The sequence below is a fragment of the Micrococcus sp. M4NT genome, assembly GCF_033790745.1.
Taxonomy (GTDB): domain Bacteria; phylum Actinomycetota; class Actinomycetes; order Actinomycetales; family Micrococcaceae; genus Micrococcus.
Window position 1 is genome coordinate 172,068 of the sequence record NZ_JAMYEH010000002.1, and the last position, 46,029, is coordinate 218,096.

The following is a 46,029-nucleotide window of genomic DNA, read 5'->3' on the forward strand; positions in this document are numbered from 1 at the left end:
CACCTCGGTGCTCGCCCCGCTCGCGGCCGCGTGGGGCCTGCACGCCTACTGCGCGAACGAGCTCGAGGCCGCGGACGGGCGCCTCACGGGGCGCGTCGTCGGGACCGTCGTGGACCGCGCCGCCAAGGCGGCCATGCTGCGCGCGTGGGCGGCCGACGCGGGCGTCGCGGAGACCGCCGTCGTGGCGGTGGGCGACGGCGCCAACGACATCGACCTGCTGACGGCCGCGGGGTGCGGGGTGGCCCTGTGCGCCAAGACGGCGCTGCGCGATCACGCCGACGTGGTGCTCGACGTGCCCTCGCTCACCCCGCTGCGCTGGCTGCTCGGGCTCTGAGCCCGAGCAGCCGGCGGCTCAGCCCCGGTGGCGGGCCAGGAAGTCGCGGGCGCCGCCCACGAGCTCGGTGTGGCCCACCTCGAGGTCGGTGCGCCCCACCAGGGCGGCCACCTCGGACGCGAACTCCTCCACCGTGTACAGCTTCCCGGCCGCCTCACGGCGCGCCTCGATGGCGCCCGGCTCCGCGCGGTTGAGCAGCGTGGCGGTGATGGTTCCCTCGATCATGTCGCCCGAGACCACCGCGAAGCCCACGCCCTTCTCCGCGAACGCGGGGATGCGCTCGCGCAGCGCGAGCTCTCCGGCGCGCTTGGAGCGGGCCACGGGCTCGTAGGACTCCATGGTGTCCACCTCGTCGATGAAGTGCGCCTGGTGCGAGGTGACGAACACGATCTGCCCGCCCTCCCCCATCCGCTCGAGGGCGGCGTCCGCGAGGGCGGCCTGCGCGTCCCGGTTGAGCGTCATGGCGTAGTCCTCGCCGAACTGGGACTCCATGCCGCCGGAGGCGTTGAGCACGAGCACGTCCAGCGAGCCGAACGCCTCGACGGCGGCGTCGAGCAGGGCGGCGCGGTCCTCGGCCTTCGTGACGTCGCCGCCCACGGCCACGGCGCGGCCTCCGGCCTCCTCGATGGCGGCGACCACCTTGTTCGCGCGCGGGGCCTTCTGGCGGTAGTTCACCACGACGCCGGCGCCGCGGGCCGCCAGCAGCCGCGCGGTCTCCGCGCCGATGCCGCGGGAGGAGCCGGTGACGACGACGCCGCGTCCGGTGAGGTCTGTCTCAGTCATGCTCGGGGCCTTTCTGCCTGGGGTGGGAAGGGTGAGGGGGCGGGTCAGTGGCCCATGCCGAGGCCGCCGTCCACGGGGATGACGGCGCCCGAGATGTAGGAGGCCTCCTCCGAGGCGAGCCACCGGACGACGCCGGCGACCTCGTCCGGGTCGGCGAAGCGGCCCGCGGGGATGGACTTCTTGTACTGGGCCTTGAGGTCCTCGTCCAGCGAACGCGTCATCTCCGTGTCGATGTAGCCGGGGGCCACCACGTTCGCCGTCACGCCCCGCGCGCCGAGCTCGCGGGTGATGGAGCGCGCCATGCCCACGAGGCCGGACTTGGAGGCGGCGTAGTTGACCTGGCCCGGGGAGCCGAGCAGGCCCACCACGGAGGAGACCAGCACGATCCGGCCGCGCTTGAGGCGCATCATGCCCTTCGTGGCGCGCTGCACCACGCGGAACGAGCCGGTGAGGTTCGTGTCCACCACCGAGGCGAAGTCCTCCTCGGACATGCGCAGCAGCAGCTGGTCGTTCGTGATGCCGGCGTTCGCCACGAGCACCTCGACCGGGCCGTGGGCCTCCTCGACCTGCCGGAACGCCGCGTCCACGGACGAGGCGTCCGTCACGTCGGCCCGCACCGGCAGGACGCCCTCGGGGCCCTCGCCCGAGCGGGACGTGATGGCCACGCGGTCGCCGTTCGCGGCGAACGCCTGCGCGATGGCCAGGCCGATCCCGCGGTTGCCGCCGGTGACGAGGACGCTGCGCCCGCCGGGGGCGGCCGGCTCGGCTGCGGTGGGACGGGACTGCTCGGCCATGGGGACCACCTTCTGTGCGGGGGCGACTAGGATCGTTCACCTAGGACATCGACCGGCGGTCGGCTCTGAGAGCCGTCCGAGGCGGACGCGAAGCGCCCGCCCGCCGCCGTGAACCACCACTCTACGTGTGCCGTCGTGCCGGGACCCGCCCCCGGACGCCGTGCAGGAGGTGACGCCATGACCACCCGCCCGGTCCAGGGGGTCACCACCGCCGCGCCGGCCCGCAGCGAGGACCGCTCGCACCGCATGCGCGTCTACCTCCTCCAGATGGGCGTCCGCACGCTGTGCTTCGTGGCCGCCCTCTTCACGCACGGCTGGCTCCAGCTCGCGCTCATCCTGGGCGCCGTGGCCCTGCCCTACATCGCAGTGGTCTCCGTGAACAACGCCGGCCCCGAGCGCTCCGGCACGCTGCGCCGCGTGGACTCGGGCGCCGCCGCCCTCCCCGTCCCCGAGGAGTCCGGCCCCGCGGCGCCGCAGCCCGTGGTCCTGACGGGCGACGTCGTGGCGGACCCCGTCCTCGACCGGCGCCGGGCCCTGCCCGGGCCGCGGACCGGTGGGGAGGCGGGCGCATGAGCACCGCGGGCCCGCTCGGCGGCATGGACCTGCTCGGAGCCCTCGCCGCGGGGTCCTCCCCCGCGCCGGGCTCCGTTCCGGGCGCCACGCCCGGGCCCGTCGGGGGACCCGCCGGCGTGGCCGCCGGGCCCGGCGATCCGCACCCGTGCTCGCGCCGCGGCTGCCGCACCGACGCGGTGTGGGCGCTCGAGTGGAACAACCCCCGCGTGCACGCTCCCGAGCGGACCAAGACGTGGCTCGCCTGCCGCGAGCATCGCGCCCACCTCGGGGACTTCCTCGAGGCGCGCGGCTTCCTGCGCCGCGTCCGGCCCCTCGTGGCCCCCGACCACCCCGACCACCCCGACGATGAGGTCCCCGCATGAGCACCGCCACCGGCCCCCGCGTCGGCTCCCGCCGTCCCCCCGGGGACACGGCCACGGAGCGCCTGCCCCGCCTGCGGTTCGGCTTCCTCGCCACGGGGCCCTGGATCCTCGGCCTCCTCGTGTGCGTCCTCTTCGCGTTCGCGTGCCACTACCTCGCGCAGTGGCAGTGGGACCGGCGTGTGCAGAAGATGCACGAGGTCAACCGCGTGCTGGAGAACTACGACGACGACGCCGTGCCGTTCGCCGAGGCCGAGCGGATGTTCACGGACTTCGACGCCGAGGACGAGTGGACGCCCGTGACCCTGAGCGGGGAGTACCTCGTGGAGGAGACGCTGATCGCCCGCAACCGCCCCCGCGCCGGCCGCCCCGGCTACGAGGTGCTGGTGCCGTTCCGCACGGACGAGGGCGTCGTCGTCGTGGTGGACCGCGGCTGGCTGCCCGTGGGCGACACCCCCGGACGGCCCGACGTGGTGCCGGCGCCGCCGGAGGGCGAGGTGTCCGCCGTCGTGCGCGTCAAGCCCGGCGAGCCCACCCTGGACCGCGACGCCCCCGAGGGGCAGGTCGCCTCGATCGACCTGCCGGAGATCGGCCGCGTCGTCGGCGAGCCCGTGGCGGACACCGCGTACGGGATCATGGTGAGCGAGGACCCGGCCGCGGAGACCGCGCCGCAGAGGCTCGTGGAGCCCACGCTCGACGAGGGCCCGCACCTCTCCTACGCCATCCAGTGGTACCTCTTCGCGGCCATGGGCTTCGGCGTGTGGGGCTACTCGGCGTGGATGCGCGCCCGCAACGACCGCGCGGACGCCCTCGAGGACGCCGTCGACGACGGCACGTTCGCCGCCCGCCGCCCGCCGCGCCCCCAGCCCGTGCGGCGCCGCCGGGACGGACGGCTCACGGACGAGCAGGCCGAGGACGCGCTGTTCGACTGAGCGGCCCCGGCCGGCCGCTCAGGCCAGGGTGATGAGGTCCAGGTAGTCGTCGTTCCAGAGGTCCTCGACGCCGTCCGGCAGCAGCACCACGCGCTCCGGGGCGAGCGCCTGGACGGCACCCTCGTCGTGGGTCACGAGCACCACGGCGCCCTCGTACCGGCGCAGCGCGTTGAGGATCTCCTCGCGGCTGGCGGGGTCGAGGTTGTTGGTGGGCTCGTCGAGCAGCAGGACGTTGGCGGAGGACGCCACGAGCGTGGCCAGGGCCAGGCGGGTCTTCTCGCCGCCGGAGAGCACCCGCGCGGGCTTGTCCACGTCGTCGCCCTGGAAGAGGAACGAGCCCAGCAGCGTGCGCGCCTGGGTGTCCCCCAGCTGCGGCGCGGCGTGGCGCATGTTGTCGAGCACCGAGGCGTCCTGGTCGAGGGTGTCGTGCTCCTGGGCGAAGTAGCCGAGCTTGAGGCCGTGCCCGGCCTCCACGCCGCCCGTGTCCGGCGTCTCGGCACCGGCCAGCATGCGCAGCAGCGTGGTCTTGCCCGCGCCGTTGTAGCCCAGGATCACCACGCGGGAGCCGCGGTCGATCGCCAGGTCCACGCCCGTGAAGATCTCGAGCGATCCGTAGGACTTGGAGAGGTTCTCCGCGCGCAGCGGCGTCTTGCCCGAGGGCTGCGGCGAGGGGAAGCGGATGGCGGCCACGCGGTCCTGCGCGCGCTCGCCCTCGACGTCCCGCATGAGGCGCTCGGCGCGCTTGATCATGTTCTGCGCGGCCACGGCCTTCGTGGCCTTGGCCCGCATCTTCTCCGCCTGGGAGATCAGCGCGGAGGCCTTCTTCTCCGCGTTGGCGAACTCCCGGCGGCGGCGGGACTCGTCCTGCTGGCGCTGGGCCAGGTAGTTCTTCCAGGACATGTTGTAGACGTCGATCACCTGGCGGTTGGCGTCGAGGTAGAGGACCTTGTTCACGGTCATCTCCATGAGCTCCACATCATGGCTGATCATCAGCAGGCCGCCGGAGTACGTCTTGAGGTATTCGCGCAGCCACACGATCGAGTCGTGGTCCAGGTGGTTGGTGGGCTCGTCGAGGAGCATGATGTCCGCGTCCGAGAAGAGGATGCGGGCGAGCTCCACGCGGCGGCGCTGGCCGCCGGAGAGCGTGTGCAGCGGCTGGTCCAGGACGCGGTCCGGCAGGCCCAGGTTCGAGGTGATCCGGGCGGCCTCGGACTCGGCCGCGTACCCGCCGCGGGCGGCGAACTCCGCTTCGAGCCGCGAGTACCGGTTCATGGCCCTCTCGCGCTCGGCGTCGTCGTCCGCCGCCATCCCCTCCTCCGCGGCGCGCATGCGGCGGATGGTCTGGTCCAGGTCCCGGGCGGAGAGGATCCGGTCGCGGCCGGACTGGTCCATGTCCTCCACCTTGGGGTCCTGCGGGAGGTAGCCGATCCGACCCGAGCGGGTGACGGTCCCCCCGGCGGGCTGTCCGCCGCCGGCGAGCACCTTCGTGAGGGTGGTCTTGCCGGCGCCGTTGCGCCCCACCAGGCCCACCTTGTCCCCCTTGTCCACGCGGAAGTTCACCTCGTCCATGAGCAGGCGGGCGCCGACGCGCAGTTCGAGATCCGTGACGGTGAGCATGAGGGGGTGGAGCTCCTGGGGGTGTGGGGGGCGGCCGCAGCGGACCGGTCGAGGGCGCGCGAAGGGCCGAGGGGCCCGGGGCCGCGCCGCCCCAGTCTAGTCCGTCTAGACTCAGGCCTCATGACCTTCAACTCCAACGTGCAGCTCGACGCGGGCCGCGCCTCCGGCGGCGGCGGGGGCCTCGGCCGGGGCGCCGCGATCGGCGGCGGCGGCGGCCTGCTGGCGCTGCTCCTGGCCATCTTCGCGCCCGGGCTGGCCGACCAGCTCGGCATCGACACCGGCTCGGCCACCTCCGGCCAGGGCCAGTACCAGCAGCAGACCACGGGGGGCACGGACCAGCCGGTCTCCCCGTCGGAGTGCAGCACCGGCGACGACGCGAACCGCAACGTGGACTGCCGCGTGATCGCCACCACCGAGGCCGCCGACCAGTTCTGGGGCGGGTACCTCGGCCGGTACTCCAACATCGACTGGCGCGAGCCGAAGCTCACCCTGTTCTCCGGCCAGGTGAACACCGGCTGCGGCGCCGCGTCCTCGGACACCGGCCCGTTCTACTGCCCCTCCGACGAGTCCATGTACTTCGACACGTCCTTCTTCGGCACCCTCCAGCGCGACTTCGGCGCCGAGGGCGGCCCCCTGGCCGAGGAGTACATCGTCGCGCACGAGTACGGCCACCACGTGCAGAACGTGGTCGGCTACCTGGAGTACTCGCGGGACGGCACGACGGGCGCCACCTCGGGCTCGGTGAAGGCCGAGCTCCAGGCCGACTGCTTCGCCGGCATGTGGGCCGGCCACGGCACGGTGACCACGGACCCGGAGTCCGGGGAGCCGTTCCTGCAGCCCATCTCGGACGCGCAGCTGCGCCAGGCGATCGACGCCGCGGCCTCCGTGGGCGACGATCACATCCAGGAGCAGGCCCGCGGCCGCGTCGACCCGCACAGCTTCACGCACGGCACCTCGGAGCAGCGCATGGGCTGGTTCATGCGCGGCTACCAGAACGGCCGCCAGGCCGAGCCGGACATCCAGCAGTGCAACACGTTCACCGCGAGCACGCTGGACATCTGAGGGCGCTCCCGCGGTCTCCCCGGAACGACGTCGGGCCCCCACCTCCCCGCGGAGGTGGGGGCCCGCCCTCGGTGCGGGCCCGGGGCCGGGTCAGATGTTGAAGCCGAGGGCCCGCATCTGGTCCTTGCCGTCCTCGGTGATCCGCTCGGGACCCCACGGCGGCATCCAGACCCAGTTCAGGCGCCACTCGTCCACCATGGTGCCGATGGCGCGCGAGACCTGGTCCTCGATCTCCTCGGTGAGGGGGCACGCGGCGGTGGTCAGGGTCATGTCCACGAGCAGCGCGCCGTCCTCGGCGTAGTGCAGGCCGTAGAGCAGGCCCAGGTCCACCACGTTCACCCCGAGCTCGGGGTCGATGACGTCCTTGAGGGCCTCACGGACGTCCTCCGTGGGCGTCTGCGCGGCGGCCTCGGTCATGCCGAGACCTCTGCGGCCTGCTCGAAGCGGGCGTAACCCTCGGCCTCGAGCTGCGCGGCGAGCTCGGGGCCGCCCGACTCGGCGATGCGGCCGGCCACCATCACGTGCACGTGCTGGGGCTTGATGTAGTTCAGGATGCGCGTGTAGTGGGTGATGAGCAGCGTGCCCATCTCGTTCGCCTCGGCGGCGCGGTTCACGCCCTCCGAGACGATGCGCAGGGCGTCCACGTCGAGGCCGGAGTCGGTCTCGTCGAGGATCGCGAACTTCGGCTTGAAGAGCTCGAGCTGCATGATCTCGGCGCGCTTCTTCTCGCCGCCCGAGAAGCCCTCGTTGACGTTGCGGTTCATGAACGCCGGGTCCATCTGGAGGGCCTCGAAGGCGCCCTTGACGTCCTTGGTCCACGTGCGCAGCGAGGGCGCCTCCCCGTCCAGCGCGGTCTTGGCGGTGCGCAGGAAGTTGGTCATGGTCACGCCCGGGATCTCCACGGGGTACTGCATGGCCAGGAAGAGACCCGCCTGCGCGCGCTCGTCCACGCCCATCTCCAGGACGTCCTCGCCGTCCAGGGTGATGGACCCGGAGGTCACCTCGTAGCGGGGGTGGCCGGCGATGGTGGAGGCCAGGGTGGACTTGCCGGAGCCGTTGGGGCCCATGATGGCGTGCGTCTCGCCCGTGTTCAGGGTGAGGTTCAGGCCCTTGAGGATCTCCTTGGGGCCGTTGTCGGTCTCGATCTGCACGTGCAGGTCGGTGATCTGCAGGGTTGCCATGTGCGGTTCTCCTTGGAAGAAAAAGGTGGGGTGAGCGGGAGGTGGGCTCAGAGCGCGGCGATGCGCAGCTCGTCCTCCATGACGGTGGTGAGCTCGTCCTCGACGTCGGCGATGCCGATCTTCTGGATGATCTCGTTGAGGAAGCCGCGCACGATCAGGCGGCGCGCCTCCGACTCCGGGATGCCGCGGGCCATGAGGTAGAACAGCTGGGTCTCGTCGAACCGTCCGGTGGCGGACGCATGGCCCGCCCCCTCGATGACGCCGGTCTCGATCTCGAGGTTCGGCACCGAGTCGGCGCGGGCGCCGTCGGTGAGCAGCAGGTTCTGGTTCTTCTCGTACGTGTCCGTGCCCTCGGCCTCCTTGCGGATCAGCACGTCGCCCACCCACACGGTGCGCGCGTCGGCGCCCTGCAGCGCGCCCTTGTAGAGCACGTCCGAGACACAGTTCGGCTGGTTGTGGTCCACGAACAGGCGGCTCTCGAGGTGCTGGCCGGCGTCGGCGAAGTAGAGGCCGTAGAGGCGGGCCTCGCCGCGCTCGGCGGAGAAGCGCGCGGTCGGGGTGAGGCGCACCAGCGAGCCGCCGTGGGAGACGGTCACGTGCGTGAGGTGCGCGCCCGTGGCCACGGAGGCCTGCTGCGCGGACACGTGCACGGCGCCCTCCTCCCACGCCTGCAGGGAGACCGCGTTGAGGCGGGCGTCCCGGCGCACGTCGAACTCGACGTTCTGGGCCAGCACGGCGGAGCCGCGGTGGCGGATCACGACGTCGGCCTGGGCGTTCTCCTCGACGATGACCGTCAGGTGCGCGGCGGCGGCCTGGGGGCCCGCGCCGGTCACCTCGATCCGGATCGGCTCGGCGACCTCGGCTCCCGCCGCGACCGTCACGACGACGGCCTCGGAGGTCGAGGCCCACGCCGCGGCGGAGACGCGGTCGTCCGGCGTCAGCACGGAGCCGACGCGCGCGTCCTCGCGCGAGACGGTCTCCACGGAGACGCCCTCGTGCTCGGACACGGTCACGGTCGGTGCCGCGCCGGTGAGGCGCGCGTCGTCGCCGCCGGGCAGGTGCAGCCCGCCCAGGCGCTTGAGCGGGGTGAACCGCCAGTCCTCCTCGCGCCCGGTGAGCACCGGGAAGTCGGCGAGCTCGTACGAGCTCACGCGGTCCGCGCGGGAGCCGCCGGTGCGGCGCGGCTGCGCCGCGGCCTTCGGGGCCTCCTGGGTGACGGCGAGCTTCTCGCCCTCCTCCCCCATGCCCGGAATGAGATTGCGCTCGGTCACATCCATGGTCTCGGCCACTCAGCCCACCGACCCTTCCATCTGCAGTTCGATCAGCTTGTTCAGCTCGAGGGCGTACTCCATCGGCAGCTCGCGCGCGATCGGCTCGATGAAGCCGCGCACGATCATCGCCATGGCCTCGCTCTCGGAGAGGCCGCGGCTCTGGAGGTAGAAGAGCTGCTCCTCCGAGACGCGGGACACCGTGGCCTCGTGGCCGAGGGTCACGTCGTCCTCGCGGATGTCGATGTACGGGTAGGTGTCCGAGCGGGAGACCGTGTCCACGAGCAGCGCGTCGCACACCACCGAGTTCGCGGCGCCCTTGGCGCCCTCGTCCACCTGCACGAGCCCGCGGTAGGCGGCCCGGCCGCCGTTGCGGGCGATCGACTTCGAGACGATCGAGCTGGAGGTGTTGGGGGCCATGTGCACCATCTTCGAGCCCGTGTCCTGGTGCTGGTCGGCGCCGGCGAAGGCCACGGAGAGCGTCTCGCCGGTGGCGTGCTCACCCGTGAGGTACACCGCGGGGTACTTCATGGTGACCTTCGAGCCGATGTTGCCGTCGACCCACTCCATCGTGCCGCCGGCCTCGACCACGGCACGCTTGGTCACCAGGTTGTACACGTTGGTGGACCAGTTCTGGATGGTGGTGTAGCGCACGCGGGCGTTCTTCTTCACCACGATCTCCACCACGGCGGAGTGCAGGGAGTCCGACTTGTACATCGGGGCGGTGCAGCCCTCGATGTAGTGCACGTAGGAGTCCTCGTCCGCGATGATCAGCGTGCGCTCGAACTGGCCCATGTTCTCCGTGTTGATGCGGAAGTAGGCCTGCAGCGGGATGTCCACGTGCACGCCCTTGGGCACGTACACGAAGGAGCCGCCGGACCACACGGACGTGTTCAGGGAGGCGAACTTGTTGTCGCCCACCGGGATCACGGTGCCGAAGTACTCCTCGAACACCTCCGGGTGCTCCTTGAGGGCCGTGTCGGTGTCGAGGAACAGCACGCCCTGGGCCTCGAGGTCCTCGCGGATCTGGTGGTAGACGACCTCGGACTCGTACTGGGCGGCGACGCCCGCCACGAGGCGGTCGCGCTCCGCCTCGGGGATGCCGAGGCGCTCGTACGTGTTGCGGATGTCCTCGGGCAGGTCCTCCCAGGACTTCGCCTGGCCCTCGGTGGAGCGCACGAAGTACTTGATGTTGTCGAAGTCGATGCCGGTGAGGTCCGGGCCCCACGCGGGCATCGGCTTGCGCTCGAAGTACTTCAGGCCCTTGAGGCGCAGGTCGAGCATCCACTGCGGCTCGGACTTCTTGGCGGAGATGTCGCGCACGACGTCCTCGTTCAGGCCGCGCACGGCCTTCTCGCCGGCCGCGTCGGAGTCGGCCCAGCCGTACTGGTAGGCGCCGATGGCGTTCAACTCGGGGTTCTTCTCGAGGATCTCGGCGATCACGCCGGGATCGGCGGTCTCCGTGGTCTCCCGCTGGACGATCTGGTCTGTCATCTCAGCCTCTCTCGTTGCGGTGTTCGGGGTGGTCGGACGGTCGGGTGGTCTTCTCGGGGCCGGCGGGCGGCCTCACGTGCGGCCCAGGGGCACGTGCGTGGTGCACACGTGCCCGCCGGTGGCGAGGGTGGAGAGCCGGCGCACGTCGACGCCGAGCAGGCGCGCGAACAGGGCGGCCTCCTCCTCGCAGAACTCCGGGTAGCGGGCCGGCAGGCCCTGCAGGGGGCAGTGGCCCTGGCACACCTGGTCGGCCCGCAGGGTGGGGGCCAGCCCCTCGCCCAGGTGGCGCAGCGTGCCGGCGAATCCGGCGGCGTCGAGCACCCTGGCGAGCACGGCGGTCCGCTCCTCCAGCGGCAGGTCCACGCCGGCGACGGCGGCGTCGAACCTCCGCTCGACGTCGCGGAAGGCCCCGCGCGCGAGGCGGCGGACCTCGCCCTCGCCGCCGAGCTCCGCGAGGCGGTCGATCGCGTCGACGGCGACCGAGAGGTGGTCGTCGCCGAGACGGCGCTGGGCGTGCTGCGTCACCACGTACCGGCGGGAGGGGCGGCCCGCTCCGCGGGCGGCGCTGACGAGCTTCACGGCCACGAGGGACTCCTCCTCGAGGGCGTCGAGGTGGCGGCGCACGGCCGCGGCGGTGAGCTCCAGCTCCCGGCCGATCTCGGCCGCGCTCACCGGCCCGCGAGTGAGGACCAGCTGCAGGACGCGCTCGCGCGTGCCCTCGGCGGGTGCCGGGGCGGGCGCGGCGTCATGCGCGGGGACGGGCCGTTCGGAATACACCAGTCCATGATGACGTAATGATCTGGAACCGTTCAAGTGAGGGGGCCCTTTGTCCGCTCTCGGCACCGGTGTCCCGCGTCACCCGGGACGCCCCGCCCGCGGCACCGGGCACCGCCGGCCCGCCCGACTAGACTGGACCGGTGCCCCCCACCTCCCCCGACGACGCCCACACCGACGCACCCGTGCCGGCGCTGAGCCTGCGGGACGCCCACCGGAGCCTGGGCCGCGGGCGCGCCCGCACGCCCGTGCTGCGCGGGGTGGACCTCACCGCCCGCGCCGGGGCCGTGACCGTCCTGCTCGGCCCCAACGGCGCGGGCAAGTCCACGACGCTGGGCCTGTGCCACGGCACGGACCGTCCGGACGCCGGCACGGTCCGCGTCTTCGGGCGCGACCCCTGGCGCGCATCCGCGGACCTGCGCGCCCGCATCGGCGTCATGTGGCAGGAGGGCGGGCTGCCGCCCTCGGTGACGGCGCGCCGGTTCGTCACGCACGTGGCCTCGCTCTACCGCTGCCCCGAGGACCCGGAGGAGCTGCTCGAGCGCCTGCTGATCGCGAAGGTCGCCGGCCGCTCCCTGCGCCGCCTCTCCGGCGGCCAGCGCCAGCGCGTCGCGCTCGCCGCGGCCCTCGTCGGCCGCCCGGACATGCTCTTCCTGGACGAGCCGACGGCCGGGCTGGACCCGGAGACCCGCCCCGTCGTCCACGAGGTCATCCGCGAGCAGACCGCGCGCGGCGCCGCGGTGCTGCTGACCACCCACCTCCTCGACGACGCCGAGCGCCTTGCCGACGACGTGGCGATCCTCCGGGCCGGACGCGTGGTGCGCGCCGGCTCCCTCGCCGAGCTGACCCGCGTGGAGGCCGGCGACGTCGTGGACGTGGAGTTCGCGCAGGCGCGGCCCGCCGACGTGCGCGCGTGGTCCGCGGCCCTGCGCGCCCCCTTCACCGCCCGCCCGCTGCCCGACTCCCCCAGCGTCCGGGTCACGGGCGTGCGCACCCCCGCCGACCTCGAGGCCCTCGCCGGCACGTGGCGGGCCCACGGCCTGCTGCCCACGCGCTGGGACCGGGCGAGCCTGCGCCTCGAGCACATCCTCCAGGAGAGCGCCGCATGAGCACCCCCACCGCCGCCCCCCACGCCGGAGCCGCCCCCCTGGGCTCCCGCGTGGCGCGCCAGGCCGCCTACGAGACCGGCACGGCCCTGCGCAACGGCGAGCAGCTGATGGTCACCCTGATCCTGCCGCTGCTCGCGCTGATCGGCGTGCACGCCACCGGTCTGCTGGACGCGCCCTCCCGCTCCGGCCTGGACGTGGCCGTCCCCGGCGTCCTCGCGCTGGCCGTCATCAGCTCGGCCTTCACGGCGACCGCGATCTCCACGGGCTTCGAGCGCCGCTACGACGTGCTCGCCGCGCTCGCCACGACGCCGCTCGGCACGCTCGGGCTGGTCGCCGGCAAGGCCGCGTCCGTCGCCGTCCTGCTCGTGGTCCAGACCGCGGTGATCGGCGGCGTCGGCCTCGCGCTGGGCTGGCGGCCGGACCCGGCGGGGATCCTGCCCGCCGCCGTCGCCCTCGTGCTGGGCGCGGTGGCGTTCACCGCCCTCGGCCTGCTCCTGGCGGGCACGGCGCGCCCCGAGGCGACCCTCGCCGCCGCCAACCTGCTGTGGGTGCTGTTCGGCGCGGTCGGCGGCACCGTGTTCCCCGCGCGGTGGGGCTGGCTCGAGCTCCTGCCCTCGGGCGCCCTCGGTGCGGCCCTGCGCGGCGCCCTGCTCGACGGCGCGTGGGAGCCGCTGCCCCTCGTCCTCCTCGTGGCGTGGACCGCGGCGGCCGCGCTGGCCGCCCTGCGCTGGTTCCGCTGGCGCCCCTGACGGCCCGGCACCGCCCTCCCTGCTCCCCCGACCCACCCTCGACCCCGCAAAGGACCGGTTCTCGTGACCGCTTCATCCTCCTCCCACCGCGCCGCCGGCGCGGCGGACCCCTCCCGCATCACCGCCGCCACTGTGGCCCTCGCCCTCGCCTCCCTCATCTCCCAGATGGTCATCGTGGTGACGGGCGGGGCCGTCCGGCTCACCGGCTCCGGACTGGGCTGCCCCACGTGGCCGACGTGCACGCCCGAATCCCTCACCACCACGCCGGAGATGGGCATCCACGGCATCATCGAGTTCGGCAACCGGACCCTCACGGGCGTCCTGGGGGTCATCGCCCTGCTCATGATCGTGCAGCTGTGGCCCCTCCGCCGCACGCACCGCCCGTCGTTCCTGCTCGCGTGCCTGCTCCTGGCGGGCATCGCGCTCCAGGCCGTCATCGGGGGCATCACCGTGTGGATGCACCTGGACCCCCGGATCGTGGGCGTCCACTTCGTCATCTCCGGGGTGCTCATCGCCCTCGCGGCCATGCTGTGGCTGCGGGTGCGGGAGGCGCACCGCCACGGCGCGGGCGCACCCCTCGTGGACGGCGTCACCACCCCCGGCACGCGCCTGGCCGCCCGGGTCGCGTACGCCGCCCTCTGGGCCGCCCTCGTCCTGGGCACCCTCGTGACCGGCACCGGTCCGCACTCCGGCGACCCGGCGGCGGCCCGGCACGGCTTCGACGCCGTCATGATCACCCGCCTGCACGTCGTGCCGGTCTACCTCACGGTCATCGCGACGGTGGTGCTGCTGGTGCTCATCCACCGCACGCGCGGCTCCGGCGCGGGCCAGCGGTCCTCGGCCTGGTTCCTGCTGGCGGCCGTCGTCCTCCAGGGGATCCTCGGCTACTGGCAGCACGTCGCGGGGCTGCCCATCGGGGTCGTGGCGGCCCACCTGGCCGGCGCCACGGTCGCCGTCGTCGCCGGCACCCTGGCGTGGCAGCGCCAGACCAGCGGACACGTCACGCCGGGGCACTGAAAACCCGCGCCGGAGACGCAGAACGGCCCCGCATCCTCCGGCCGGAGGATGCGGGGCCGTCGTCGTGACGGGGCCGAGGGCCGGTTCAGGCGCCGAAGCGCATGAGCGGCACGCCCACGAACGGGTCGATGGCCAGAGCCACGAACAGCAGCGTCAGGTACGTGATGGAGAGGTGGAAGACCTTCATGGCCTTGCGGTCGTCGAAGTCCTCGCGCTGCGCGCGGCGCTGGAGGACGTGGGCCTCCCACACGAACCAGCCGCCGACGCCGAGCGCCACGGCCGTGTACACGATGCCGGCCCAGCCCATGGGCACCAGCAGCAGCGAGCACACCACGGTGGCCCACGCGTAGAGCACCACCTGGTTGGACACGAGACGCGCCGAGGCGACGGCCCCGAGCATGGGGACGTCCGCCTCCTGGTAGTCCCGCTTGTACTTCATGGACAGGGGCCAGTAGTGCGGCGGGGTCCACAGGAAGATCACGGTGAAGAGCACGAGGGCGGGCCACTCGACCGTGCCGCGGACCGCGGCCCAGCCGATCAGCACGGGGAAGCAGCCGGCGATCCCGCCCCACACGATGTTCTGCTCCGTGCGGCGCTTGAGGATCAGCGTGTAGACCACCACGTAGAAGAAGATGGCGGCCACGCCCAGGCCCGCCGCCAGCCAGTTGGCGCCGAAGCCGAGGACCAGCACGGAGAGGACAGCGAGGGTCCACGAGAACACCAGGGCCTCCCGCGGGGTGAGCTCGCCCGTGACGAGGGGCCGGCGCTCGGTGCGCTTCATGATCCGGTCGATGTCCCGGTCGATGTAGCAGTTGAACGCGCCGGAGGCGCCGGCCGCCATGGCACCGCCCACGAGGGTGGCGATCATGGTGGTGAGGTCCGGGAATCCGCGCTGGGCGAAGATCATGGTGGGGAGCGTGGTCACCAGCAGGAGCTCGATCACCTGGGGCTTGGTGAGCTCCAGGTAGGCGCGCAGCTTCCGGCCCAGGGGGACCGGCGGCCGCTCGGGCGCGGTGGCCGACCGGACGTCGGCGGCGGGTGCTGGGGAGTGCGACTCCACGGAGGATGACATCTGCTTCTCACGGTGAGGGGACGGGGTCAGGCCGGGGGCGGGGCGCGGGGAAACCTCCACGCCCTGCACGGGGCCCTGCTCCATCCTACCCGCGGGCCCCGCGGCGCGCCCGGGGAGGCGGGCGTCACTCCGGGACCGGCCGGGGGTCCGCGGGCTAGGCTGGCGGGGACGCCGCCCTTCGGGAGCGACCCCGACGGCGCGCCCCGATGTCCCCCACATGCCAGGAGCAGTCCCGTGACCGACGCCCCGTCCCCCGCCGCCGGGCCCATCCCCGCCCTGGACCGCGTGCCGCCCGCGCGGGAGTTCGTGTACGACGACGCCGACCGCCGCATGGTGGACACGCTCAAAGTCCTCGCCGTGGACGCGGTGGAGCGTGCGGGCCACGGCCACCCCGGCACCGCGATCTCGCTCGCGCCGGTGGCGTGGCAGCTCTTCCAGAACGTCATGCACCTGGACCCGGCCGACGACCGCTGGGCCGGCCGAGACCGGTTCATCCTCTCGGCGGGCCACGCCTCCCTCGTCCTCTACCTGCAGCTCTTCGCCGCCGGGTACGGCCTCGAGGTCGAGGACCTCGAGGCCCTGCGCACCCGCGGATCCCTGACCCCCGGCCACCCGGAGTACCGCCACACGCCCGGCGTGGAGATGACGACGGGCCCGCTCGGCCAGGGCCTGGCCTCCGCGGTCGGCTTCGCGTACGACCAGCGGCGGGTGCGCGGCCTGCTGGACCCCGACGCCGCCCCCGGGACCTCGCCCTTCGACCACCACGTCTTCGTGATCGCCTCGGACGGCGACGTCCAGGAGGGCGTGACCGCCGAGGCGTGCTCGCTCGCCGGTCATCAGGAGCTCGGGAACCTCGTGGTCGTCTACGACGCGAACCGCATCTCCATCGAGGACGACACCGACATCGCCTTCACTGAGGACGTCGCCGCCCGCTACGAGGCCTACGGCTGGCACGTGCAGGAGGTCGACTGGACCAACGGCGCCCAGGGGCACGACGTCTCCGAGTACACGGAGGACGTCGAGCGGCTCTACGAGGCCCTCGCCGCGGCGAAGGCCGAGACCGGGCGCCCCTCCCTGATCAAGCTGCGCACCGTGATCGGCTGGCCCTCCCCCACGAAGCAGAACACCGGCGGCATCCACGGCGCGAAGCTCGGCGAGGACGAGGTCCGTGAGCTCAAGGCGCACCTCGGCTTCGACGTCGAGGAGCACTTCGCGGTGGAGCCGGGCCTCCTGGAGCACGCCCGCGCCGTGGGCGAGCGCTCGAAGGCCTACCGCGCGCAGTGGGAGGAGGCCCTCGCCGCGTGGCGGGAGGCGAACCCGGAGCGCGCCCGCCTCTTCGCCCGGCTGACCGCCGGCGATCTGCCCGAGGGCTTCGCCGAGGCGTTCCCCACCTGGGACGCCGATGCAAAAGGCATCGCCACGCGCGCCGCCTCCGGCGAGGTCCTGACCGCCCTCGCCCCCGTGATGCCCGAGCTGTGGGGCGGCTCCGCCGACCTCGCCGGCTCGAACAACACCACCATGAAGGGCGAGCCCTCCTTCGTCCCCGCACGCCGCTCCACGAGCACGTGGCAGGGCGACCCGTACGGCCGCACCCTGCACTTCGGCATCCGCGAGTTCGCGGCGGGCGCGATCGTCAACGGCATCACGATCGGCGGGCTGACCCGTGCGTACGCCGGCACGTTCCTCCAGTTCGCCGACTACCAGCGCGCCGCCGTCCGCCTCGCGGCCCTCATGGGCGTGCCGAGCATCTACGTGTGGACGCACGACTCGGTCGGTCTCGGCGAGGACGGGCCGACCCACCAGCCCGTGGAGCACCTCGCCGCGCTGCGCGCGATCCCGGGCCTCGACGTCGTGCGCCCCGCCGACGCGAACGAGACCGCGTGGGCGTGGCGCACCGTGCTCGAGCGCCGCACGCGCCCCACGGGCCTCGTGCTCACCCGGCAGAACGTCCCCGTGCTCGACCGTGGGGAGGGCGCGCTCGCCGCGGCCTCCGGCACCGCCCGCGGGGCCTATGTGCTCGCGGAGGCGGCCGGCCCGGACGGCTCCCCCGCCGCGCCGCGCGTCCTGCTGATCGCCACCGGCTCCGAGGTGCCGGTGGCGCTGGGCGCGCGGGGCCTGCTGCAGGCCGACGGCGTGCCCACCCGCGTGGTCTCCGCCCCGTGCCTCGAGTGGTTCGCGGAGCAGGACGAGGCCTACCGGGCCGAGGTCCTCCCCGACGGCCCGGATGCGCCCGTCCGCGTCTCCGTGGAGGCCGGGATCGCCCAGCCGTGGTTCGAGCACACCGTCACCGCCGGATCCCGCGGGGCCCGCGTGAGCCTCGAGCACTACGGCGAGTCGGCCGACGGGCCCCTCCTCCTCGCCGAGTACGGCTTCACCCCCGAGAACGTCGCGGCCACGGCCCGCGGCCTGCTCTGAACCGAACGAAGGGCGCCTCCCATGACCGAGAAGAACCCCCGCACCGCCGCCCTCGCCGAGGCCGGCGTGTCCCTGTGGCTGGACGACCTCTCCCGCACGCGCCTGGACTCGGGCACGCTCGAGGAGCTGATCGCGACCCGCTCCGTGACCGGCGTGACGACGAACCCCTCCATCTTCGCCCTTGCCCTGAAGGACGCGGACGCCTACGAGGCGCAGCTGGCCGAGCTCGCCGCGGCCGGTGCCACCGTCGACGACGCCGTCACGGCGCTGACGACGACGGACGTGCGACGCGCCGCAGACGTCCTTGCGCCCGTGCACGAGGCGACGGGTGGAGCGGACGGCTTCGTGTCCATCGAGGTGGACCCCCGCCTCGCGCGGGACACCGACGGGACGATCGCGCAGGCCCGCGAGCTGGCCGCCGTCGTGGACCGCCCGAACCTCATGGTGAAGATCCCCGCCACGGTGGAGGGCCTGCCGGCCATCTCCGCGGTGCTCGCCGAGGGCATCAGCGTGAACGTGACGCTCATCTTCTCCCTGCCCCGCTACCGCGAGGTGCTCAACGCGTGGCAGTCGGGCCTCGAGCAGGCCCGGGAGAACGGCCACGACCTCTCCCGCATCCACTCCGTGGCCTCCTTCTTCGTCTCCCGCGTGGACACCGAGGTGGACGCGCGCCTGCGCGCGGGCGGCCGTGGCGACGCCGACGGCCTGACCGGCAGGGCCGGCCTCGCCAACGCGCGCCTCGCGTACCGGGCCTTCACGCAGGCCCTCGACACGGAGCGGTGGCGTCTCCTCGAGGCCGCCGGCGCCCCCGTGCAGCGCCCCCTGTGGGCGTCCACCGGCGTGAAGGACCCCGCCCTGCCGGACACCCTGTACGTCGCCGGCCTCGTGGCCCCCCGCACCGTGAACACCATGCCGGAGAAGACCCTCGAGGCCTTCGCGGACCACGGCGAGGTCACGGGTGACACCGTCACCCGCGCCGACGCCCAGGCCGAGGCCGACCTCGACGCGATCGGCGCCGCGGGCGTCTCCTACACCGAGGTCGTCGAGCAGCTGGAGGCCGAGGGCCTGCAGAAGTTCGAGTCCGCGTGGGCCGAGCTGCTCGACTCCGTGCGCGCCGGCCTCGACGCCCACCGCTGAGCACAGCCCGACCGACCTCCACCGCACCCGGAAGGACCACCATGAGCACGCTCGGCCTGACCGCCACCGGATCCGCCCTCGAGGCGATCGACCGTCACCTGCCCGCCCTCCTGGAGGACCGCGTCGCCTCCCGCCTCGGCGCCCAGGACGCCACCCTGTGGGGCGAGCAGGCCCGGGACGAGGCCGCGCGTCGCCTGGGCTGGATCTCGCCGTTCGCCGACGCGCGGGCCGTGGTGGCGGACGTCGAGGCCCTGGCCGCCGAGCTGCGCCGCGCGGGCCTGACCCGCGTGGTCCTCGCCGGCATGGGCGGCTCCTCCCTCGCCCCCGAGGTCATCGCGGCCGCCGCCGGCGTCCCCCTCGAGGTGCTGGACTCCACCGACCCCCTCGAGGTGGCCGACGTGATCGGCCGTGACCTGGACCGGACCGTGCTGGTGGTCTCCTCCAAGTCGGGCTCCACCGTCGAGACCGACTCCCAGCGGCGCATCGTGGAGCGCGCGCTGCGCGAGGCCGGCGTCGACCCCGCCGAGCGGATCGTGGTGGTGACGGATCCGGGCTCGCCCCTGCACGAGGCTGCCGAGGCCGCCCACTACCGCGCCGTCTTCACGGCCGACCCGACCGTGGGCGGGCGCTATTCCGCCCTCACCGCGTTCGGCCTCGTGCCCGCGGGCCTGGCCGGCGCGGACGTCGCCGCCCTCCTCGACGAGGCGGAGTCCGTCGCAGGCCTGCTCACCGCGGACGACGTCGAGAACCCCGGGCTGCGGCTCGGCGCCGCGATCGGCGGCACGAGCCCGCTGCGCGACAAGCTGGTGATCTCCGACCTCGGCTCCGGCCTCCCCGGCTTCGGGGACTGGGCCGAGCAGCTCCTCGCCGAGTCCACGGGCAAGGACGGGACGGGCCTGCTGCCCGTCGTCGTGGCCCCCGGCGACCCGGAGACCGTCTCCGCCGCGGGTGACCTCCTCCAGGTCCAGATCGTCGGCGCCGACGTCCCCGAGGACGACGCCCCGGCCCACGGCCTGCGCGTCTCGGGCTCCCTCGGCGCCCAGATGCTCACCTGGGAGGTGGCCACCGCCGTGGCCGGCCGCCTGCTGGGGATCAACCCGTTCGACCAGCCGGACGTGGAGGCCGCCAAGGCCGCCGCCCGCGCGCTGCTCGACGCACCGGCCGGCCCCGCGGAGTCCGGTGCCGTGCTCCAGGGCGTCGAGGTCTCGGGCCCCGCCGCCGTCACGGAGTCCGCGGACCTGCGCTCGGCCCTGGGCGCCGTCGTCGGGCTCATCCCGCCGGGCGGCTACCTGGCCGTGCAGGCCTACCTCTCGCGCCACGCGGACGCCGAGCTCGCCGGGATCCGCTCGGAGCTCGCCGCGCTCGCCGGGCGTCCGGTGACCTTCGGCTGGGGCCCGCGGTTCCTGCACTCCACCGGCCAGTACCACAAGGGCGGCCCCGCCACGGGAGTGTTCCTGCAGGTCACCGGCGCGGCCGGGACGGACGTGGAGGTCCCGGACCGCCCGTTCTCCCTCGGCCGCCTGATCGCCGCGCAGGCCTCCGGCGACGCCGACGTGCTGCGCGCGCTCGGGCGCCCCGTGATCACGGTGCACCTGCCCCGGCGCGCCGCCGGGATCGCCGCCCTGCGGGACGCCGCCCGTGGCCGCTGAGCTCCCCGTGCGCGCCGGCCGCCCGTCCAACCCCCTGCGCGACCCGCGCGACCGCCGCCTGACCCGCATCGCCGGGCCGTCCTCGCTCGTGCTGTTCGGGGTGACGGGTGACCTCGCGCGAAAGAAGCTGCTGCCGGCCATGTACGACCTCGCCCACCGCGGCCTCCTGCCGCCCTCGTTCTCCCTCGTGGGGTTCGGACGCCGTGACTGGTCCGACGACGAGTTCGCGGACTACGTGCGGGCCTGCGTCGAGGCGGCCTCCCGCACCCCGTTCGACGAGACGGTGTGGGACCAGTTCCGCGGGGGGCTGCGGTTCGTCTCGGGCGCGTTCGACGACGCCGAGGCCTACGCACGCCTGCGGGACATCCTCGCGGAGCTCGAGACCACCCGCGGGACCGCCGGCAACGCGGTGTTCTACCTCTCGATCCCGCCGGACTGGTTCGAGGCCGTCTCCCGCCACCTCGCGGACCAGGGCCTCGCGGACCGCTCCCAGCCGGCCGACGGCCCGTGGCGGCGTGTGGTGATCGAGAAGCCGTTCGGCCATGACCTGGCCAGCGCGCAGGAGCTCAACGCCGTGATCGAGCGCGTCTTCCCCTCCGACGCCGTGTTCCGGATCGACCACTACCTCGGCAAGGAGACGGTCCAGAACATCCTGGCCTTCCGGTTCGCCAACCGGATCTTCGAGCCGCTGTGGAACGCAGACCACGTGGACCACGTGCAGATCACCATGGCCGAGGACATCGGCATCGGAGGCCGCGCGGGCTACTACGACGGCGTGGGCGCGGCCCGCGACGTCATCCAGAACCACCTGCTCCAGCTGCTCGCCTTCACCGCGATGGAGGAGCCCATCTCCTTCGACGCCGACCACCTGCGCGCGGAGAAGGAGAAGGTCCTCGCCGCCGTGCAGGTGCCGGACACGCCCGCCGGGCTCGAGGCGGCCTCCGCCCGCGGCCAGTACACGAGCGGCTGGCAGGGCGGGGAGAAGGTCACGGGCTTCCTCGACGAGGAGGGGTTCAACCCGGCCTCGACCACGGAGACCTTCGCGGCCCTCAAGGTGGGCATCCACACGCGCCGCTGGCAGGGCGTGCCGTTCTACCTGCGGGCGGGCAAGCGCCTCGGCCGGCGGGTCACGGAGATCGCCGTCGTGTTCAAGAAGCCCCCGCACCTGCTGTTCCCGGTGCACGTCGGGGACGAGTACGGGCAGAACGTGATCGTCATCCGCGTGCAGCCGGACGAGGGCGTGACCATCCGCTTCGGCTCCAAGGTGCCCGGCACCCAGTCCGAGGTCCGCGACGTGACCATGGACTTCGGCTACGGCCACGCGTTCACCGAGGACTCCCCCGAGGCCTACGAGCGCCTCATCCTGGACGTCCTGCTGGGCGAGCCTCCGCTGTTCCCGCGGCAGGCGGAGGTGGAGCAGTCCTGGCGCATCGTGGACCCGTTCGAGGAGCACTGGGCCTCCCTCGACGCGCAGCCCGAGCCCTACGCGCCCGGGACGTGGGGTCCGCCCTCGGCGGACGCCCTCATGGCCCGCGACGGACGAGCATGGAGGCGGCCGTGAGGATCAGCATGCAGGACACCACCACCTCCCACGTGGCCAAGCGCCTCACCCGCCTGCGGGAGAAGGGCGGAGTCGTGGCCCTCGGCCGCGTGCTCACCCTCGTGATCAGCACCGACGACGCCGGCATCGAGTCCGCCCTCGAGGCCGCCAACGCGGCCTCGCTGGAGCATCCCTGCCGGATCATCGTGCTCGCGCTCGGCGACCCCGCTGCGCCGACCCGCCTCGACGCGGAGATCCGCGTGGGCGGGGACGCCGGCGCGTCCGACGTCGTGATCCTGTGGTGCACCGGGGACAACGCGCAGGCCGACGAGTCCCTCGTGGGGGCGCTCCTGCTGCCCGACGCCCCGATCGTGGCGTGGTGGCCGGGCCTGCCGCCCGCGGTGCCCTCCGCCACGCCGCTGGGCCGCCTCGCCCACCGGCGCATCACCGACTCGGGCGCCTCCGCCCACGCCGAGTCCGCGCTGTGGGACCTGCGCGCCGGCCACCGCGACGGGGACACGGACCTGGCCTGGACCCGCCTGACGCTGTGGCGCATCCAGGTGGCCGGGATCCTGGACAACCTCGACGCGCGGAGCCTGGCCTCCGTGAGCGTGGACGGTGCCCCGGACTCCCCCAGCACGCTCCTGCTGGCCTCATGGCTCACGCTTGGCCTGCGGATCCCCGTGACCATCGCACACTCCAAGGTCGGGCGCGGGATCCGGTCCGTGCGGCTGCGCCGCCCCGAGGGCGACGTCGTCCTCTCACGCTCGCAGTCCCAGGTGGCCCGGCTCTACCAGCAGGGCCGCCCCGTGCAGCGCATCGCGCTGCCCCGCCGCTCCGACCAGGACTGCCTGGCCGAGGAGCTGCGCCGCCTGGACCCGGACGAGGTGTTCGGCGCCGTGCTCCACGAGGGCCTGCCCCTCGCCGACCTCTCCGCGGTGCAGGCGAGCGAGCGCTGACGGGGAGCTCGGCGGCCCCGGACACGCGAGGCTCCCGACGCGACAGGACCCCGCGATCCATGGCGGATCGCGGGGTCCTCGCCTCGGCGGGGCGTGGCCGGGCCGGGGTTCAGGAGTCGATGCTGAGGCGGCCGATGAGACCGATGGCGATGATCGACGCGCCCCACAGGACCACGGATGCCACCGTCACGCGGGTCAGGAGGCGCTGCGCGGAGCCCGAGGAGCTCATCGACGTGGTCACGCCGCCGCCGAACATGTCCGACACGCCGCCGCCGCGCCCCTTGTGCAGGAGCACCAGGAGGACGATCACCACGCTGAGCACCACGACGAGGATCTGCAGGATGGGGGTCAGGACGTCCACGGTCCGCTCCTTAGGGTCACGGCCCGGCCCCGGGCGTCACGCACCGGGACCGGCTCCGAAGGTCATCTGGTCCGCGCGCCCGCTCAGGCGGCCGCGTCGAACCGGACGATCCTAGCAAACTCGTCCGCGTCGAGGCTGGCGCCGCCCACGAGGGCGCCGTCCACGTCCGGCTGGGCGAGCAGCTCGGGGGCACTCGAGGACTTCACCGAGCCGCCGTAGAGCAGGCGCATCCCGGCGGCGACGTCGTCGCCGTGGATGCGGGCGACCTCCGCGCGCAGCGCCGCGCACATCTCCTGGGCGTCCCCGGCGCTCGCGACCTCGCCGGTGCCGATGGCCCACACGGGCTCATAGGCGACGACGACGCGCGCGGCGTCCTCGGCGGTGAGCCCCGCGAGGGAGCCGCGCAGCTGCTCCACGGTGTGCTCGACGTGACGGCCGGCCTGCCGGACCTCGAGGGCCTCGCCCACGCAGACCACGGGGGCGAGCCCGTGGCGCAGCGCGGCGGCGGCCTTCCGCGCCACGAGGGCGTCGTCCTCGCCGTGGATCGTGCGGCGCTCGGAGTGCCCGACGATCGCGTAGGCGCAGCCGAGCGAGCTCAGGAACGCGCCTGAGACGTCGCCGGTGTACGCGCCGGAGTCCTCCGGGGAGAGGTCCTGCGCGCCGTAGGCGAGCTCGATGCGGTCCCCCGTGACGAGGGTCTGCACCGCGCGCAGGTCGGTGAAGGGCGGGAACACCGCGGCCTCCACGTGCTCCTGCTCGTGGCCGGCGTCCTGCAGCAGCCAGGCGAGACGCTGCACCAGGGTGACCGCCTCGCGGTGGTCCAGGTTCATCTTCCAGTTGCCCGCGATCAGCGGGGTGCGCGCCGGGGCCATGCTCAGGCCTCCGTCCCGCCCTGCAGGGCGCTGACGCCGGGCAGCTCCTTGCCCTCGAGGTACTCGAGGGAGGCGCCGCCGCCGGTGGAGATGTGGCCGAAGGCCTCGTCCTCGAAGCCGAGGGAGCGCACGGCCGCGGCGGAGTCGCCGCCGCCCACCACAGAGAGGCCGCCGTCGCGCGTCACGTCCGTGAGCGCCTGCGCCACGGCGCGGGTGCCCTCGGCGAAGGCGGGGAACTCGAACACGCCCATGGGGCCGTTCCAGAACACGGTCTTCGCCTCGCGGACCTGCTCCGCGAACGCCTCCGCGGTGGCGGGGCCGATGTCCAGCCCCAGGGCGGCGGCGCCGTGCGCCCCCGCGGTGAGGGCGTCGACGGGCAGCACCTCGTGCTCGGCGTCGGCCGCGAAGCCGGAGGCCATGACGATGTCGGTGGGCAGGACGATCTCGGCGGCGTCCTTGCCCGAGCGCTCGAGGTATCCGCGGACGGTCTCCAGCTGGTCCTCCTCGAGGAGGGAGGCGCCGACCTCGTGGCCCTGGGCCCTGAGGAAGGTGAACAGCATGCCGCCGCCGATGAGCAGGACGTCCGCGGTGTCCAGCAGGTTCTCGATCACGGCGAGCTTGTCCGAGACCTTGGAGCCGCCGAGCGCCACGACGTAGGGGCGCTCCGGGTCGGCGGTGAGGCGCGTCAGGACCTCGAGCTCCGCGGCCACGAGCGGGCCCTGGTGGGCGGGCAGCTGGGAGGCGATGTCGAAGACGGAGGCGTGCTTGCGGTGCACCGCGCCGAAGGCGTCGCCCACGTACGCGCCGTCCTCGCCCGCGAGGGCCGCCATCTCGGAGGCCAGCTCGGCGCGCTCGGCGTCGTCCTTGGAGGTCTCCCGGGCGTCGAAGCGGACGTTCTCGAGCAGGAGGACCTGGCCGTCCTCCAGGCCCGCGGCCTTCTCACGCGCGGAGGGGCCGGTGACGTCCTCGGCCAGCGCGACGGGGACGCCGAGCAGCTCGCCCATGCGGGCGGCGACGGGCTTCAGGGAGTACTTCGGGTCCGGCTCCCCCTGGGGGCGGCCGAGGTGCGCCATCACGACGACGCGGGCGCCGGCGTCGGCGAGGGCCTTGACGGCCGGGAGGGAGGCGCGGATGCGGCCGTCGTCGGTGACGGTCTGTCCGTCCAGCGGGACGTTGAGGTCCGAGCGGATGAGCACGGTGCGTCCGGCGACGCCGGCCTCGAGCAGGTCAGTCAGGGTCTGGGCGGTCATGCGGGCCTCCTGGGGTGCGTCGTGCGCGTACGTGGTCAGTCTAGGCAGACGGCCCGGCCCGGTGGGATGCCACCGGGCCGGGCCGTCGGGGGTGCTCAGCAGGTCAGAGCTGGCGGCCCATGTGGGACGCCATGTCCATGAGCTGGCACGTGTAGCCGTACTCGTTGTCGTACCAGCCGATGATCTTCACGGTCTGGCCGATGGACTTCGTCAGGGGAGCGTCGAAGGTGCACGCGGCCGGGGAGGTCACGATGTCCGAGGAGACGATCGGGTCCTCGGAGTACACGAGGCGGCCCTTGAGGCGCTCGGACTCGGCCGCCCTGCGGAAGGCCTCGTTGACCTCCTCGACCTCCACGTGGCGGGTCAGCTCGACGGTGAGGTCGGTGGCGGAGCCGGTGATGGTCGGCACGCGCATCGCGAAGCCGTCCAGCTTGCCCTTGAGCTCCGGGATGACCTCGCCGATCGCCTTGGCGGCGCCGGTCGAGGTGGGGACCATGTTCTGCGCGGCGGCGCGGGCACGGCGGCGGTCCTTCGTGTGCACGTTGTCGTGCAGGTTCTGGTCGCCCGTGTACGCGTGGATCGTGGTCATGATGCCGTCGACGATGCCGAACTCGTCGTTGAGCACCTTGACCATGGGGGCCAGGCAGTTGGTGGTGCAGGACGCGTTGGAGACGATGTCCATGGACGCCGAGTCGTAGTCCTCCTCGTTGACGCCCATCACGAAGGTGCCGTCGACCTCCTTGCCGGGTGCGGAGAGCAGGACCTTCTTGGCGCCCGCGTCCAGGTGGGCCTTGGCCTTCGGGCCCGTGGTGAAGATGCCCGTGCACTCCACCACGACGTCCACGCCGAGCTCGCCCCACGGCAGCGCGGAGGGGTCCTTCTCGGAGAAGAAGGCCACCTCCTTGCCGTTGATGCGGAAGCCCTTGTCGGTGAGCTCCAGCTCGCCCGGGAATCGGCCGAGGATGGTGTCGTACTTGGTGAGCCAGAAGAGGTCCTCCGTACTCGCGAGGTCGTTCACCGCGACCAGCTCGAGGTCGTCGTGGCCCTGCTCGAGGAGCACGCGGACGGCGTTGCGTCCGATGCGGCCGTATCCGTTGATGGCGATCTTGGTCATGGGGTTCCCTCTTGTCGATCTGGCTCTGGGGGTTCGGGATCTTGGGGTTCCTGCGTCCGCACACGGCGAAGGGCGGCGCTCACGCCTCCGTGGAGGAGGATGCGCGCCGCCCTGCGCGCTGCGGGGCCGGGCGGGTCAGGCCGGGAGGACGAGGCCGCGGGCGCCGGAGCGGGCCGCCTCGAAGCGGGCCTGGACGTCGGCCCAGTTCACGATGTTCCAGACCGCCTTCACGTAGTCGGCCTTCACGTTCTGGTAGTCCAGGTAGAAGGCGTGCTCCCACATGTCCAGCTGGAACAGCGGGATGGTCGCCACGGGGACGCCGTTCTGCTGGTCGTAGAACTGCTCGATGACCAGGTTGCCGCCGATGGGCTCGTAGGCCAGCACGGCCCAGCCGGAGCCCTGGATGCCGAGGGCGGCGGCGGTGAAGTGCGCCTGGAACTTCTCGAACGAGCCGAAGTGCTCGTCGATCGCGGCGGCGAGCTCGCCCGTGGGCTTGTCGCCGCCCTCCGGGGAGAGGTTCTTCCAGAAGATCGAGTGGTTCGTGTGGCCGCCGAGGTTGAACGCCAGGTCCTTGGAGAGCTGGTTGACGGCGGAGAAGTCCTCGGCGTCGCGGGCGGCGGCGAGCTTCTCGAGCGCCGTGTTGGCGCCCTTCACGTAGGTGGCGTGGTGCTTCGAGTGGTGCAGCTCCATGATGCGCGCAGAGATGTGCGGCTCCAGGGCCGCGTAGTCGTAGTCCAGCTCCGGCAGAACGTACTCCGTCATGCTTCCTCCTTCGTCGGCGGGACCGCGGGCGGGGCGCCCGTGGCCGTCACCTGGTGCGAACTCCGCCTCTCGGCGGCGTATTCCGTACGCCACCATTCTGATCGCGCGGGGCCCTGCGGCGCCATGGCCCACCGCCCCGGCACTCGGGATCCGGCACTCGGGATCCGGCACTCGGGATCGGTGCGCTGGATCCGGCGTTCAGGATCCGGTGTCGGAGGTCCCCGGCAGTCCCTGCTCCGCGGCCCGCTTGTCGGCCATCGCCAGGAGGCGGCGTATGCGACCGGCGATCGCGTCCTTCGTCATGGGCGGGTCCGCGAGGCGGCCGAGCTCGTCGAGGGAGGCCTCCTTGTGGGCGATCCGGAGGCGTCCGGCCTCGAGCAGGTGGTCCGGCACGTCTGCGCCGATGATCTCGAGGGCGCGCTCCACGCGGGCCCCGGCGGCGACGGCGGCCTGGGCCGAGCGGCGCAGGTTGGCGTCGTCGAAGTTGGCGAGCCGGTTGGCCGTGGCCCGGACCTCCTTGCGCTCGCGCCTCTCCTGCCACAGCGTGGCGGTCTGCTCCGCACCCACCGCCGTCAGGAGGGTCGCGATCCCCTCGCCGTCCCGCACGACGACGCGGTCCGCCTGGCGGACCTCGCGGGCCTTGGCGCCGACGCCGAGGCGCCGCGCGGCGCCGACGAGGGCGAGGGCTGCCTCCGGGCCGGGCGTGGTGACCTCGAGGGCGGCGGAGCGGCCGGGCTCCGTGAGCGAGCCGTGGGCGAGCAGGGCGCCGCGCCACACGGCGGCGGTGTCCCCGCGGGTGCCGTTCACGAGCACCGCCGGCAGGCCCCGCACGGGGCGGCCGCGAAGGTCCAGCAGCCCGGACTGCCGCGCGAGGTCCCCGCCGCCCCGCACCACGCGGATGACGTAGCGCTGGCCCCGGCGCAGGTTCCCGCCCGAGACCACCACGATCTCGGTCGTGTGGCCGTACAGCTCCGTGATCGCGGCCCGGAGGCGGCGGGCGCTCGCCCCGTGGTCCAGCTCGGCCTCGATGACCACGCGGCCGGAGACGAGGTGCAGTCCCCCGGCGAACCGGAGCATGGCGGCGGTCTCCGCCCGCCGCTCGGACGTCGAGCCCACCGGCACGCGCGCCAGCTCTTCCTTCAGGGTCATGGTCAGGGCCACGCTCGGCCTCCTTCTGGGGTCTGCGCCCGGATGGGCGGCCGCCGCCGACGCGATCAGTCGGTCATGGCCTCGTCGATCGCCACGGCCAGGCGCAGCGGGTCGTGGACCTGCGGGTCGAGGGCACTGCCCACTCTACTGAAGACGACGCGCGCGCCCATGCGGCGGGCGGCCCGCACGACCTCGGCACGGTCCTGGACCGCGTCCGCGTCCGCGATCACGACGTCGAGCCGCAGGTCGGGGGCATGGGAGTGCAGCACGGCGAGGTGGTCGGCGTGAGTGAGGCCCGTGGTCTCCTGCGTCCCGGTGTGCAGGTTCATGAGGTACAGGCGACGCGCGGGCGTGGCGCTCAGGGCCGCCCGCACGTCCGCCATGAGCAGGTGCGGCAGGACGGACGTGTAGAGGGATCCGGGGCCGATGACGACCCAGTCGGCCAGCTCGATGGCGGACAGCGCCTCGGGGGCGGGCACGGCGTCCGCAGGGTTGAGGCGCACGCCCGTGACGCGCCCCTCGAGCGCGGCCCGAGCCAGCGCCACCTGCCCCTCGACACGCCGCGTGCGCAGCCGGCCCTCGGCGTCGGAGCTGAGCACGTCGCCCTCGATCGTCAGGGGCGTGCGGGAGATCGGCAGGACCTCCCCGTGGGCGCGCAGGAGCGCGCCGGCCCAGCGCAGCCCGTCCACGGGGTCGCCGAGCAGCTCCCAGAGCGCGACGATCAGCAGGTTGCCGAGCGCGTGGTTGTCCAGCGTCGCCTCATGGGCGGGCACCTCGGTGGAGCGGAAGCGGTGCTGCATCACCTGCGCCCACGTGCGGCCCCAGTCCGTGTCGTCGCACAGGGCGGCCAGCGCCATGCGGAGGTCCCCGGGCGGCAGGACCGCCATCTCCTTGCGGATCGTGCCGGAGGAGCCGCCGTCGTCGGCCACCGTGACGACGGCCGTGAGGTGGCCCGCCACGAGCCGCAGCGCGGAGAGGGAGGCGTAGAGGCCGTGGCCGCCCCCGAGGGCGGTGACCCGCACGCCGGGGCGGGCGGCGCCCGGGGTGCGCACTCCCCCGCGGCCGCCGGATCCGGGGGGCAGGGGCAGCTGGCCCGTGAGGGGGGACGTCATTCGCGGCCCACGTCCCGGTGCTGCACGTGCACGCTCACGTGCGGGCGCTGGGCCAGCCGGCGCGCCAGCTCCTCCACGACCGCCACCGAGCGGTGCTTGCCGCCGGTGCACCCGACGGCGAGGGTCGCATAGTGCTTGTTCTCTCGGCGGTACCCCTCGAAGGCGGGGACGAGGGCCGCCGTGTACGCGGAGAGGAACTCCTGCACGCCCGGCTGCTGCAGCACGTAGTCCGACACCTGCTCCTCGCGGCCCGTGAACGGGCGCAGCTCGGGCACCCAGTGCGGGTTGGGGATGAAGCGCATGTCCGCCACGAAGTTGGCGTCCGCGGGGAGTCCGTACTTGAACCCGAAGCTCATGATGTTCAGGCGCAGGGTGATGGTGCCCGACTCGGAGAAGAGCTGGGTGATCTCCGTGGCCAGCCCGTGCACGTTCAGGTTCGAGGTGTCCACCACGACGTCGGCGCGGGCGCGCAGGTCCGCGAGGACCTCCCGCTCCGCCTGGATCCCGTCGAGGAGCCGGGCGTTGCCCTGCAGCGGATGGGGGCGGCGGCCCGCCTCGAAGCGGCGCACGAGCACCTCGTCCTCCGCCTCGAGGTAGACCATGCGGAACTCCACGCCGTTGTTCTCGAGCTGCTGGAGCGCGGTCCACAGCGCCTCCACGTACGTGCGGGAGCGCATGTCCACCACGATGGCCACGCGCGCGAACGCCTCGGGAGAGCGGGCCACGAGGTCCGCGAGGGTGACGAAGAGCTGCGGGGGCATGTTCTCGACCACGTACCAGCCGTGGTCCTCGAGGGCGTGGGCCGCGGTCGTGCGGCCGGCGCCGGCCATGCCCGTGATGACGACGACCTCGGGGAACGGGGGCTTCTCGGGCTGCAGACTCGGAGCGGTCATGGGGTCACTGTATCCGCCGGGGCGGACGCGACAGAGGGGTCTGCGGGCGCCGGGGCGGACGCGACAGAGGGGTCTGCGGGCGCCGGTGCCGACGCCGTCAGCGCCGTGTGCACGGCCTCGGCGAGGCGGGGTCCGATGCCGGCCACCTCCGTGAGCCCCTCGACGCCGGCCGCCCGCATGCGCTCCGTCGAGCCGAAGTGGGTGAGCAGCGCCTGGCGCTTGGCGGGGCCCAGGCCGGGCACCTCGTCCAGGGCGGAGGCGGTCATGCCCTTCGTCCGCCGGGAGCGGTGGCCGGCGATGGCGAACCGGTGGGACTCGTCGCGGATGCGCTGCAGCAGGAACAGCCCCTCGGAGCTGCGCGGCAGGACCAGGGGGAACTCGTCCCCGGGCAGCCACACCTCCTCGAGCCGTTTGGCGAGGCCGACCACGGGGAGGTCCTCGAGGCCGAGCTCGGCGAGCACCTCGGCCGCGGCCGCCACCTGGGGAGCGCCGCCGTCGACGACGACGAGCGAGGGCGGGTACGCGAACCGGCGCTCCTCCGACCCGGTCTCGCCGTCCTCGGCGATCTGCCCCGTCAGGGGCACGCCCTCGCGGCGTTCGGCGGCGAGCCGGGAGAACCGGCGGCGCAGCACGTCCCGCAGGGACGCGGTGTCGTCCCGCGCTGCCTCACCGGTGACGTTGAAGCGGCGGTAGTCCTTCTTCTTGGCCAGGCCGTCCTCCATGACCACCATCGAGCCGACCACGTCGGTGCCCTGCGAGTGCGAGATGTCGTAGCACTCGATGCGCAGCAGGGGCTCGGCGATCTCCAGGGCCTCCTGCAGCTCGGTCAGGGCGGCCGAGCGCGCGGTGAGGTCCCCCGTGCGGCGCGACTTGTGGAGGCCGAGGGCCATCTCCGCATTCTGGCGCACCGTGCCCAGGAGGTCCTGCTTGGCGCCGCGCTGCGGGACGCGGATGGAGACCCGGGCCCCGCGCAGCCCGGAGAGCCACTCGGTCAGCTGCTCCGCCTCGCTCGGCATCACGGGCACGAGGACCTCGGCGGGGATCCGCTCGGTGTCCGCGGCGTCGCCGTAGACCTGCTTGAGCAGCTCCTCCACCATGACGTCCTCCCCCACGTCCTCCACGCGGTCCATGACCCAGCCCCGCTGGCCGCGGATGCGGCCCTGGCGGATGTGGAACACCTGCACGGCGGTCTCCAGCTCGTCCGAGTGGAGGGCGAAGATGTCCGCCTCGGTGTTCTCCGGGAGCACCACGGCGTTGCGCTCGAACACGCGGCGCAGGGCGGCGACGTCGTCGCGCAGGCGGGCGGCGTCCTCGTAGCGCAGGTCCGCGACGGCGTCCCCCATGGCCGCCTCGAGCTCGCGGATGAAGCGGGTCGCGTCCCCGGCCATGAAGTCGCAGAAGTCCTGCGCGAGCTCGCGGTGCTCGGCCGGGCTGATCCGCCCCACGCACGGGGCGGAGCACTTGCCGATGTAGCCGAGCAGGCACGGGCGGTCCTGGGCCTGCGCGCGCCGGAACACCCCCGCGGAGCACGTGCGCACGGGAAAGACGCGCAGCATGAGGTCCACGGTCTCGCGGATGGCCTTGGCGGGGTGGAAGGGCCCGAAGTACTTCACGCCGGGCCGCTTGTCCCCACGCATCACCTGCACGCGCGGGAACTGCTCGTTCATGGTCACGGCGAGGTAGGGGTAGGACTTGTCGTCCCGGTACATGATGTTGAAGCGGGGCCGGTACTGCTTGATCCAGGTGTACTCGAGCTGCAGCGCCTCGAGCTCCGAGCCCACCACGGTCCACTCCACGGCGGCCGCGGTGAAGACCATGGTGCGGGTCTTGGTGGCCAGCCGGGCCGGGTCCTGGAAGTAGGAGCTCAGGCGCGACCGGAGGTTCTTCGCCTTGCCCACGTAGACGACGCGGCCGTCCGCGTCCCGGAAGCGGTACACGCCCGGGGACGTGGAGATCTCGCCCGGCGCGGGGCGGTAGGTGGACGGATCAGCCACGGGCGCCCTGGTCCGACGACGGCGCGGCGTTGTACGTGTCCACGCGCTCCTGGCCGGAGAGCGCGGCGATCGCGGCCATGATCGCCTCGGTGGCCTCGCGCCGCTGCGGCAGGGCGTGCCGGCGGCCGGGGTGCCCGAAGTCGAGCGGCTCGCCTGCCGCGAGGGTGAAGCGGTGCGGGCGGAACCCGTTGGTGCCGGGGGGCTGGAGGCCCTCGGTGCCGCGCAGGCCGACCGGGACCACGGGGGCGCCCGTGGTGAGCGCGAGCCATGCCGCGCCCGTGCGTCCGCGGTAGAGGCGCCCGTCGCGGCTGCGGGTGCCCTCGGGGTAGATGCCCACGCCCTGGCCGGCCTCGATCAGGCCCACCAGCTGGTCCAGGGCCGCGACGGAGGCCGCCTGCTCCCCGCGCTCCACGGGGATCGATCCGACGGCGTCGAAGAACCACCTCTGGGCGCGGCCTCGGGGCCCGGCGCCCGTGAAGTACTCCGCCTTGGCGAAGAACGCGACCGGGCGCGGGGCGAGCGCCTGGAGGATCACGGAGTCGAAGAAGGAGAGGTGGTTGGAGGCGAGGATGAACGGCCCGGACGCGGGAACGTTCTCGAGGCCGGTCACCTCCGGCCGGCACGACAGACGCAGGAACGCCGCCGCGGACCGGCGGATGGGCTCCGAGGTGGCCATGGTGTCTCCGCCCTTCAGCGTGTGGTCGGGAATCGGGTCATGCTACGCCAGGAGCTCCGCGAGGAACCGGCCGGTGTGGCTCTCCGCGACCTTCGCGACGTCCTCCGGGGTGCCCGTGGCGACGATCGTGCCGCCCCCGGACCCACCCTCGGGTCCGAGGTCGATCACGTGGTCCGCGCACTTGATGACGTCCAGGTTGTGCTCGATGGTGAGCACGGTGTTGCCCTTGTCCACGAGCGACTGCAGCACCTGCAGCAGCTTGCGGATGTCCTCGAAGTGCAGGCCCGTGGTGGGCTCGTCCAGCACGTAGATGGAGCGGCCGTTGGAGCGCTTCTGCAGCTCCGCGGCGAGCTTGACCCGCTGGGCCTCGCCGCCGGAGAGCGTGGTGGCCGGCTGCCCGAGGCGCACGTAGCCCAGGCCGACGTCCACGAGGGTGTCCAGGTAGCGCGAGATGCGGGTGTACGCGCTGAAGAACTGCGCGGCCTCCTCGATCGGCATGTCCAGGACCTCGGCGATGTTCTTGCCCTTGTAGAGCACCTCGAGGGTCTCGCGGTTGTACCGGGCGCCGTGGCACACCTCGCACGGGACGTAGACGTCCGGCAGGAAGTTCATCTCGATCTTCAGCGTGCCGTCGCCCGCGCACGCCTCGCAGCGCCCGCCCTTGATGTTGAAGGAGAACCGGCCCTGCTGGTAGCCGCGCACCTTCGCCTCCGGGGTCTCCGCGAAGAGCTTGCGGATCGCGTCGAACACGCCGGTGTAGGTGGCCGGGTTGGAGCGCGGCGTGCGGCCGATGGGGCTCTGGTCCACGTGCACCACCTTGTCCAGGTGCTCGAGGCCCGCCACCGTGCGATGCCGGCCGGGCACCATCTTGGCGCCGTTGAGCCGGTTGGCCAGCACCTTGTAGAGGATCTCGTTGATGAGCGTGGACTTGCCCGAGCCGGAGACGCCGGTGACGGCGGTGAGCACGCCCAGCGGGATGTCCACGGACACGTTCTGCAGGTTGTTCTCCTGGGCGCCCTTGACGGTCAGCTTGCGGTTCCTGTCCAGGGGACGGCGCCGCTCGGGGACCGCGATCGAGCGCCGGCCCGCGAGGTAGTCGCCGGTCACGGAGTGCGTGTTCGCTTTGAGCTCCTCGAGGGAGCCGGAGTGCACGACCTCGCCGCCCCGCTCGCCGGCGCGGGGGCCGATGTCCACGATCCAGTCGGCCTCGGCGATCGTGTCCTCGTCGTGCTCCACCACGATCAGCGTGTTGCCGAGGTCGCGCAGGCGCAGCAGCGTGTCGATCAGCCGGCGGTTGTCCCGCTGGTGCAGGCCGATGGAGGGCTCGTCCAGGACGTAGAGCACGCCCACGAGCCCCGAGCCGATCTGGGTGGCCAGGCGGATGCGCTGCGCCTCGCCGCCGGAGAGCGTGCCCGCGGGGCGCTCGAGGTTCAGGTACTCCAGGCCCACGTCGAGGAGGAACGCGAGGCGGGCGAGGATCTCCTTGAGCACCTGGTCCGCGATCTGCCGCTGGCGGTCCGTGAGGGTGAGCCCCTCGAGGAACTCGAGGGCGTCCCGCATGGGCAGGGCGGTCGCCTCGGCGATGGACTTGCCGCCCACGAGCACGTTGAGCACGGTGGGGTTCAGGCGCGCGCCCTTGCACACGGGGCAGGGGATCTCGCGCATGAAGGACTCGTAGCGCTCCCGCGCTCCGTCCGACTCGGTCTCCCCGTGCTTGCGCATCACGTACGGGAGGACGCCCTCGAAGCCCGTGGTGTAGCGGCGCTCGCGGCCGAAGCGGTTGCGGAAGGACACCTCGACCTTGAAGTCCTTGCCGTGGAGCACCGCGTCCTGCTGCTCCGCCGTGAGCGCGTGCCACGGGGCGTCGAGCGAGAACCGCATCTCCGTGGCCAGCCCGCCGAGCACGCGCAGCCAGTAGTCCGAGGTGGACTTGCCGAGCGACCACGGGACGATCGCGCCCTCGCGGATGGACAGCTCGTCGTTGGGGACCACGAGGTCCGGGTCCACCTGCAGGCGCGAGCCGATGCCGGTGCACTCGGGGCACGCGCCGAAGGGGTTGTTGAAGGAGAAGGAGCGCGGCTCGATCTCGTCCACGGTCTGCTCGTGCCCGTTGGGGCAGCTGAGCTTCTCCGAGAACGTGCGGAAGCGCGGGTTGCCCTCGGCGTCCTTGCCGCCCCACTCCCCCGTGTTCTTCTTGCCCTTCTGCTCCTCGACCTCCACGTCCACGAACTCGACCGCCACGAGGCCGTCCGCGATCTTCAGCGCGGTCTCCACGGAGTCCGTGAGGCGCTGGCGGATGCCCTCCTTCATGGCCAGGCGGTCCACCACGACGGCGATGGTGTGCTTGTTCTGCTTCTTCAGCGTGGGCGGGTCGGAGAGCTGGACCGTCTCCCCGTCCACCACCGCGCGGGCGAAGCCCTGCGTGGTCAGCTGGGCGAAGAGGTCCACGAACTCGCCCTTGCGGCCGCGGACCACGGGGGCCAGCACCTGGAAGCGGGTGCGCTCGGGCAGCTCCTCGAGCTGGTCCACGATCTGCTGCGGGGTCTGGCGGCTCACGGGCTCCCCGCACACGGGGCAGTGGGCCACGCCGACGCGGGCCCAGAGCAGACGCATGTAGTCGTAGATCTCGGTGATGGTGCCCACCGTGGAGCGCGGGTTGCGGTTGGTGGACTTCTGGTCGATGGAGACCGCCGGGGACAGGCCCTCGATGAAGTCCACGTCCGGCTTGTCCACACGGCCCAGGAACATGCGCGCGTACGAGGAGAGCGACTCCACGTAGCGCCGCTGGCCCTCGGCGAAGATCGTGTCGAACGCGAGGGAGGACTTGCCCGAGCCGGACAGGCCCGTGAAGACCACCATGGCGTCCCGCGGGATGGACACGTCCACGTTCTTCAGGTTGTGCTCGCGCGCGCCCTTCACGACGATGCGGTCCCGCTCGGCGCCGGCCTGCGCGAGGCGGCCGTGGCCGGACGCGAGCCCGGCACGCTCCGGCTCGACGGCGGGCCCGGGAGCGGACTCGGGGGCGGCGGTGGACGGGGTGGGGGCGGTGTTCTTCGGCACCCGGCCAGTGTAGGCGGGGCACCGGACACGGCAGGGGGACTCCCCGCGCGGCGGAGCCGGCCCGCCCGGGCGCGCCGACGCTGACCGTCGTTCCCCGTCCGAGCCCCGGTCCGGGCCCCGGCCCGGGTCGGTGCTCTCCGGTCCGGGCCGGTCCGCCCCTGGCGCCTCCGGGGCCTTTCGGCCACACTGGTCCGCATGCCCGCGACCTCGAAGAACCGCGTCCTGCACGACCTGCCGGGAGTCTCCGTGCGCGTCCGCTCCGTCTCCGCGATGGACAACGACGTGTACCTCCTGACCTCCAAGACGACGGGAGCACAGGTGCTGATCGACGCCGCGGACGACGCGGACGCGATCGAGGCGCTGCTGGCCTCGGCCGACGTCGACACCCCGTGCGAGACCTGGCTCGCGGCGATCGTCACGACGCACCGCCACTGGGACCACGTCCGGGCGCTCGCCGAGGTCGCCGGGGCCCACGAGGAGGCGGTCCTCTACGCCGGGGCCGACGACGCCGCCGCCATCGCCGAGGAGTCCGGCGTGCAGATCGACCGGGCCGTCGGCCAGGGCGACCGGATCGCCGTGGACGGCCTCGTGCTCGACGTGATCGCCCTGCGCGGCCACACCCCGGGCTCGATCGCCCTGGCCCACGAGCCCGGCCCCGACGAGGCGACCCTGCTCTTCACCGGAGACTCCCTCTTCCCCGGCGGCGTGGGCAGCACGGAGAAGGATCCGGAGCGGTTCGCCTCCCTGCTCGCCGACGTCAGCGCGCGCCTCTTCGACGTCTACGACGACGACACGCACGTCCACCCCGGCCACGGCGACTCGACCACGCTCGGCGACGAGCGGCCGCACCTGCCGGAGTGGGCCGAGCGCGGCTGGTGACCCCGGCCGGCGCCGATACCCTGGGCGGGATGACTTCCTCTGCCCCCGCTCCCGCCTCCGCCACGACTCCGCCCGCCCTCCTCGCCCTCCTCGCCCGCCTCGACGCCCTGGACGCGTCCCCGGACGCCGACGCGGTGTTCGAGGCGTTCACCGCGTGGACGGACGAGCGCGGGATCTCCCTGTACCCGGCGCAGGAGGAGGCCGTCCTCGAGCTCGTGCAGGGCCACAACGTGGTGCTCGCCACCCCCACGGGCTCCGGGAAGTCACTCGTGGCCATCGGGGCCCACGCCGACGCCCTCGCGCACGAGCGCGTCTCCTACTACACGGCGCCGATCAAGGCGCTCGTCTCCGAGAAGTTCTTCGCCCTCGTGGACGTGTTCGGCGCGGAGAACGTCGGCATGGTCACGGGCGACTCCACCGTGAACGGCGACGCCCCCATCATCTGCTGCACCGCCGAGATCCTGGCCAACCGCGCACTGCGGGAGGGCTCGGGGATGGACATCGGCACCGTGGTCATGGACGAGTTCCACTACTACGCGGACCCCTCCCGCGGCTGGGCGTGGCAGCTGCCGCTCCTGGAGCTCCCCCAGGCGCGGTTCCTCCTCATGTCCGCCACCCTGGGCGACACGAGCCGCCTCACCGCGGACCTGACCGAGCGCACGGGCCGCGAGACCGCCGTCGTCGCCCACGCCGAGCGCCCGATCCCCCTGAGCTTCGAGTGGTCCGAGGTCCCGCTGCAGGAGAAGGTGGAGGAGCTCGTCTCCACCCGCCAGGCCCCCGTGTACGTGGTGCACTTCTCCCAGCTGGACGCCGTGGAGACGGCCCAGGGGCTGACCTCGATCTCCGTGACCACGAAGGAGGAGAAGGAGGCCATCGCGGCGCGGATCGCCGGCTTCCGCTTCTCCGCGGGCTTCGGCCACACCCTGAACCGCCTCGTGCGGGCGGGCATCGGCGTGCACCACGCGGGCATGCTCCCGAAGTACCGGCGCCTCGTGGAGAAGCTCGCGCAGGACGGCCTGCTCAAGGTCATCTGCGGCACGGACACGCTCGGCGTCGGGATCAACGTGCCGATCCGCACCGTGCTCCTCACCGCGCTGTCCAAGTTCGACGGCGAGCGGACCCGCCTCCTCCAGGCCCGCGAGTTCCACCAGATCGCCGGACGGGCCGGGCGCGCGGGCTACGACACCTCGGGCACCGTGGTGGTGCAGGCCCCCGAGCACGTGATCGAGAACGCCGCGGCCGCGCGCAGGGCCGCCGCGAAGTTCGCGTCCGTCAAGGACGAGGCCGAGCGCGAGAAGCGCATGAAGCAGTCCCTCAAGGGCGCGAAGAAGAAGTCGCCGCCGCAGGGGTTCGTCTCGTGGGGCCGGGCCAGCTTCGAGCGCCTCGTGGAGGCCGAGCCGGAGCCGCTGTCCTCCCGCATGCGGCTCACCCACTCCATGCTCCTGAACATCCTGGACCGGCCCGGGGACCCCGTGATCGCGGTGCGGCGCCTGCTGCGCGGCACGCACGAGACGCCGGCCCGCCAGGCGGCGCTGATGCGGCAGGCGCTCGGCATCTTCCGCGAGCTGCTCGCCGCGGGGATCGTGGAGAAGCTCCCGGAGCCGGACGCCGAGGGCCGCACGGTGGACCTCACGGTGGACCTGCAGGCGGACTTCGCCCTCAACCAGCCGCTCTCCCCCTTCGCCCTGGCCGCCCTCGAGCTCCTGGACCCGGCCGAGCCGGACCACGCGCTCGACGTCGTCTCCGTGATCGAGGCGACCCTCGACCCGCCGCGCCAGGTGCTCTCCGCCCAGGTGAAGAAGGCCAAGGGCGAGGCCGTGGCCGCCATGAAGGCCGAGGGCATGGACTACAACGACCGCATGGCCGCCCTCGAGGAGGTCACGTACCCGCAGCCGCTCGCCGAGCTGCTCGAGCAGCAGTTCGAGGTGTACCGCAAGGACGCCCCGTGGCTCGCCGAGTTCGAGCTCGCCCCGAAGTCCGTGGTGCGGGACATGTTCGAGCGCGCCATGGGCTTCGGCGACTACGTGCGCTTCTACGGGATCGCCCGCTCCGAGGGCGTGCTGCTGCGCTACCTCACGGACGCCGTGAAGGCGCTGCGCCACACGGTGCCGCAGGAGTCGCGCACGGACGAGCTGCAGGTGCTGCTGGACTGGCTCGACGAGATGGTGAAGCAGACCGACTCCTCCCTCCTCGAGGAGTGGGAGGACCTCGTGGCCGGGGACATCGAGGAGCTCCGCAAGGACATGGAGTCCATCGCCCCGCCCGCTCCCCCGCGCCTCACGGACAACACGCCGGTGTTCCGCGTGATGGTGCGCAACGCGCTGTTCCAGCGGGTGCGCCTGTTCGGGGACGAGCAGGACGCGCGGCTGGCCGAGCTCTCCGGCGACCTCTCCGCGGACGACTGGGCCGACGCGCTCGACGCGTACTTCGACGACCACGAGGACATCGACGACTCGGCCGCCGCGCGCGGCCCCGAGCTGTTCCGCGTGGCCACGGCGCCCCCCGTGCCCGCCCCGCTCGAGCTCACCGGCGCCCGCTGGTGGGCCGTCCGCCAGGTCCTCAAGGACCACGACGGCGACCTCGACCACGGCATCAACGCGGTCGTCGACCTCGACGCCTCGGACGAGGCCGGTCACCCCGTCATCCGCGTCGTCTCGGTGGGCGCGCCCGAGTCCGGGTGGGGGCTGTGACGCACGACGGCGGCTCCCCCGTCCCCGGGGGCGGGGCCGCCTCGGCGCTCCCGCCCGGCGACCCGCGCGGCTTCGCGCCCCGGGAGGCCGCGGAGCACGTGCGCGGCGCGCAGACGACGCTCTTCGACGGCACGGTGATCGTGGACCACCGGTTCACCGTCCCCGTCGACCACGCCGACACCCTCGAGCAGGCGCGGGCGAAGGACGCGTCCGCCACGGGGCTCGGGCCCGGGGGCGCGGGCACGCTCCGCGTGGTCGCGCGCGAGGTGCGCGGACCGGCGGCAGGGTCGGCGGACCTGCCCTGGCTCCTGTACCTGCAGGGCGGTCCGGGCAGCGGCGCCGCCCGCCCCGCACGCCTGGGCGGCTGGCTCAAGGAGGCCGCGGGGCGGTTCCGGGTGCTCCTGCTGGACCAGCGCGGGACGGTGGCCTCCACCCCGGCCACCGTCGCTTCCCTCGCGGGGATGTCCCCCGAGGCCCAGGCCGCGTACCTGGGGCACCTGCGGGCGCCCTCCATCGTCGCGGACGCCGAGATGGTCCGCCTCGCCCTCGGCGCGGACCCGTGGGCCACGCTCGGCCAGAGCTTCGGCGGCTTCTGCACGCTGAGCTACCTCTCCTGGTTCCCCGAGGGCCTCGCGCGCTGCCACGTCACGGGCGGCCTCGCCCCGCTCACGGGGCACGCCGACCGCGTGTACCGGGCCACCTACGCGCGCATGCGGGAGCGGAACCGCGAGTTCTTCGACCGCCACCCGCACGCGTGGGTGGCCTGGGAGCGCGTCGTCGCCCATCTGCGGGCCCGCGAGTCGGCCGGCACGCCCGAGCGCCTGCCGGACGGCACCGCGCTCACGGTGGCCCGCGCCCAGATGCTCGGCATGCTGCTGGGCGGCAACACCCGCGTCGACTCCCTGCTCTACGTGCTGACCGAGGCGTTCGACGAGGGTGCTCGCCAGGCGCGGCTGAGCGAGGGCTTCCGGGCCGCCGTCGCCGCCCAGGCCGACCGCGCCCAGACGCCGCTGTACACACTGCTCCACGAGGCGATCTACGCCCAGCCGGGCGCCGCGCCGACGGACTGGTCGGCCGCGCGCGTCCTCCAGGAGCACCCGGACTTCGACCCGGGCGCGTGCGGCGGGGACGCCGCCGCCCCGGAGGGCACCCCCCTGCTCACGGGCGAGCACGTGTTCGCGTGGCAGCTCGAGGCCGGGGCGCCCCTGCACCCGCTGGCCGAGGCCGCGCAGCTCATAGCCGCCCGCGAGGACTGGGGCGCGCTCTACGACCTCGGCGCGCTCGCGGCCAACCGCGTGCCCGTGGCCGCGGCCGTCTACACGCACGACGTCTACGTGGACCGCGACCTCTCCCTCGAGACGGCCGCACGGGTGCGCGGGCTGCGCGTGTGGGAGACCGACGCGTTCCACCACGACGGGCTCGCCGACGACGGCGCGGCCGTCCTCGCCCGTCTCCTGGAGATGACGGAGGCCCCCGGTCCGATCGGGTGATCGGGGCGGGGGCCTGTCCGTGCGGCGACGCCGCGTGCCTCAGACGCGGGGTCCGGCCTGGCGGACGATCGCCTCGGACACGCCGCGCGGATCCGCCGAGTCCGGGTCGGAGAGGCGCGTCTCGTGCGCCGTGCGGATGATCTGGGAGTAGCGGTCCTTGTGGTCCAGGAGCTTGTCCCGCCACTTCTGGTCGACCTGCTCGGCCTTGGCCGTCCAGGTGTCCATCCTCTCGGCGGCCGCGCGGCGCTCCTCGAGGGGCGCCTGCGGGTCGAGCTGGGTGAAGCGGTGGGAGAACTTCTCCGCGTTCTGCAGCGTCCGCAGGGCCTGGCCCTTGGGCGAGGCCAGGGAGACCAGCACGGTCAGCACCAGGATGCCGACGACGACGATCAGCGAGAGCACCGTGGGGATCTCCACAACCGACACGTTCTGGCCGTCGTTGATGAACGAGAGGTTGTTCTCGTGCAGCGCGTGGAGGATCAGCTTCACGCCGATGAAGGCGAGGATCGCGGACAGGCCGTACGAGAGGTACACGAGGCGGTCCAGGAGGCCGTCGATGAGGAAGTACAGCTGGCGCAGGCCCATGAGGGAGAACGCGGTGGCCGTGAAGACGATGTACGCCTCCTGGGTCACGCCGAAGATGGCGGGGATGGAGTCGAAGGCGAAGAGGATGTCCGTCGCGCCGATGGCCACCATGACGAGGAGCATCGGCGTCATGACCTTCTTGCCGTTCTCCACCGTGAACAGCCGGTCGCCGTCGAACGAGTCCGAGGCGGGGAGGAAGCGCTTGGCCAGGCGGACCATCACGTTGTCTGCCTCGTCCTCGGCGGAGTCGCCCGCGAGCTCCCCCTTGAGCTGGTTGCCGGCCACGATCAGGAGCACGATGCCGAAGAGGTAGAACACGTCGGACCACACCGAGATCACGGCCGCGCCCAGCAGGATGAAGACCGTGCGGGAGATGAGCGCGAAGGTGATGCCGAACAGCAGCACCTTCTGCTGGTAGTCGCGCGGGACCCGGAACGAGGCCATGATGACCAGGAACACGAAGAGGTTGTCGACGCTGAGCGCCTTCTCCAGGATGTAGCCGGTGTAGTACTCCACCGCGTGCTGGGTGTCCCCGAACGCGAAGAAGACGAGGCCGAAGAGCAGGGCGATGCCGATGTAGACGCCGGACCAGACCGCGGCCTCGCGGATGGTGGGCGTGTGCGCCTTGCGCACGTGGGCGAAGTAGTCGAAGGCGAGGAGGCCCACGATCAGTGCGATCGTCAGCCCCCAGGTCAGACCGGTGATCTCCATGGGAGCACCTTTCGTGAGGGGGTCTCGATGAGTGCTCGCAAGTCTCTCCGCCTCGCCTCCGGTTCCTCCCGGCGCCCAGGCCGCTGTGCCCGGCGGGCCGCATCGGGATTCTCGACCGATCGGCGCGCGTACTGACGTTCACAGCGTTGTGGATACTCCCCCACGACGGGCCCACTCTACCGGAGGGCGCGCCCGCCGGCTCAACGGTCGTCCGACTCCGCCCGCTCCGCGATGTCCTGCATGCGGTGCGCGCCGTGGAAGACCGGCTCCGCCCCGTCCTCGGGCGCCTTGCCCCACAGCAGGGAGGCGAGGGTGGCGACCACGAGGGTGCCCAGGATGACGGCCAGCGAGACGAACGTGGAGATCTCCGGCACCCAGGTGACGGGCTGGCCGCCGTTGAGGAAGGGCAGCTCGTTCTCGTGCAGGGCGTGGAAGATGAGCTTCACGCCGATGAAGGCGAGGATGAACGCGAGTCCGTGCTTGAGGAACACCAGGCGGTCCATGAGCCCGCCGAGCAGGAAGTAGAGCTGGCGCAGGCCCATGAGGGCGAAGATGTTGGCCGTCAGCACGATGAACCAGTTCTGGGTGAGGCCGAAGATCGCCGGGATCGAGTCCACCGCGAACATGACGTCCGTCAGGCCGATGGTGATGAACACGACCACCATGGGAGTGAACATGCGCTTGCCGTCCACGGTGGTGCGCAGCCTGTTCCCGTCGTAGTCCGGGGCCACGTTGAGCCGGCGCGTGAGCCGGGCGACGATCCCGGGCTCGGACTCCTCGCCGTCGTCGTCGTCCTTGAGCTGGTGCCATGCGGTCCAGAGCAGGAAGGCGCCGAAGATGTAGAACACCCACGTGAGGTGCTCGATGGCCACCGCGCCGATCGCGATGAAGACGGCCCGCGCGATGAGGGCGATGATGATGCCCACCATCAGGACCTCCTGCTGGTACCGGCGCGGCACCTGGAACTTGGCCATGATGATGAGGAAGACGAACAGGTTGTCCACGCTCAGGCTGTACTCGGTGACCCAGCCGGCAAGGAACTCCGTGCCGTGCTGGGCGTCGCCCAGGACGAAGAGCAGGCCCGCGAAGACGAGGGCGAGCGTCACGTAGAAGCCGATCCACAGGCCCGCCTCCTTCATGGAGGGCTCATGGGGCCGCCGCGCGACGTAGAGCAGGTCCAGCAGCAGGATGAGGCCGAGCACCACGAGGGTGCCGACCTCGAAGGCGGGGCTGAGAACGTCCATGGACGGGGGTCCTTTCGTCGGCGGGGCGGCCGTCAGTCTAGACCCGCGCCGCCCCCTCCACGGCGTCGGTGATGAACATGTGCCCCGGCGCATGCGTGATGGCCCACGGCGGCCGGGAGACCTCGAGCGCCCGCTGCGGGGTGACGCCGCACGGCCAGAAGACGGGGACGTCGCCCGGCTCGAGGTCCGTGGCCTCGCCGTAGTCCGGCGCGGCGAGGTCGGCGACGCCGAGGCGGGAGGGGTCGCCGACGTGCACGGGGGCGCCGTGGGCGAACGGCACGGCGGCGCTGACGGTGACGGCCGTCGCCACGAGCTCGGGCGGCACGGGACGCATCGAGACCACGAGCTCGCCGTGCATCCGCCCCGCGGGGCGCAGCGGACGGTCCGTGCGGTACATCGCCACGTTGCGCCCCTGGTCCAGGTTGCGCACGGGCACCCCGGCCCGCTGCAGCGCGGCCTCGAAGCCGAAGCTGCAGCCGGTGAGGAAGGCGACGGCGTCCTCGCCCCAGTGGTCGGTCGCGTCCGAGACCTCCTCGACCAGCTCGCCGTCGCGCCACACGCGGTAGAGCGGCAGGTCGGTGCGCAGGTCCGCGCCGGGCGCCCACGACGTCGTCGGCTCTCCCGGCTCGGTGACGTCCAGCAGGGGCATGGGGCCGGGGTTGCGCTGGGCGAACAGCAGCATGTCGAAGGCCCAGTCCCGCGGCAGGACCACGAGGTTGGCCTGCGTGCGGCCCGGGGCCAGGCCCGACGTCGGGCGGACGAGGCCGGAACGGAAGTCGGCGCGGGCCAGGGCAGCCGGGGAGTCGGCGTCGTGGTGGTGGGTCATGGGGGCGGGCCTCCGGTGCATGTGTGCGGAACTGCTTATATGGGGGGACTATCAGTGTTCGTGTGACACGGGGTCGTCGCTGTCTCACCCTCCCGCAGGGAAGGGCGGAGAGCCGAGGGAGAGCCACACGAGCAGACCGCCGACGGCGGCGAGCCCCCAGCTGGCCAGTGAGCCCACCAGGAACTCCTCGGCGCGCGAGCCGTCCCCCCGGTCGGCCGAGATCTCCGGGAAGCGCACGATGCCCTTGGCCGCCATGAGCGCGGCGATGACCTGCCACGCGTGGGCGAGGCCGAGGAGCACCATGAGCACCCGCTCCATGGGGCCGATGTAGCGGCCCCCGCGCAGGGGCGGCTCCGCCTCGGCGGCCGGGGCGGCCTCCGACTCCCCGGTGCGGCGCCCGGCGAGCTGCAGCACGGCGCGCGTGATGCGGTTGGCCGTCTCGGCGATGGCGACGGCCACCGCCACCATCGTCAGCCCCGCCGGTGCGAAGCGGTGCTCCGGTGCGCCGAGACCCAGCTCGAGGACGCCGACCAGCCCGAGGGCGGCCACCACGCCCAGCAGGACGCGGGGCCGTTCCGCTCCCGTGGCCCCCCACGCCAGGAGGGCTCCGCAGGCCACGAGGACCGCGCCCGCCACCGAGGTCCACGGCGGGCCGACGACGGCCAGCGCGGCCGCGCCCAGGAGCACGCCGACGACCGCGGCGCCCAGGGCGGTCCGCCCCGCCCGACCCGGGGACCACGCCGCCGGCGCGAGCGAACGCGCGAGGTCGTACAGGCCGACGGCGAGCAGGGCGAGCGCGGTCATCGGCCCTCCCCCGCGGCGGCATGCAGGGCGTCCAGCTCGAGGATCCGTCCCACGCCGGAGCGGGCGACGGCCTGGGAGACCGCCGACTGGGTGATGCGCTCTTGCCGTGCGGCCTCGGTCTGCGTGGACCCGGCGAGCAGGGCCGCCGCCAGGCGGCGCTCCCGGGCCCGGAGCCGCCCGACGAGGTGGTCCCTCAGGAGAAGCTGGCCGTCCACGGCGAGGGAGAGCTCCGGGTCCGGGCCGACGAACGCCGTGGCCGCGCCGGCTGCCCGGCCGTCCGCGGCCTCGAGGGCCGCGCGGGCGCGGTGCCATGCGGTGCCGTCCAGGATCGGGCCGCCCTCCCCCGCGTCCCCGCCGACCTCGTGATGGTCCCCCTCGCCAAGGCCGAACCGCAGCGCGAGCCCGGGCGGCAGCGCCAGGCCGACCCGCAGGACGGCGCGCGCGGCCATGCTCCAGTGGGTGTGGAGCGACTGGAACTCGTCCCCCACCGTGGCCCAGCCCGGCAGGAGCGGGGACACCTGGCGCTCGGCCGCGGCGAAGGCGTGGAGGATCGCGGCCTGGGCGGCCGCCCGGTCCGCGAGGGTGCGGGACCCGACGATGTCCGCGATCACGGCGACGCCCCGGGTGGGTCGGGGCTCTCGCGCTGCGGTGTCCGTCCGGCGACGTGGCATGGCCCTGATGTTACATCACTGCTGATAATCAGCGAATATCAGCATTCCTGACACGCGTCGGTCCGGGCGAT

At 73.2% G+C, this 46,029-nt stretch carries 41 protein-coding genes (1 of these 41 cut by a window edge); 16 read left to right on the top strand and 25 right to left on the bottom strand.

From position 1 onward, the window contains the following. Positions 1 to 334: the end of a phosphoserine phosphatase SerB gene (gene serB / locus NJC10_RS02250; RefSeq protein ID WP_319074321.1), read on the top strand. It extends 506 nt beyond the left edge of the window; 334 of the gene's 840 nt are visible here — the last part of the coding sequence; the start codon falls outside the window, past its left edge; the stop codon is at positions 332 to 334. A gap of 18 nt (positions 335 to 352) precedes the next feature. Here the strand turns inward: serB and NJC10_RS02255 are convergent, their stop codons facing one another. Continuing rightward, positions 353 to 1,117, bottom strand: a complete 765-nt coding sequence (locus tag NJC10_RS02255) for an SDR family oxidoreductase (protein WP_298710905.1) — start codon at positions 1,115 to 1,117, stop codon at positions 353 to 355. A gap of 44 nt (positions 1,118 to 1,161) precedes the next feature. Beyond that, positions 1,162 to 1,911 (bottom strand): beta-ketoacyl-ACP reductase, encoded by a 750-nt coding sequence (locus NJC10_RS02260; RefSeq protein WP_298710900.1) that lies wholly within the window; start codon positions 1,909 to 1,911, stop codon positions 1,162 to 1,164. Positions 1,912 to 2,088: 177 nt separating this feature from the next. Between NJC10_RS02260 and NJC10_RS02265 the strand changes: the two genes are divergently transcribed. Genes NJC10_RS02265 through NJC10_RS02275 form a run of 3 tightly spaced genes read left to right on the top strand, consistent with a single transcriptional unit; the run spans position 2,089 to position 3,775 of the window. Then, on the top strand, positions 2,089 to 2,484 hold the full coding sequence (locus tag NJC10_RS02265; protein WP_298710897.1) for a DUF3099 domain-containing protein: 396 nt from the start codon (positions 2,089 to 2,091) through the stop codon (positions 2,482 to 2,484). Next, positions 2,481 to 2,846, top strand: coding sequence for a hypothetical protein (locus NJC10_RS02270; RefSeq protein WP_319074323.1), 366 nt, complete (start codon positions 2,481 to 2,483; stop codon positions 2,844 to 2,846). Before NJC10_RS02265 ends, NJC10_RS02270 begins: the two co-directional genes overlap by 4 nt. Next, positions 2,843 to 3,775: an SURF1 family protein gene (locus NJC10_RS02275; RefSeq protein WP_319074324.1), complete on the top strand. Its 933-nt coding sequence runs from the start codon at positions 2,843 to 2,845 to the stop codon at positions 3,773 to 3,775. The genes NJC10_RS02270 and NJC10_RS02275 overlap by 4 nt, the downstream gene beginning before the upstream one ends. A gap of 18 nt (positions 3,776 to 3,793) precedes the next feature. Here the strand turns inward: NJC10_RS02275 and NJC10_RS02280 are convergent, their stop codons facing one another. Then, positions 3,794 to 5,392: an ABC-F family ATP-binding cassette domain-containing protein gene (locus tag NJC10_RS02280; RefSeq protein ID WP_248117045.1), complete on the bottom strand. Its 1,599-nt coding sequence runs from the start codon at positions 5,390 to 5,392 to the stop codon at positions 3,794 to 3,796. 120 nt (positions 5,393 to 5,512) lie between these two features. Between NJC10_RS02280 and NJC10_RS02285 the strand changes: the two genes are divergently transcribed. Continuing rightward, entirely contained in the window at positions 5,513 to 6,454 is a 942-nt protein-coding gene (locus NJC10_RS02285) for a neutral zinc metallopeptidase (protein WP_248117043.1), read from the top strand. A gap of 90 nt (positions 6,455 to 6,544) precedes the next feature. Here NJC10_RS02285 and NJC10_RS02290 read toward each other — a convergent pair whose 3' ends face one another. The 5 genes from NJC10_RS02290 to NJC10_RS02310 all read right to left on the bottom strand — a co-directional run bounded on the left by NJC10_RS02290 (position 6,545) and on the right by NJC10_RS02310 (position 11,174). Continuing rightward, positions 6,545 to 6,871, bottom strand: a complete 327-nt coding sequence (locus NJC10_RS02290; RefSeq protein ID WP_248117041.1) for a metal-sulfur cluster assembly factor — start codon at positions 6,869 to 6,871, stop codon at positions 6,545 to 6,547. Further along, on the bottom strand, positions 6,868 to 7,635 hold the full coding sequence (sufC, locus tag NJC10_RS02295) for a Fe-S cluster assembly ATPase SufC (protein ID WP_248117039.1): 768 nt from the start codon (positions 7,633 to 7,635) through the stop codon (positions 6,868 to 6,870). Before sufC ends, NJC10_RS02290 begins: the two co-directional genes overlap by 4 nt. Before the next feature lie 47 nt (positions 7,636 to 7,682). After that, on the bottom strand, positions 7,683 to 8,912 hold the full coding sequence (sufD, locus tag NJC10_RS02300) for a Fe-S cluster assembly protein SufD (protein ID WP_413466371.1): 1,230 nt from the start codon (positions 8,910 to 8,912) through the stop codon (positions 7,683 to 7,685). Positions 8,913 to 8,924: 12 nt separating this feature from the next. Further along, positions 8,925 to 10,397, bottom strand: a complete 1,473-nt coding sequence (gene sufB, locus NJC10_RS02305; protein ID WP_248117034.1) for a Fe-S cluster assembly protein SufB — start codon at positions 10,395 to 10,397, stop codon at positions 8,925 to 8,927. A 72-nt stretch (positions 10,398 to 10,469) separates the two neighbouring features. After that, positions 10,470 to 11,174, bottom strand: a complete 705-nt coding sequence (locus NJC10_RS02310; protein WP_319074328.1) for a helix-turn-helix transcriptional regulator — start codon at positions 11,172 to 11,174, stop codon at positions 10,470 to 10,472. Between the two features lie 140 nt (positions 11,175 to 11,314). Here NJC10_RS02310 and NJC10_RS02315 point away from each other — a divergent pair, with 140 nt between their 5' ends. From NJC10_RS02315 to NJC10_RS02325, 3 genes are all read left to right on the top strand, one after another. Beyond that, entirely contained in the window at positions 11,315 to 12,280 is a 966-nt protein-coding gene (locus NJC10_RS02315) for an ABC transporter ATP-binding protein (protein WP_248117029.1), read from the top strand. Continuing rightward, positions 12,277 to 13,029 carry an ABC transporter permease gene (locus NJC10_RS02320; protein ID WP_319074329.1) on the top strand — a complete coding sequence of 251 codons (753 nt, stop codon included), beginning with the start codon at positions 12,277 to 12,279 and terminating at the stop codon, positions 13,027 to 13,029. Before NJC10_RS02315 ends, NJC10_RS02320 begins: the two co-directional genes overlap by 4 nt. 63 nt (positions 13,030 to 13,092) lie before the next feature. Further along, positions 13,093 to 14,046 carry a COX15/CtaA family protein gene (locus NJC10_RS02325; protein ID WP_319074331.1) on the top strand — a complete coding sequence of 318 codons (954 nt, stop codon included), beginning with the start codon at positions 13,093 to 13,095 and terminating at the stop codon, positions 14,044 to 14,046. An 85-nt stretch (positions 14,047 to 14,131) separates the two neighbouring features. Here NJC10_RS02325 and NJC10_RS02330 read toward each other — a convergent pair whose 3' ends face one another. Beyond that, positions 14,132 to 15,118, bottom strand: a complete 987-nt coding sequence (locus NJC10_RS02330; protein ID WP_298710247.1) for a heme o synthase — start codon at positions 15,116 to 15,118, stop codon at positions 14,132 to 14,134. 330 nt (positions 15,119 to 15,448) lie between these two features. Between NJC10_RS02330 and tkt the strand changes: the two genes are divergently transcribed. Genes tkt through NJC10_RS02355 form a run of 5 tightly spaced genes read left to right on the top strand, consistent with a single transcriptional unit; the run spans position 15,449 to position 22,818 of the window. Further along, entirely contained in the window at positions 15,449 to 17,533 is a 2,085-nt protein-coding gene (gene tkt / locus NJC10_RS02335) for a transketolase (RefSeq protein WP_413466372.1), read from the top strand. Between the two features lie 21 nt (positions 17,534 to 17,554). Then, complete coding sequence (gene tal / locus NJC10_RS02340) at positions 17,555 to 18,670, top strand: transaldolase (protein WP_319074334.1); 1,116 nt, start codon at positions 17,555 to 17,557, stop codon at positions 18,668 to 18,670. Between the two features lie 41 nt (positions 18,671 to 18,711). Next, complete coding sequence (locus NJC10_RS02345; protein ID WP_319074336.1) at positions 18,712 to 20,319, top strand: glucose-6-phosphate isomerase; 1,608 nt, start codon at positions 18,712 to 18,714, stop codon at positions 20,317 to 20,319. Next, positions 20,309 to 21,880 (top strand): glucose-6-phosphate dehydrogenase, encoded by a 1,572-nt coding sequence (gene zwf / locus NJC10_RS02350; protein ID WP_319074337.1) that lies wholly within the window; start codon positions 20,309 to 20,311, stop codon positions 21,878 to 21,880. Before NJC10_RS02345 ends, zwf begins: the two co-directional genes overlap by 11 nt. Then, the gene (locus NJC10_RS02355; RefSeq protein ID WP_298710257.1) at positions 21,877 to 22,818 is read left to right on the top strand and encodes a glucose-6-phosphate dehydrogenase assembly protein OpcA; all 942 of its coding nucleotides are present in this window, start codon (positions 21,877 to 21,879) and stop codon (positions 22,816 to 22,818) included. The genes zwf and NJC10_RS02355 overlap by 4 nt, the downstream gene beginning before the upstream one ends. A gap of 109 nt (positions 22,819 to 22,927) precedes the next feature. Here NJC10_RS02355 and secG read toward each other — a convergent pair whose 3' ends face one another. The 11 genes from secG to uvrA all read right to left on the bottom strand — a co-directional run bounded on the left by secG (position 22,928) and on the right by uvrA (position 36,061). Continuing rightward, positions 22,928 to 23,179, bottom strand: coding sequence for a preprotein translocase subunit SecG (gene secG, locus NJC10_RS02360; RefSeq protein WP_248117010.1), 252 nt, complete (start codon positions 23,177 to 23,179; stop codon positions 22,928 to 22,930). Positions 23,180 to 23,262: 83 nt separating this feature from the next. Continuing rightward, complete coding sequence (tpiA, locus tag NJC10_RS02365; protein ID WP_319074338.1) at positions 23,263 to 24,051, bottom strand: triose-phosphate isomerase; 789 nt, start codon at positions 24,049 to 24,051, stop codon at positions 23,263 to 23,265. 2 nt (positions 24,052 to 24,053) lie between these two features. Continuing rightward, positions 24,054 to 25,301 carry a phosphoglycerate kinase gene (locus tag NJC10_RS02370; RefSeq protein WP_319074339.1) on the bottom strand — a complete coding sequence of 416 codons (1,248 nt, stop codon included), beginning with the start codon at positions 25,299 to 25,301 and terminating at the stop codon, positions 24,054 to 24,056. A gap of 103 nt (positions 25,302 to 25,404) precedes the next feature. Next, on the bottom strand, positions 25,405 to 26,415 hold the full coding sequence (gene gap, locus NJC10_RS02375; protein WP_319074340.1) for a type I glyceraldehyde-3-phosphate dehydrogenase: 1,011 nt from the start codon (positions 26,413 to 26,415) through the stop codon (positions 25,405 to 25,407). 135 nt (positions 26,416 to 26,550) lie between these two features. Continuing rightward, complete coding sequence (locus NJC10_RS02380; protein WP_319074342.1) at positions 26,551 to 27,177, bottom strand: superoxide dismutase; 627 nt, start codon at positions 27,175 to 27,177, stop codon at positions 26,551 to 26,553. Positions 27,178 to 27,375: 198 nt separating this feature from the next. Further along, entirely contained in the window at positions 27,376 to 28,338 is a 963-nt protein-coding gene (gene whiA, locus NJC10_RS02385; RefSeq protein ID WP_319074343.1) for a DNA-binding protein WhiA, read from the bottom strand. A gap of 53 nt (positions 28,339 to 28,391) precedes the next feature. Further along, complete coding sequence (locus NJC10_RS02390) at positions 28,392 to 29,438, bottom strand: gluconeogenesis factor YvcK family protein (protein WP_319074345.1); 1,047 nt, start codon at positions 29,436 to 29,438, stop codon at positions 28,392 to 28,394. Continuing rightward, positions 29,435 to 30,331, bottom strand: a complete 897-nt coding sequence (rapZ, locus tag NJC10_RS02395; protein ID WP_319074347.1) for an RNase adapter RapZ — start codon at positions 30,329 to 30,331, stop codon at positions 29,435 to 29,437. The genes NJC10_RS02390 and rapZ overlap by 4 nt, the downstream gene beginning before the upstream one ends. Beyond that, the gene (uvrC, locus tag NJC10_RS02400) at positions 30,328 to 32,325 is read right to left on the bottom strand and encodes an excinuclease ABC subunit UvrC (RefSeq protein WP_319074349.1); all 1,998 of its coding nucleotides are present in this window, start codon (positions 32,323 to 32,325) and stop codon (positions 30,328 to 30,330) included. The genes rapZ and uvrC overlap by 4 nt, the downstream gene beginning before the upstream one ends. Further along, the gene (locus tag NJC10_RS02405) at positions 32,318 to 33,001 is read right to left on the bottom strand and encodes a lysophospholipid acyltransferase family protein (RefSeq protein WP_298710275.1); all 684 of its coding nucleotides are present in this window, start codon (positions 32,999 to 33,001) and stop codon (positions 32,318 to 32,320) included. Before NJC10_RS02405 ends, uvrC begins: the two co-directional genes overlap by 8 nt. 42 nt (positions 33,002 to 33,043) lie before the next feature. Then, complete coding sequence (gene uvrA, locus NJC10_RS02410) at positions 33,044 to 36,061, bottom strand: excinuclease ABC subunit UvrA (protein ID WP_413466369.1); 3,018 nt, start codon at positions 36,059 to 36,061, stop codon at positions 33,044 to 33,046. 195 nt (positions 36,062 to 36,256) lie between these two features. Between uvrA and NJC10_RS02415 the strand changes: the two genes are divergently transcribed. From NJC10_RS02415 to NJC10_RS02425, 3 genes are read left to right on the top strand one after another with little or no spacing between them, the layout of a single operon-like run. Beyond that, a complete protein-coding gene (locus NJC10_RS02415; RefSeq protein ID WP_319074351.1) occupies positions 36,257 to 36,940 on the top strand; it encodes an MBL fold metallo-hydrolase in 684 nt (227 codons plus the stop codon). A gap of 29 nt (positions 36,941 to 36,969) precedes the next feature. Next, positions 36,970 to 39,630, top strand: a complete 2,661-nt coding sequence (locus tag NJC10_RS02420; RefSeq protein WP_319074353.1) for a DEAD/DEAH box helicase — start codon at positions 36,970 to 36,972, stop codon at positions 39,628 to 39,630. Continuing rightward, positions 39,627 to 41,120 (top strand): alpha/beta fold hydrolase, encoded by a 1,494-nt coding sequence (locus NJC10_RS02425; RefSeq protein WP_319074354.1) that lies wholly within the window; start codon positions 39,627 to 39,629, stop codon positions 41,118 to 41,120. The genes NJC10_RS02420 and NJC10_RS02425 overlap by 4 nt, the downstream gene beginning before the upstream one ends. Before the next feature lie 39 nt (positions 41,121 to 41,159). On the opposite strand, the gene NJC10_RS02430 is transcribed toward NJC10_RS02425, so the two are convergent. From NJC10_RS02430 to NJC10_RS02450, 5 genes are all read right to left on the bottom strand, one after another. Then, the gene (locus NJC10_RS02430) at positions 41,160 to 42,413 is read right to left on the bottom strand and encodes a TerC family protein (protein WP_319074355.1); all 1,254 of its coding nucleotides are present in this window, start codon (positions 42,411 to 42,413) and stop codon (positions 41,160 to 41,162) included. Between the two features lie 200 nt (positions 42,414 to 42,613). Beyond that, positions 42,614 to 43,657 (bottom strand): TerC family protein, encoded by a 1,044-nt coding sequence (locus tag NJC10_RS02435; RefSeq protein WP_319074356.1) that lies wholly within the window; start codon positions 43,655 to 43,657, stop codon positions 42,614 to 42,616. A gap of 37 nt (positions 43,658 to 43,694) precedes the next feature. Continuing rightward, entirely contained in the window at positions 43,695 to 44,483 is a 789-nt protein-coding gene (locus NJC10_RS02440; RefSeq protein WP_319074357.1) for a putative hydro-lyase, read from the bottom strand. An 84-nt stretch (positions 44,484 to 44,567) separates the two neighbouring features. After that, positions 44,568 to 45,287: a hypothetical protein gene (locus NJC10_RS02445; protein WP_319074358.1), complete on the bottom strand. Its 720-nt coding sequence runs from the start codon at positions 45,285 to 45,287 to the stop codon at positions 44,568 to 44,570. Continuing rightward, complete coding sequence (locus tag NJC10_RS02450) at positions 45,284 to 45,958, bottom strand: SatD family protein (RefSeq protein WP_319074359.1); 675 nt, start codon at positions 45,956 to 45,958, stop codon at positions 45,284 to 45,286. Before NJC10_RS02450 ends, NJC10_RS02445 begins: the two co-directional genes overlap by 4 nt. Positions 45,959 to 46,029: the final 71 nt, after the last annotated feature.

Coding starts and splice junctions, on each gene's coding strand:
- NJC10_RS02275 (WP_319074324.1), top strand. CDS start 2,843: ATGAGCACCGCCACCGGCCCCCGCGTCGGCTCCCGCCGTCCCCCCGGG.
- NJC10_RS02290 (WP_248117041.1), bottom strand. CDS start 6,871: ATGACCGAGGCCGCCGCGCAGACGCCCACGGAGGACGTCCGTGAGGCC.
- NJC10_RS02440 (WP_319074357.1), bottom strand. CDS start 44,483: ATGACCCACCACCACGACGCCGACTCCCCGGCTGCCCTGGCCCGCGCC.
- tkt (WP_413466372.1), top strand. CDS start 15,449: ATGGTGGACACGCTCAAAGTCCTCGCCGTGGACGCGGTGGAGCGTGCG.
- NJC10_RS02430 (WP_319074355.1), bottom strand. CDS start 42,413: ATGGAGATCACCGGTCTGACCTGGGGGCTGACGATCGCACTGATCGTG.
- NJC10_RS02405 (WP_298710275.1), bottom strand. CDS start 33,001: ATGGCCACCTCGGAGCCCATCCGCCGGTCCGCGGCGGCGTTCCTGCGT.
- NJC10_RS02345 (WP_319074336.1), top strand. CDS start 18,712: ATGAGCACGCTCGGCCTGACCGCCACCGGATCCGCCCTCGAGGCGATC.
- NJC10_RS02260 (WP_298710900.1), bottom strand. CDS start 1,911: ATGGCCGAGCAGTCCCGTCCCACCGCAGCCGAGCCGGCCGCCCCCGGC.
- tal (WP_319074334.1), top strand. CDS start 17,555: ATGACCGAGAAGAACCCCCGCACCGCCGCCCTCGCCGAGGCCGGCGTG.
- NJC10_RS02270 (WP_319074323.1), top strand. CDS start 2,481: ATGAGCACCGCGGGCCCGCTCGGCGGCATGGACCTGCTCGGAGCCCTC.
- sufB (WP_248117034.1), bottom strand. CDS start 10,397: ATGACAGACCAGATCGTCCAGCGGGAGACCACGGAGACCGCCGATCCC.
- NJC10_RS02390 (WP_319074345.1), bottom strand. CDS start 29,438: ATGACGTCCCCCCTCACGGGCCAGCTGCCCCTGCCCCCCGGATCCGGC.
- NJC10_RS02285 (WP_248117043.1), top strand. CDS start 5,513: ATGACCTTCAACTCCAACGTGCAGCTCGACGCGGGCCGCGCCTCCGGC.
- NJC10_RS02280 (WP_248117045.1), bottom strand. CDS start 5,392: ATGCTCACCGTCACGGATCTCGAACTGCGCGTCGGCGCCCGCCTGCTC.
- NJC10_RS02265 (WP_298710897.1), top strand. CDS start 2,089: ATGACCACCCGCCCGGTCCAGGGGGTCACCACCGCCGCGCCGGCCCGC.
- NJC10_RS02255 (WP_298710905.1), bottom strand. CDS start 1,117: ATGACTGAGACAGACCTCACCGGACGCGGCGTCGTCGTCACCGGCTCC.
- gap (WP_319074340.1), bottom strand. CDS start 26,415: ATGACCAAGATCGCCATCAACGGATACGGCCGCATCGGACGCAACGCC.
- NJC10_RS02435 (WP_319074356.1), bottom strand. CDS start 43,657: ATGGACGTTCTCAGCCCCGCCTTCGAGGTCGGCACCCTCGTGGTGCTC.
- NJC10_RS02445 (WP_319074358.1), bottom strand. CDS start 45,287: ATGACCGCGCTCGCCCTGCTCGCCGTCGGCCTGTACGACCTCGCGCGT.
- NJC10_RS02320 (WP_319074329.1), top strand. CDS start 12,277: ATGAGCACCCCCACCGCCGCCCCCCACGCCGGAGCCGCCCCCCTGGGC.
- NJC10_RS02450 (WP_319074359.1), bottom strand. CDS start 45,958: ATGCCACGTCGCCGGACGGACACCGCAGCGCGAGAGCCCCGACCCACC.
- tpiA (WP_319074338.1), bottom strand. CDS start 24,051: ATGGCCCCGGCGCGCACCCCGCTGATCGCGGGCAACTGGAAGATGAAC.
- NJC10_RS02370 (WP_319074339.1), bottom strand. CDS start 25,301: ATGACCGCCCAGACCCTGACTGACCTGCTCGAGGCCGGCGTCGCCGGA.
- NJC10_RS02330 (WP_298710247.1), bottom strand. CDS start 15,118: ATGTCATCCTCCGTGGAGTCGCACTCCCCAGCACCCGCCGCCGACGTC.
- rapZ (WP_319074347.1), bottom strand. CDS start 30,331: ATGACCGCTCCGAGTCTGCAGCCCGAGAAGCCCCCGTTCCCCGAGGTC.
- sufC (WP_248117039.1), bottom strand. CDS start 7,635: ATGGCAACCCTGCAGATCACCGACCTGCACGTGCAGATCGAGACCGAC.
- NJC10_RS02380 (WP_319074342.1), bottom strand. CDS start 27,177: ATGACGGAGTACGTTCTGCCGGAGCTGGACTACGACTACGCGGCCCTG.
- NJC10_RS02420 (WP_319074353.1), top strand. CDS start 36,970: ATGACTTCCTCTGCCCCCGCTCCCGCCTCCGCCACGACTCCGCCCGCC.
- NJC10_RS02415 (WP_319074351.1), top strand. CDS start 36,257: ATGCCCGCGACCTCGAAGAACCGCGTCCTGCACGACCTGCCGGGAGTC.
- sufD (WP_413466371.1), bottom strand. CDS start 8,912: ATGGATGTGACCGAGCGCAATCTCATTCCGGGCATGGGGGAGGAGGGC.